Annotated in this window: 56 protein-coding genes (1 of these 56 only partly in view); 11 read left to right on the forward strand and 45 right to left on the reverse strand. The window is 73.2% G+C overall.

All coding sequences use genetic code 11. The features are described 5' to 3' along the window. Nucleotides 1-174: 174 nt before the first annotated feature. The 6 genes from ACZ58X_RS16235 to ACZ58X_RS16260 all read right to left on the reverse strand — a co-directional run bounded on the left by ACZ58X_RS16235 (nucleotide 175) and on the right by ACZ58X_RS16260 (nucleotide 5,857). Nucleotides 175-924: an SGNH/GDSL hydrolase family protein gene (locus ACZ58X_RS16235; protein ID WP_470334274.1), complete on the reverse strand. Its 750-nt coding sequence runs from the start codon at nucleotides 922-924 to the stop codon at nucleotides 175-177. A 27-nt stretch (nucleotides 925-951) separates the two neighbouring features. Continuing rightward, nucleotides 952-2,163, reverse strand: coding sequence for a beta-ketoacyl-[acyl-carrier-protein] synthase family protein (locus ACZ58X_RS16240; protein WP_470334275.1), 1,212 nt, complete (start codon nucleotides 2,161-2,163; stop codon nucleotides 952-954). A gap of 86 nt (nucleotides 2,164-2,249) precedes the next feature. Next, nucleotides 2,250-2,492: an acyl carrier protein gene (locus tag ACZ58X_RS16245; protein WP_470334276.1), complete on the reverse strand. Its 243-nt coding sequence runs from the start codon at nucleotides 2,490-2,492 to the stop codon at nucleotides 2,250-2,252. A gap of 13 nt (nucleotides 2,493-2,505) precedes the next feature. Continuing rightward, entirely contained in the window at nucleotides 2,506-3,933 is a 1,428-nt protein-coding gene (locus ACZ58X_RS16250) for an MFS transporter (RefSeq protein WP_470334277.1), read from the reverse strand. Next, nucleotides 3,933-4,838 (reverse strand): class I SAM-dependent methyltransferase, encoded by a 906-nt coding sequence (locus ACZ58X_RS16255; protein WP_470334278.1) that lies wholly within the window; start codon nucleotides 4,836-4,838, stop codon nucleotides 3,933-3,935. The genes ACZ58X_RS16250 and ACZ58X_RS16255 overlap by 1 nt, the downstream gene beginning before the upstream one ends. Nucleotides 4,839-4,891: 53 nt before the next feature. Beyond that, entirely contained in the window at nucleotides 4,892-5,857 is a 966-nt protein-coding gene (locus tag ACZ58X_RS16260; protein ID WP_470334279.1) for an acyl-ACP desaturase, read from the reverse strand. Between the two features lie 277 nt (nucleotides 5,858-6,134). Here ACZ58X_RS16260 and ACZ58X_RS16265 point away from each other — a divergent pair, with 277 nt between their 5' ends. From ACZ58X_RS16265 to ACZ58X_RS16275, 3 genes are all read left to right on the forward strand, one after another. Next, nucleotides 6,135-7,214, forward strand: a complete 1,080-nt coding sequence (locus tag ACZ58X_RS16265) for a cation diffusion facilitator family transporter (RefSeq protein ID WP_470334280.1) — start codon at nucleotides 6,135-6,137, stop codon at nucleotides 7,212-7,214. Nucleotides 7,215-7,271: 57 nt separating this feature from the next. Continuing rightward, on the forward strand, nucleotides 7,272-8,174 hold the full coding sequence (locus ACZ58X_RS16270) for a 5'-3' exonuclease (RefSeq protein ID WP_470334349.1): 903 nt from the start codon (nucleotides 7,272-7,274) through the stop codon (nucleotides 8,172-8,174). A gap of 106 nt (nucleotides 8,175-8,280) precedes the next feature. Further along, a complete protein-coding gene (locus ACZ58X_RS16275) occupies nucleotides 8,281-8,655 on the forward strand; it encodes a peptidoglycan-binding domain-containing protein (RefSeq protein WP_470334281.1) in 375 nt (124 codons plus the stop codon). 68 nt (nucleotides 8,656-8,723) lie between these two features. Here ACZ58X_RS16275 and ACZ58X_RS16280 read toward each other — a convergent pair whose 3' ends face one another. Further along, nucleotides 8,724-11,579: a DEAD/DEAH box helicase gene (locus ACZ58X_RS16280; RefSeq protein WP_470334350.1), complete on the reverse strand. Its 2,856-nt coding sequence runs from the start codon at nucleotides 11,577-11,579 to the stop codon at nucleotides 8,724-8,726. 256 nt (nucleotides 11,580-11,835) lie between these two features. Between ACZ58X_RS16280 and ACZ58X_RS16285 the strand changes: the two genes are divergently transcribed. Both ACZ58X_RS16285 and ACZ58X_RS16290 read left to right on the forward strand, forming a co-directional pair. Further along, complete coding sequence (locus ACZ58X_RS16285; RefSeq protein ID WP_470334282.1) at nucleotides 11,836-12,210, forward strand: hypothetical protein; 375 nt, start codon at nucleotides 11,836-11,838, stop codon at nucleotides 12,208-12,210. Nucleotides 12,211-12,239: 29 nt separating this feature from the next. Further along, on the forward strand, nucleotides 12,240-12,602 hold the full coding sequence (locus ACZ58X_RS16290; RefSeq protein ID WP_470334283.1) for an ArsR/SmtB family transcription factor: 363 nt from the start codon (nucleotides 12,240-12,242) through the stop codon (nucleotides 12,600-12,602). Here the strand turns inward: ACZ58X_RS16290 and ACZ58X_RS16295 are convergent. Continuing rightward, a complete protein-coding gene (locus ACZ58X_RS16295) occupies nucleotides 12,592-13,764 on the reverse strand; it encodes an aminotransferase class V-fold PLP-dependent enzyme (RefSeq protein ID WP_470334284.1) in 1,173 nt (390 codons plus the stop codon). The two genes, ACZ58X_RS16290 and ACZ58X_RS16295, sit on opposite strands and share 11 nt — an antisense overlap. A 186-nt stretch (nucleotides 13,765-13,950) precedes the next feature. Here ACZ58X_RS16295 and ACZ58X_RS16300 point away from each other — a divergent pair, with 186 nt between their 5' ends. Continuing rightward, nucleotides 13,951-14,328 carry a YrdB family protein gene (locus tag ACZ58X_RS16300; protein ID WP_470334285.1) on the forward strand — a complete coding sequence of 126 codons (378 nt, stop codon included), beginning with the start codon at nucleotides 13,951-13,953 and terminating at the stop codon, nucleotides 14,326-14,328. A 181-nt stretch (nucleotides 14,329-14,509) separates the two neighbouring features. Here ACZ58X_RS16300 and ACZ58X_RS16305 read toward each other — a convergent pair whose 3' ends face one another. From ACZ58X_RS16305 to ACZ58X_RS16325, 5 genes are read right to left on the reverse strand one after another with little or no spacing between them, the layout of a single operon-like run. Next, nucleotides 14,510-15,490, reverse strand: coding sequence for an ABC transporter ATP-binding protein (locus tag ACZ58X_RS16305; protein ID WP_470334286.1), 981 nt, complete (start codon nucleotides 15,488-15,490; stop codon nucleotides 14,510-14,512). After that, complete coding sequence (locus ACZ58X_RS16310; RefSeq protein WP_470334287.1) at nucleotides 15,490-16,497, reverse strand: ABC transporter ATP-binding protein; 1,008 nt, start codon at nucleotides 16,495-16,497, stop codon at nucleotides 15,490-15,492. Before ACZ58X_RS16310 ends, ACZ58X_RS16305 begins: the two co-directional genes overlap by 1 nt. Continuing rightward, the gene (locus ACZ58X_RS16315; protein WP_470334288.1) at nucleotides 16,497-17,483 is read right to left on the reverse strand and encodes an ABC transporter permease; all 987 of its coding nucleotides are present in this window, start codon (nucleotides 17,481-17,483) and stop codon (nucleotides 16,497-16,499) included. The genes ACZ58X_RS16310 and ACZ58X_RS16315 overlap by 1 nt, the downstream gene beginning before the upstream one ends. A 31-nt stretch (nucleotides 17,484-17,514) precedes the next feature. Continuing rightward, entirely contained in the window at nucleotides 17,515-18,480 is a 966-nt protein-coding gene (locus ACZ58X_RS16320; protein ID WP_470334289.1) for an ABC transporter permease, read from the reverse strand. An 8-nt stretch (nucleotides 18,481-18,488) separates the two neighbouring features. Next, nucleotides 18,489-20,237, reverse strand: coding sequence for an ABC transporter substrate-binding protein (locus ACZ58X_RS16325; protein ID WP_470334290.1), 1,749 nt, complete (start codon nucleotides 20,235-20,237; stop codon nucleotides 18,489-18,491). A gap of 174 nt (nucleotides 20,238-20,411) precedes the next feature. Between ACZ58X_RS16325 and ACZ58X_RS16330 the strand changes: the two genes are divergently transcribed. Further along, on the forward strand, nucleotides 20,412-21,860 hold the full coding sequence (locus tag ACZ58X_RS16330) for an aminopeptidase P family protein (RefSeq protein ID WP_470334291.1): 1,449 nt from the start codon (nucleotides 20,412-20,414) through the stop codon (nucleotides 21,858-21,860). On the opposite strand, the gene ACZ58X_RS16335 is transcribed toward ACZ58X_RS16330, so the two are convergent. Genes ACZ58X_RS16335 through ACZ58X_RS16350 form a run of 4 tightly spaced genes read right to left on the reverse strand, consistent with a single transcriptional unit; the run spans nucleotide 21,853 to nucleotide 24,964 of the window. Then, the gene (locus tag ACZ58X_RS16335; RefSeq protein WP_470334292.1) at nucleotides 21,853-21,990 is read right to left on the reverse strand and encodes a hypothetical protein; all 138 of its coding nucleotides are present in this window, start codon (nucleotides 21,988-21,990) and stop codon (nucleotides 21,853-21,855) included. The genes ACZ58X_RS16330 and ACZ58X_RS16335 overlap by 8 nt on opposite strands. A gap of 57 nt (nucleotides 21,991-22,047) precedes the next feature. After that, nucleotides 22,048-23,070 (reverse strand): nitronate monooxygenase, encoded by a 1,023-nt coding sequence (locus tag ACZ58X_RS16340; protein ID WP_470334293.1) that lies wholly within the window; start codon nucleotides 23,068-23,070, stop codon nucleotides 22,048-22,050. A gap of 59 nt (nucleotides 23,071-23,129) precedes the next feature. Then, nucleotides 23,130-23,756, reverse strand: a complete 627-nt coding sequence (locus ACZ58X_RS16345) for a response regulator transcription factor (RefSeq protein ID WP_375890835.1) — start codon at nucleotides 23,754-23,756, stop codon at nucleotides 23,130-23,132. Continuing rightward, nucleotides 23,753-24,964 carry a sensor histidine kinase gene (locus tag ACZ58X_RS16350; protein ID WP_470334294.1) on the reverse strand — a complete coding sequence of 404 codons (1,212 nt, stop codon included), beginning with the start codon at nucleotides 24,962-24,964 and terminating at the stop codon, nucleotides 23,753-23,755. Before ACZ58X_RS16350 ends, ACZ58X_RS16345 begins: the two co-directional genes overlap by 4 nt. Nucleotides 24,965-25,126: 162 nt before the next feature. Between ACZ58X_RS16350 and ACZ58X_RS16355 the strand changes: the two genes are divergently transcribed. Then, nucleotides 25,127-26,203: an ABC transporter permease gene (locus ACZ58X_RS16355; RefSeq protein ID WP_470334295.1), complete on the forward strand. Its 1,077-nt coding sequence runs from the start codon at nucleotides 25,127-25,129 to the stop codon at nucleotides 26,201-26,203. Further along, nucleotides 26,200-26,880 carry an ABC transporter ATP-binding protein gene (locus ACZ58X_RS16360; RefSeq protein WP_470334296.1) on the forward strand — a complete coding sequence of 227 codons (681 nt, stop codon included), beginning with the start codon at nucleotides 26,200-26,202 and terminating at the stop codon, nucleotides 26,878-26,880. Before ACZ58X_RS16355 ends, ACZ58X_RS16360 begins: the two co-directional genes overlap by 4 nt. 1 nt (nucleotide 26,881) lies before the next feature. On the opposite strand, the gene ACZ58X_RS16365 is transcribed toward ACZ58X_RS16360, so the two are convergent. The 19 genes from ACZ58X_RS16365 to ACZ58X_RS16455 all read right to left on the reverse strand — a co-directional run bounded on the left by ACZ58X_RS16365 (nucleotide 26,882) and on the right by ACZ58X_RS16455 (nucleotide 44,125). Beyond that, complete coding sequence (locus ACZ58X_RS16365) at nucleotides 26,882-27,478, reverse strand: Uma2 family endonuclease (protein WP_470334297.1); 597 nt, start codon at nucleotides 27,476-27,478, stop codon at nucleotides 26,882-26,884. Between the two features lie 100 nt (nucleotides 27,479-27,578). Next, nucleotides 27,579-28,289 carry a GntR family transcriptional regulator gene (locus ACZ58X_RS16370; protein WP_402485590.1) on the reverse strand — a complete coding sequence of 237 codons (711 nt, stop codon included), beginning with the start codon at nucleotides 28,287-28,289 and terminating at the stop codon, nucleotides 27,579-27,581. Between the two features lie 123 nt (nucleotides 28,290-28,412). Then, the gene (locus ACZ58X_RS16375) at nucleotides 28,413-29,369 is read right to left on the reverse strand and encodes an ornithine cyclodeaminase family protein (RefSeq protein ID WP_470334298.1); all 957 of its coding nucleotides are present in this window, start codon (nucleotides 29,367-29,369) and stop codon (nucleotides 28,413-28,415) included. Then, nucleotides 29,366-30,397 (reverse strand): proline racemase family protein, encoded by a 1,032-nt coding sequence (locus ACZ58X_RS16380; RefSeq protein WP_470334299.1) that lies wholly within the window; start codon nucleotides 30,395-30,397, stop codon nucleotides 29,366-29,368. Before ACZ58X_RS16380 ends, ACZ58X_RS16375 begins: the two co-directional genes overlap by 4 nt. A 65-nt stretch (nucleotides 30,398-30,462) precedes the next feature. Beyond that, nucleotides 30,463-31,824 carry an aldehyde dehydrogenase family protein gene (locus ACZ58X_RS16385; RefSeq protein ID WP_470334300.1) on the reverse strand — a complete coding sequence of 454 codons (1,362 nt, stop codon included), beginning with the start codon at nucleotides 31,822-31,824 and terminating at the stop codon, nucleotides 30,463-30,465. 37 nt (nucleotides 31,825-31,861) lie between these two features. Beyond that, nucleotides 31,862-32,866, reverse strand: a complete 1,005-nt coding sequence (locus ACZ58X_RS16390) for a proline racemase family protein (RefSeq protein WP_470334301.1) — start codon at nucleotides 32,864-32,866, stop codon at nucleotides 31,862-31,864. Nucleotides 32,867-32,945: 79 nt separating this feature from the next. Next, complete coding sequence (locus ACZ58X_RS16395) at nucleotides 32,946-33,809, reverse strand: dihydrodipicolinate synthase family protein (protein WP_470334351.1); 864 nt, start codon at nucleotides 33,807-33,809, stop codon at nucleotides 32,946-32,948. 169 nt (nucleotides 33,810-33,978) lie between these two features. Continuing rightward, nucleotides 33,979-35,391: an FAD-dependent oxidoreductase gene (locus ACZ58X_RS16400; RefSeq protein WP_470334302.1), complete on the reverse strand. Its 1,413-nt coding sequence runs from the start codon at nucleotides 35,389-35,391 to the stop codon at nucleotides 33,979-33,981. Beyond that, nucleotides 35,372-35,692, reverse strand: a complete 321-nt coding sequence (locus tag ACZ58X_RS16405) for a (2Fe-2S)-binding protein (RefSeq protein ID WP_470334303.1) — start codon at nucleotides 35,690-35,692, stop codon at nucleotides 35,372-35,374. Before ACZ58X_RS16405 ends, ACZ58X_RS16400 begins: the two co-directional genes overlap by 20 nt. Before the next feature lie 70 nt (nucleotides 35,693-35,762). Then, entirely contained in the window at nucleotides 35,763-36,923 is a 1,161-nt protein-coding gene (locus ACZ58X_RS16410) for an NAD(P)/FAD-dependent oxidoreductase (protein WP_470334304.1), read from the reverse strand. A gap of 135 nt (nucleotides 36,924-37,058) precedes the next feature. Further along, the gene (gene tatC / locus ACZ58X_RS16415; protein WP_470334305.1) at nucleotides 37,059-37,955 is read right to left on the reverse strand and encodes a twin-arginine translocase subunit TatC; all 897 of its coding nucleotides are present in this window, start codon (nucleotides 37,953-37,955) and stop codon (nucleotides 37,059-37,061) included. A 157-nt stretch (nucleotides 37,956-38,112) separates the two neighbouring features. Beyond that, nucleotides 38,113-38,445, reverse strand: coding sequence for a Sec-independent protein translocase subunit TatA (tatA, locus tag ACZ58X_RS16420; RefSeq protein WP_470334306.1), 333 nt, complete (start codon nucleotides 38,443-38,445; stop codon nucleotides 38,113-38,115). Between the two features lie 190 nt (nucleotides 38,446-38,635). After that, on the reverse strand, nucleotides 38,636-38,812 hold the full coding sequence (locus ACZ58X_RS16425) for a hypothetical protein (RefSeq protein ID WP_470334307.1): 177 nt from the start codon (nucleotides 38,810-38,812) through the stop codon (nucleotides 38,636-38,638). Between the two features lie 21 nt (nucleotides 38,813-38,833). Beyond that, nucleotides 38,834-39,064: a hypothetical protein gene (locus ACZ58X_RS16430; RefSeq protein WP_470334308.1), complete on the reverse strand. Its 231-nt coding sequence runs from the start codon at nucleotides 39,062-39,064 to the stop codon at nucleotides 38,834-38,836. A gap of 3 nt (nucleotides 39,065-39,067) precedes the next feature. Then, nucleotides 39,068-40,024: a helix-turn-helix transcriptional regulator gene (locus ACZ58X_RS16435; RefSeq protein ID WP_375890807.1), complete on the reverse strand. Its 957-nt coding sequence runs from the start codon at nucleotides 40,022-40,024 to the stop codon at nucleotides 39,068-39,070. Continuing rightward, complete coding sequence (locus ACZ58X_RS16440) at nucleotides 40,021-41,001, reverse strand: helix-turn-helix transcriptional regulator (RefSeq protein WP_470334309.1); 981 nt, start codon at nucleotides 40,999-41,001, stop codon at nucleotides 40,021-40,023. The genes ACZ58X_RS16435 and ACZ58X_RS16440 overlap by 4 nt, the downstream gene beginning before the upstream one ends. Before the next feature lie 199 nt (nucleotides 41,002-41,200). After that, nucleotides 41,201-41,584, reverse strand: a complete 384-nt coding sequence (locus ACZ58X_RS16445; RefSeq protein ID WP_470334310.1) for an FKBP-type peptidyl-prolyl cis-trans isomerase — start codon at nucleotides 41,582-41,584, stop codon at nucleotides 41,201-41,203. A 161-nt stretch (nucleotides 41,585-41,745) separates the two neighbouring features. Further along, nucleotides 41,746-43,065, reverse strand: coding sequence for an FKBP-type peptidyl-prolyl cis-trans isomerase (locus ACZ58X_RS16450; protein WP_470334311.1), 1,320 nt, complete (start codon nucleotides 43,063-43,065; stop codon nucleotides 41,746-41,748). A 217-nt stretch (nucleotides 43,066-43,282) separates the two neighbouring features. Next, entirely contained in the window at nucleotides 43,283-44,125 is an 843-nt protein-coding gene (locus ACZ58X_RS16455) for an FKBP-type peptidyl-prolyl cis-trans isomerase (protein WP_470334312.1), read from the reverse strand. Here ACZ58X_RS16455 and ACZ58X_RS16460 point away from each other — a divergent pair. Next, nucleotides 44,118-44,309: a hypothetical protein gene (locus ACZ58X_RS16460; protein WP_470334313.1), complete on the forward strand. Its 192-nt coding sequence runs from the start codon at nucleotides 44,118-44,120 to the stop codon at nucleotides 44,307-44,309. The genes ACZ58X_RS16455 and ACZ58X_RS16460 overlap by 8 nt on opposite strands. Before the next feature lie 112 nt (nucleotides 44,310-44,421). On the opposite strand, the gene pafA is transcribed toward ACZ58X_RS16460, so the two are convergent. The 6 genes from pafA to arc all read right to left on the reverse strand — a co-directional run bounded on the left by pafA (nucleotide 44,422) and on the right by arc (nucleotide 51,603). Continuing rightward, nucleotides 44,422-45,783: a Pup--protein ligase gene (gene pafA, locus ACZ58X_RS16465; protein ID WP_470334314.1), complete on the reverse strand. Its 1,362-nt coding sequence runs from the start codon at nucleotides 45,781-45,783 to the stop codon at nucleotides 44,422-44,424. Nucleotides 45,784-45,904: 121 nt separating this feature from the next. After that, nucleotides 45,905-46,660: a proteasome subunit alpha gene (gene prcA / locus ACZ58X_RS16470; protein WP_470334315.1), complete on the reverse strand. Its 756-nt coding sequence runs from the start codon at nucleotides 46,658-46,660 to the stop codon at nucleotides 45,905-45,907. 31 nt (nucleotides 46,661-46,691) lie between these two features. Continuing rightward, a complete protein-coding gene (prcB, locus tag ACZ58X_RS16475) occupies nucleotides 46,692-47,534 on the reverse strand; it encodes a proteasome subunit beta (RefSeq protein ID WP_470334316.1) in 843 nt (280 codons plus the stop codon). Between the two features lie 162 nt (nucleotides 47,535-47,696). Further along, the gene (locus ACZ58X_RS16480; RefSeq protein ID WP_380648148.1) at nucleotides 47,697-47,915 is read right to left on the reverse strand and encodes a ubiquitin-like protein Pup; all 219 of its coding nucleotides are present in this window, start codon (nucleotides 47,913-47,915) and stop codon (nucleotides 47,697-47,699) included. Nucleotides 47,916-48,098: 183 nt separating this feature from the next. Continuing rightward, a complete protein-coding gene (dop, locus tag ACZ58X_RS16485; protein ID WP_470334317.1) occupies nucleotides 48,099-49,610 on the reverse strand; it encodes a depupylase/deamidase Dop in 1,512 nt (503 codons plus the stop codon). Nucleotides 49,611-49,836: 226 nt separating this feature from the next. Then, nucleotides 49,837-51,603, reverse strand: coding sequence for a proteasome ATPase (gene arc / locus ACZ58X_RS16490; RefSeq protein ID WP_375890790.1), 1,767 nt, complete (start codon nucleotides 51,601-51,603; stop codon nucleotides 49,837-49,839). Between the two features lie 285 nt (nucleotides 51,604-51,888). On the opposite strand from arc, the gene ACZ58X_RS16495 reads away from it, so the two are divergent. Next, nucleotides 51,889-52,194, forward strand: a complete 306-nt coding sequence (locus ACZ58X_RS16495; protein ID WP_380404007.1) for a ferredoxin — start codon at nucleotides 51,889-51,891, stop codon at nucleotides 52,192-52,194. A gap of 22 nt (nucleotides 52,195-52,216) precedes the next feature. On the opposite strand, the gene ACZ58X_RS16500 is transcribed toward ACZ58X_RS16495, so the two are convergent. The 3 genes from ACZ58X_RS16500 to ACZ58X_RS16510 form a co-directional block, all read right to left on the reverse strand. Beyond that, nucleotides 52,217-52,873 carry a hypothetical protein gene (locus ACZ58X_RS16500; RefSeq protein WP_470334318.1) on the reverse strand — a complete coding sequence of 219 codons (657 nt, stop codon included), beginning with the start codon at nucleotides 52,871-52,873 and terminating at the stop codon, nucleotides 52,217-52,219. Between the two features lie 81 nt (nucleotides 52,874-52,954). Beyond that, the gene (locus tag ACZ58X_RS16505; RefSeq protein WP_470334319.1) at nucleotides 52,955-53,914 is read right to left on the reverse strand and encodes a tRNA (adenine-N1)-methyltransferase; all 960 of its coding nucleotides are present in this window, start codon (nucleotides 53,912-53,914) and stop codon (nucleotides 52,955-52,957) included. A 48-nt stretch (nucleotides 53,915-53,962) separates the two neighbouring features. Beyond that, nucleotides 53,963-55,130 carry the 3' portion of a site-2 protease family protein gene (locus tag ACZ58X_RS16510; protein ID WP_470334320.1) on the reverse strand. It continues 44 nt past the right edge of the window, so the window shows 1,168 of its 1,212 coding nt (coding positions 45-1,212); the start codon falls outside the window, past its right edge — the gene reads right to left on this strand; the stop codon is at nucleotides 53,963-53,965.

Genomic DNA, 55,130 nt, shown 5'->3' on the forward strand with positions numbered 1-55,130 from the left:
CCTTCTCTTTTGGTTGGGAGGGGGTGCGGTTGTGGCCCCTCGAGAAACAAGAGACGGGGGATTTGGGGGGTGGGGTTTGCGGGAAGCGGGCCCAGAGCCTGGCGGCCGACGGGAGAAGGGAGGGGGGTTGGGGTTTGGGGGTGGGGGTGGGGGTGGGGGTGGGGGGCGACGGGGTCAGCGGGTGGCTGGGGCCGGGGTGGGGAGGGGGAGGTGGGAGGCGGCGGTGAGGAGGGTGGGGAGCATGCGGGTGGCGTGGGTGGCGTAGCCGTGGGGGGAGGGGTGGATGCCGTCGGGGCCGAGGAGTTGGGCGGCCCGGTGGTGGAACTCGGGGCCGGAGGTGGGGGCGAGGTGGGCGTCGGTGCGGGTGGCGGTGCGGGTGTGGAGGCGGGCGAGGCGGGTGGAGCGGTGGTGGCCGATCCAGCGGACGGGGGTACGGAAGCCTGGAGCGTAGCCGGGGTCGGGGCAGGGGACGACGACGAGCTGCCAGCCGGCCTCGCGGAGGGTGCGGGCGAGGTGGGCGTGCCGGCGGGCGGCGCGGCCGAGCGGAGCGGGCAGCAGGACGTCGTTGCCGCCGACGATCAGTACGGCGATGCCGGGCCGCAGCCGGGCGGCGCGCAGGACTTGGCGGCCGACGTCGGCCGTGGTGGCGCCGGCCCGGGCGTGGACGCGGAGGAGGACGGGCCGGCCGGTGGCCTCGGTGAGGCCGGTGGCGAGCAGGGCGCCGAGGGTCTGCTCGGGACGGTGGGCCCCGAAGCTCTGGGCGAGCGAGTCGCCGAGCATCAGCAGGGTCAGCGGGTGGTCGTCGGCGTCCCGGTCGAAGGGGCCGTACCGGCCGTCGGCGACCGGGACGGACCAGTCGGTGGGCGGCCGGTGGGCGAGCAGGCGCAGGTACAGCCGGGCGAGCCGGTGGGCGAGGCGGCGCATGAGCGGATGGACTCCGGGGTCGGGCGGTCAGGCGGCGGTGAGGACGACGGCAGCGTTCTGCCCGCCGAAGCCGCAGGAGACGGACAGGGCGGAGGGCACGTCGACCGGCCGGGGGGCCTTGGTGACCACGTCGAGGCCGATGGCGTCGTCGAGCCGGTCGAGATTGGCGGTGGGCGGGACCAGCCGGTGCTGGAGCGCGAGCACCGTGAGGGCGGCCTCGATGGCGCCGGCCGCGCCCATGGTGTGGCCGATCACGCTCTTGTTGGCGGTGACCGGCGGCGGTCGGCGGAAGACCTGCTGCAAGGCCGCCGCCTCGGCGGGGTCGTTGAGCGCGGTGCCGGTGCCGTGCGCGTTGACGTGCCCGATCTCCTCGGGTGCCAGCCCCGCGTCGGCGAGCGCCGCCCGTACGGCCCGGGCCAGGCCGTCGCCGCCGGGGTGCGGGGCGGTGAAGTGGTGGGCGTCGCCGCCGGCGCCGTGCCCGGCGAGGTAGCCGCGGACCCGGGCGCCGCGGGCCCGGGCGTGGTCGGCGCGTTCGAGCAGCAGGACGCCCGCTCCTTCGCCGAGGACGAAGCCGTCCCGGTCGGCGTCGAAGGGCCGGGAGGCGCCGGCCGGGTCGTGGCGGCGGCGGGACAGCGCGCCGAGGCGGTCGAAGGCGACGCAGGTCATCGCGGAGCGGGCGCTGTCGGTGCCGCCGGCCAGCACGAGGTCGCAGCGGCCGGCCCGGATCAGGTCGCTGCCGAGCGCGAGCGCGCTGGTGCCGGAGGCGCAGGCGGTGCTGACGACCAGGCCGGGGCCGAGGGCGCCGAGGTCGAGGCTGACCTCGCCGGCGGCCATGTTGGGGATGGAGCGCGGGACCATCAGCGGGGAGACCCGGTCGGCCCGGCCCGCGGCGAGCCGGCCGTACTCGACCACGTGGGTCTGCGCGCTGGTGGCGCTGACGCCGAGGACGACGCCGACCCGGGTGCCGTCCCAGTGCGCCGGGTCGAGCCCGGCGTCGGCGACGGCCTGGCGGGCGGCAACCACGGCCAGCTGGCTGAACCGGTCGAGGCGGCGGGCGAGCCGCCCGCCGAGCAGGGCGGGCGGCTCGAAGTCGGCGACCCGGCAGGAGAAGTCGACGTTCAGGCCGAGGAGTTCGGGGTCGGGGCGGGCGGTGGGCGCGGCACCGAGGAAGTGCTCCCAGACGGCGTCGGCGCCGCTCCCGGCCGGGGTGACCAGGCCGAGTCCGGTGACGGCGACCACCGGACGGGACGGGACCAATGGCCGGAACGGCACCGACGGCCCGGGTGGCACCGACGGCCCGGGTGGCACCGACGGCCGGTGCGGGCTCAACTGACCGATTCCCGGGCCAGGGTGGCGTCCGCGTGGGCGGCGAGTTCGCCGAGGGTTCGGTCCGGGCCGATGTCGGCGACGGTGACACCGAGCTTCTCCTCGACCACCAGGGAGAGTTCGACCAGGGCGAGGCTGTCGAGGGCGAGCGAGGCGAGGGTGGCGTCGGGGGTGACCACGGCCGGAGAGACGTCGAACTCGTCGATCAGGCAGGAGCGGATCGTCTCGTAACTGCTGGGCACGGTGAAGTTCCTTTCAGCTGGGGGTGTTGAGGGCGTCGATGACGGCGGCGTCAGGCCGCCGTCCGGGCAGTCGGGTCCAGGCCAGCACGGCGCCGAGCAGGGCCACCGCGCCGCCGACAACGGCCGCTGCCGCCAGGCCGTCGGTGAAGGCGGCCGGGTCGCCGGGAGCGGCGCCGGTGAGCGAGGTGGCGAGGACGGAACCGAGCACCGCCACACCGAGGGTCGAACCGACCTGCCGGGTGGCGTCGTTGAGGGCCGAGCCGACCCCGGCCGCGGCGACCGGGACGGCGCTCATCACCACCTCGGTGGCGACCGGGGCGAGCAGCCCGGCGCCGAGCCCGGCGAGGGCCTCGAAGAGCAGCACCGGCCCGTCCCCCGAGTCGGCGGCCAGCCGCCCGAGTTGGACGAATCCGGCGGCGATCAGCAGCAGTCCGCCGGCCGAGGGCACCCGGGCTCCCAACGGCCGTGCCAGCAAGGGCCCGAGGAGCGCGCCGACGGCGAGCCCGAGGGACAGCGGGACCATCCGCAGCCCGGCCTGCCAGGCGCTCAGGCCCCGCACCTGCTGGAGGTGGAGGGTGAGCAGGAACATCGCGCCGAACATCGCGAAGGACATCAGGGCGAGCGTGGTGGTGGCCGGCCAGACCGGCCCGCCGCGCAGCAGCCGGACCGGCACCATCGGTGCGGCGCAGCTCAGTTGGCGCCGGACGAAGGCGGCCAGCAGCAGGGCGGCGAGGGCGAAGGCGGCGAGCACGGCGGGGCTGGTCCAGCCCCGCCCGGGGGCCTCGATCACACCCCAGACCAGGGCGAGCAGCCCGGCACAGGACAGCAGTGCCCCGGGCCGGTCCAGCGGTCGGGCCTCCGGCGCGCGGGACTCGGGGACGGCGACCAGGGCCGCCGCGCCGATCCCCGCGATGACCGGCACGTTGAGCCAGAACGCCGACTGCCAGCCGTACCGGTCGACCAGCAGGCCGCCCGCCACCGGGCCGAACACCGCGCCGACCCCGGCGACCGCCGCCCAGATCCCGATCGCCCGCTTCCGGGCGGCCGGTTCGCGCAGCACGTGCACCACGGTGGAGAGGGTGGCCGGCATGAACAGGGCCGCGCCGAGGCCCATCCCGCAGCGTGCGGCGACCAGTTGGGCGGAACCGGTGCCGAGCGCCCCGGCGGCCGAGGCAGCCCCGCACAGCGCCAGCCCGGCGAGGAAGGCGCGCCGCCGGCCGTACCGGTCCCCCAGTGCGCCGCCGGCCAGCACGCAGCCGCCCAGCGCCAGCGCGTAGCCGTCCACGATCCACTGGGTCTCGGCGAGGGTCGGGCCGAGGTCGGCGCGCAGGCCGGGGACGGCCACGTTGAGCACGGTGAAGTCGAGGCCGAGCAGGAACAGTGCGGCGCAGACCACCGCGACCGCCGCCCAGGCCCGCCGTTCGGTGGGCGTCGAGGCCATCAGGCGGACAGCCGCAGCGGCTCGTCGCGCCGCCGGAAGCCGATCCGGTACAGCGTGGCGGCGCCGCGCAGGAAGGTCACCTCGCTGGCCCGCAGGTAGCGCCGGTACCGCCGGTAGCCCTCGGGGCCGACCAGCCGCTCGGCCTGCTCCCGGGCCCGCAGCAGCCGGCCCGACCAGGAGGCGAGGGTGCGGGCGTAGTCCTCGGCGGAGGCGGTGAGGGCGACCACCGAGAAGTACGGGTCGCAGGCGGCGGCGATCTCGCTCAGCCGGGGCAGCCGGGCGGTCGGGAAGACGTCGCTGCCGACGAAGTCGCCGATCGGGCCGGAGCCGTCGGCGGCACCGTCGTAGGCGATGGTCTGGAGCGACATCCGGCCGCTGGGGCGCAGCCAGCCGTGGCAGGCCCGGAAGTAGCGGGCGTACACGTCGAGGCGCTCGGCCCGGCTCATCCCGGCGGTGGCGAAGTGCTCGAAGGAGCCCATGGCGACGACGGCGTCGTACGGCCGTTCGGGGGCGTGCGCCTCCCAGCTCTCCAGCCGGGGTTCGGTGCCGGGCAGGGCCCGGGCCGCGAGGAACTCGTACTGGGCGCGGGAGACGGTCAGCCCGACGGCTTCGCGGACCCGGTCGTCGCCGCTCGTGTGCGCCAGCAGGGCGCCCCAGCCGCAGCCGACGTCGAGCAGCCGCAGGCCGTCGCCGGGGCGGGCGCCGACCAGGTCGAGGTGGTGGTCGAGCTTGGCCCGCTGGGCGCGCGGCAGGGCGGTGGCGTCGGGCTCCCCGCGGGGGATGCCGTCCCATTTGGCGGCGGTGTAGGCGAGGGTCTCGTCCAGCCAGAGGGCGTAGAAGTCGTTGCCCAGGTCGTAGTGGAACTCGATGTCGGCGGCGGTGGTGCCGACCGTGGTGACGGTCATGCGGATCCTGTTCCGGGTGGTCTTGCGGTGGTCCGAGCGGTCGGTCGGCCCGGTCAGTCGGTCGGCTGCGCCCAGGCGCTGCCGCCCCGGCGGGCCCGGACGGCGAGGGCCTGGGCGCGGCGCTCGACGAAGCGGGCGGCCCGCGCGTCGGTCCGTGCGAGGTGGGCGGTGATCCGTTCGCGGGCCTGTTCGCCGGTGGGGCCGAGCCCGGTCAGCTCGGTCACCCGGAGGGCGCGCAGCAGCGGGACGAGCACCTCGTCGTGGTGCACCCGCAGGTCGTAGACGCCGGCCACCGCGATCTCGGCGGCCAGCCGGCCGAAGCCGGGCATGGCCTGGCCCGGCATGGCGAAGTCGCGGATCGTGGCGTCGAGCGTGACGAGCACCTGGTCGGCGTCCACCTCGACCGCCGCGCGCAGCAGTTCGCGGTAGTAGACCATGTGGAGGTTCTCGTCCTGGGCGATCCGGGCGAGCAGCCGCTCGCAGACCGGGTCGCCGCTGAGCCGCCCGGTGTTGCGGTGGCTGACCCGGGTGGCGAGTTCCTGGACGGCGGCGTAGGCGACCACGCCGAGCACTCCGTCGAGCTCAGGGACGGTGCCGGTGGCGAGGTGCGCCATCCGGGAGCGTTCCAGTGCGACGGGGTCGACGGCGCGGGCGGCGTGCAGGTAGCCCCGGATGGCGGCGGCATGGCGGTCCTCCTCGGCGGTCCACTGGTGCAGCCAGGCGCCCCAGGCGCCGTCCCGGGAGGTCCGGCTGCCGATGGTCCAGTGGTAGCCGGGCAGGTTGTCCTCGGTCAGCAGGTTGACGATCAGGGCGGAGCGCACGGCGGGCGCCAGGGCGGACTGCTCGGGGTGCCAGGGCTCGCCGCCCAGCGGGCCGTCGAAGTCCCGGCCGAGGCTCCAGGGGACGTACTGGTGCGGGAACCACTCGCGGGCAGCCGAGAGATGACGGTTCATCAATTCTTCGGCGGTTGCTTCGAGTTCGGTGAGCCAGCGGGCGGTCTCCGCGGTAGCGATCTTCACGGGCCATGATCGTCGCGGACCGGCGCGCGGCTGCGCAAGCTCGCCTCACCCGTTCAGGTGACCCGGGATCACGGCCCTGACCTGGGTCTATGCCACCGGCAATCCGGCCGCCGACTGACCCCCCGACCGGCCCCGACCGGCCCGACACGCGGCGGGTGAACGGCAACGACAACGGTCACCAGTACAGCCTTTGGATCTTTGTCGATTCTGCGGTTCACTTCGAGTGCGGGCGATCGCATCCCGTCACCACCCACCCGTGCGTCCAGAGAGGACTTCGATGGCCGGGCACGAGCATTCCCACGATGATCATGCGCATGACCACCAGAACCCGCAGGGCCACGGCCACGGAGGACACGGCGACCACGCGCACGGCCACGGGGGCCACGGCGGCCACTCCCACGGCGTCGCCGCCGACGCCGACCGCCGCTGGCTGGTCAGCGCCCTCACCCTGATCGTCGTCTTCATGGCCGGCGAGGTCGTGGTCGGCTTCGCCGCCCAGTCCCTGGCCCTGATCTCCGACGCGGCGCACATGCTCACCGACGCCGCCTCGATCGTGCTCGCCCTGGTCGCCATGCGGCTCTCCGCCCGCCCGGCACGCGGCGGCTACACCTACGGGCTCAAGCGCGCCGAGATCCTCTCCGCCCAGGCCAACGGCGTCACCTTGCTGATCCTCTCCGCCTGGCTCGGCTACGAGGCGATCACCCGGCTGATCAGCCCGCCCGAGGTCACCGGTTCGCTGGTGCTGGTCACCGCGCTGATCGGGATCGTGGTCAACCTGGCCGCCACCTGGTGCATGTCCAAGGCCAACCGCAGTTCGCTGAACGTCGAGGGCGCCTTCCAGCACGTGCTCACCGACCTGTACGCCTTCATCGCCACCGCCGTGGCCGGTGCGGTCATGCTGACCACCGGCTTCGCCCGGGCCGACGCGATCGCCTCGCTGATCGTGGTCGCGCTGATGCTCAAGGCCGGTATCGGGCTGGTCCGGGACTCCGGGCGGATCTTCCTGGAGGCCGCCCCGGCCGGGATCGACCCGGACGCGGTGGCCGACCGGCTGGTCACCGAGCCGCTGGTCGAGGAGATCCACGACCTGCACATCTGGGAGATCACCTCCAACCAGCCGGCCCTGTCGGCGCACATCCTGGTGACCCCCGGCGGAGACTGCCACGCCGTCCGGCGCGAACTGCAGCGCCGGCTGGCGAAGGAGTACGGCATCACCCACAGCACCCTCCAGGTCGACCACGTCGGCGAGGACGAGGCGGGCGCGCTGCTGCAGATCGCCGGCCCGGGCGAGTCGGCGGCCGAGCACTGCGCCGACGCCCACGGCCCGGTGCACCGCGCCGGCCCGCACGAGCACTGAGACCTCCGTCCGTCGTCGCGGTGCGGCATGATCTGACGCGTGACCGCACCGCGACTGATGCTGCTCGACTCCGCCAGCCTGTACTTCCGGGCCTACTACGGCGTACCGGACTCCCTGCGCTCGCCGCACGGGGAACCGGTCAACGCCGTCCGCGGCCTGCTGGACTTCATCGCCCGGCTGGTCCACGACCACCGGCCCGACGAACTCGTCGCCTGCATGGACGCCGACTGGCGCCCCCAGTGGCGGGTGGACCTCGTCCCCTCGTACAAGACCCACCGGGTCGCCGAGGCCGCCGTGGACGGCGAGGAGGAGGTCCCGGACACCCTCGCCCCGCAGGTGCCGGTGATCGAGCAGGTACTGGACGCCCTCGGCATCGCCCGGGTCGGCTCCCCCGGCTACGAGGCGGACGACGTGATCGGCACCCTCACCGCCCGCGCCGCGGGCCCGGTGCAGATCGTCACCGGCGACCGCGACCTGTTCCAACTGGTCGACGACGAGCGGCTGATCACCGTGCTGTACCCGGTCAAGGGGATGGGCAACCTCCAGATCACCACCGACGCGGTGCTGCTGGAGAAGTACGGCGTGCGCGGCGACCGGTACGCCGACATGGCCGCCCTGCGCGGCGACCCGTCCGACGGCCTGCCCGGCGTCAAGGGCATCGGCGAGAAGACCGCCGCCCAGCTGATCAACGAGTACGGCGACCTGGCCGCGATCCGCGCCGCCGCCCTGGACGTGGGCTCCCGCCTCACCCCGGCCCGCCGCCGCAACATCGTCGAGGGCGCCGCCTACCTGGACGTCGCCCCCACCGTCGTCCGGGTCGCCCAGGACGCCCCGCTCCCGGACTTCGACCCGGTCCTCCCCCGCGAGCCCGCCGACCCGATGACGCTGGAGCACCTCGCCGCCCGCTGGGGCCTCGGCACCTCCCTGGAGCGCGTCCTGGAGGCACTGGCCACCCGCTGAGCCCGCTCCCCGCCGGCCGGCCTCCGGGCCACCGACGGCCTGTCGGCGGGGAGCGGTAGGGTTCGGGGAACTGATGATCAGTTGTATTCCGAACTCGGGGGTCCCTTTGAACAGCAGCTCCATCAAGCGCCGCGGCACGTTCCTGCTCGCGGCCGCCGCCCTGGCCACCGTCGGCGTCGCCGGCACCGCCCAGGCCGTGCCCAACTCCGGCTCGCTGTGGGTCGGCTACGGCAAGAGCAACACCTACGCCAGCGTGAAGTGCGTGCAGGAGATCTCCAACAGCCTTCACTACCAGACCGGTTACCACACCGTCACGGTGGACGGCTCGTTCGGCCAGGACACCTACGGGGCGGTCGTCGCGCTCCAGAAGTGGGCGGGTCTGGACCAGGACGGCATCGTCGGCCCGCGGACCGGCGACGTCATGATCGAGGCCACCAAGGACTACTTCGGCTGCTACTCCGCCCTGCCCACCCTCAAGTAGGCGCCGGGCACGGAAGGGGCCCGCACGTTCGCCGTCGAACGTGCGGGCCCCTTCGCGTCGTCAGCGGCTCAGCCCACCGAGGAGTAGGCGATGATGCCGCGGCGCAGACCGTCGACGGCCTTGCGGGCGGTCCTGCGGAGTTCGACGTCCTCCCCGGCCGCGTCCTGGATCTGGCCGAGGACGTCGATCAGCTGCTTGGTCCAGCGGACGAAGTCGCCGGCCGGCATGTCGGCGTCGCGCAGGACCTGGTCCAGGCTGTGGCCGAGCGCCCAGCGGTAGGCGGCCCAGGCGAAGCCGAGATCGGGCTCGCGCTGGCCGACGCCTTCGGCGGTGTTGATCCGGTGCTGCTCCTCCAGGGCGTCCAGGTGGCCCCAGATCCGGACCATCTGGCCGAGCGCCTCCTTGGCCGCGCCCTCCGGCACCCGGGGGGCGCCGGCGTCGTCGGCCTGGCGCGACTCGAAGACCAGCGCCGAGGCGCAGGCGGCGAGTTCGGCGGCGGCGAGGCCGCTCCAGACGCCCTCGCGGATGCACTCGGAGGCGAGCAGGTCGAGCTCGCCGTAGAGCCGGCCGAGCCGCTTGCCGTCGTCGGTGACGGTGTCGCCGCTCAGGTAGCCGAGGTCGGTGAGCAGCCCGCAGACCCGGTCGAAGGTGCGGGCGATGGTGTGGGTGCGGGAGCGCATCCGGCGTTCCAGCAGTTCGGTGTCGCGGTGCAGCCGGTGGTAGCGCTCGGCCCAGCGGGCGTGGTCCTCGCGGTCGCTGCAGCCGTGGCAGGGGTGCTGGCGCAGTTCGGTGCGCAGCCGGGTGATCTCCGGGTCGTCGGCGGCGGCCGCGCGGCCGCGCCGGAACCGCTCGGGCTCCAGGTGGCCGGCCTTGGTGCGCAGCGCGGAGGCGAGGTCGCGCCGGGACTGCGGGCTGCGCGGGTTGAAGGACTTGGGGATGCGGACGCGTTCGACGGCGACCACCGGGTGCGGGAAGTCGATCATCGCGAGCCGCTTGACCTGCCGCTCGGCGGTGAGCACCACCGGGCGCGGGCCGTCCTGGAAGTCGGGGTGGCGCGGGCCGCCCCGGCCGGAGCGGCTGACCGGCGGCAGGCCCGGGTCGAGGACCAGGGCGAGGCCGGCGAACTTGCCGGCGGGGACGTGGATGACGTCGCCGGGCTTGAGCTGCTCGATGGACTCGGCGGCGGCGGCGCGGCGCTGGCTGCTGCCCTCGCGGGCCAGCTCGTTCTCGCGGTCCTTGAGCCGGCGGCGCAGCTCCATGTACTCGTCGAAGTCGCCGAGGTGGCAGGTCATCGACTCGCGGTAGCCGTCCAGCCCCTCCTCGTTGCGCTGCACCTGGCGGGCGATGCCGACGACCGAGCGGTCCGCCTGGAACTGGGCGAAGGAGGTCTCCAGCAGTTCGCGGGAGCGGTGCCGGCCGAACTGGGAGACCAGGTTGACGGCCATGTTGTAGGAGGGCCGGAACGAGGACTTGAGCGGGTAGGTGCGGGTGCCGGCCAGGCCGGCCAGCGCCTCCGGGTCGAGGCCGCGCTGCCAGAGCACCACGGCGTGGCCCTCGACGTCGATGCCGCGCCGCCCGGCCCGGCCGGTGAGCTGGGTGTACTCGCCGGGGGTGATGTCGGCGTGGGTCTCGCCGTTCCACTTGACCAGCTTCTCCATGACCACCGAGCGGGCGGGCATGTTGATGCCGAGCGCCAGGGTCTCGGTCGCGAAGACGGCCTTGACCAGGCCCTTCACGAAGAGCTCCTCGACCACTTCCTTGAACCGGGGCAGCATCCCGGCGTGGTGGGCGGCGATGCCGCGCTCCAGCCCGTCCAGCCACTCGAAGTAGCCGAGGACGTGCAGGTCCTCGTCGGGGATGTCGGCGCAGCGCTCCTCGACGATCGACCGGACCAGGGCGCGGTCGGAGTCCTTGTTGAGCCGCAGGCCGGAGCTGAGGCACTGCTGGACGGCGGCCTCGCAGCCGGCCCGGCTGAAGATGAAGGTGATCGCGGGCAGCAGGCCCTCGGCGTCGAGCCGGTCGATGACGTCGACCCGGCCCGGCGTCCAGACCTTGCCGGGACGCCCGTTGGGCATGGAGCGGCCCCGGCCGCGGCCGAACCGGTCGCGCGGGTTGCGGTCGAGCTCGGAGCGGGCGAGCCGGACCAGCTCGGGGTTGACGGCCTTGCCGGGGTTCTTGAGGCTGTGCTTGGGACGGCCGTCCCGGTCGGGGTCGGCGAACAGGTCGTACATCCGGTTGCCGGCCATCACGTGCTGCCACAGCGGGACGGGGCGGGTCTCGGAGACGATCACCTTGGTGCCGCCGCGGACGGTGTCCAGCCAGTCGCCGAACTCCTCGGCGTTGGAGACGGTCGCGGAGAGCGAGACGAGGGTGACCGACTCGGGGAGGTGGATGATGACCTCCTCCCAGACGGCGCCGCGGAAGCGGTCGGCGAGGTAGTGCACCTCGTCCATCACGACGTAGCCGAGGCCGTCGAGGGTGCTGGAGCCCGCGTAGAGCATGTTGCGGAGCACCTCGGTGGTCATCACCACCACGGGGGCGTCGCCGTTCACGGTGTTGTCACCGGTGAGCAGGCCGACCTTGGCGGCGCCGTAGCGCTTCACCAGGTCCCCGTACTTCTGGTTGGAGAGCGCCTTGATCGGCGTGGTGTAGAAGCACTTGCGGCCGGCCCGGAGGGCCAGGTGCACGGCGAACTCGCCGACGATGGTCTTCCCTGAGCCGGTGGGGGCGGCGACCAGGACGCCGGAACCGGCCTCCAGCGTCTCGCAGGCCTCCACCTGGAAGTCGTCCAGCGGGAAGTCGTACAGCTGCTGGAAGCCGTACAGGGCGGTGGCCTGCTCCTTGGCCCGGCGACGGCTGGCCGCGTACGCCTCGGCGGGGCTGAGCTCCTGGTCGTCCTGGGGCTCTGGATCGGGGGTGTTCATCGCCGTCCGGGTGTGGTTGGTGTGATCTCGCATCTCAGCGAGAGGTTACCCGGGAGGAGTGACATCGATAGCACCGTTTTCCGAGCCAGGAGATCACTCCTCTCTCAGATCCATAGTTGCAAATGTCTTCAAGTGATCAGGGTCGGGCCAGATCCGAGCGACTCCGGTCATTCCCGGTGGAGTCCGGGTTCTGCTCCCTACCTTCGTGAGCCAGGGCCGTGAGCCACGGCCACCGACTCACGGGAGGACCGCCACGATGGCGAACCTGGAGACGTCCCTCAAGGAAGCCATGTCGATCGACGGCGCGATCGGCGTCGCCCTGGTCGACTACGGCAGCGGCATGGCCCTCGGCACCCTCGGGGACGGCGGCGAGCTGGACCTCAACGTCGCCGCGGCCGGCAACACCGACGTGGTCCGCGCCAAGATGCGGGCGATGGAGGCGCTCAACCTGCTCGACAACGAGATCGAGGACATCCTGATCACGCTGACCCACCAGTACCACATGGTCCGGCCGATCACGACGCCCAGCGGGCGCGGGCTGTTCCTCTTCCTGGTGCTCCACCGCAACCGTTCCAACCTGGCGATGGCCCGCCACCGGCTCAAGCAGATCGAGCTCTCGCTGGAGATCTGAGCCCGCCGACACCAGGGAAGGGGGGCCTCGTGACGGTAGCTCTGTACCAGGCCAAGGCCGAGTTCTTCCGGATGCTCGGCCATCCCGTCCGGATCCGGGTGCTGGAGCTGCTGCAGGCCGGACCGACACCCGTCCGCAGCCTGCTCGCCGAGCTGGAGGTGGAGCCCTCCAGCCTGTCCCAGCAGCTCGCGGTGCTGCGCCGGTCCGGCATCGTCACCGCCACCCGGGACGGCAGCACCGTGGTCTACGCGCTGGCCGGCGGCGACGTCGCCGACCTGCTGCGAGCAGCCCGGCGGATCCTCACCGGGCTGCTCGCCGACCGCGACCTGCTGCTCGCGGAACTGCGGGCGGCCGCCGACCAGGGGCCGGTCGACCCCGCGCCTACTCCTTGAACAGTTCCACCAGCGCGTCCGCGAGCCGCGCGTAGTCCGCCGCCCGGTTGTACAGCTGGGCACTGACCCGCAGCACCGCCCCCTCGGGCCCGGGCCGGACGGCGACCCGGATCCGGTGCCGCCGCCACAGCTCGGCCAGCAGCGCCTGGTACTGCGGCTCGGTGTCGCCGTACCCCGCCGGCAGCCGTACGGTGCGCATCCACACCCCGGGCGTGGCGGGCAGCGCCCGCAGGCCCGCCCGCTCGACCAGCACCCGCTGGCCGTACGCGGCGAGCGCGGCGTTGTGCGCGGCGACCGCCTCGACGCCCAGCTCGCGCAGCAGCTCGAAGCCGGCCGGGGCGGCCAGCCACGGGGTGTAGTCGCAGGTGCCGCGCCACTCGACGTTGGCCGGGAAGCCCCGGTGGTGCTCCCAGGACAGCGCGAGCGGGCGCACCCGGGCGGTCCACTCGGGGCGGACGGACAGCACCCCGGTGGCGCGCGGGGCGAAGGCCCACTTGTGCAGGTTGCCGAACCAGAAGTCGGCGTTCGGGTCGACCGGCTCGGGCAGCATCCCGGGGGCGTGGGCGCCGTCCACCACGGTGGTCACCCCGCGGCCGCGCAGCTCGGCGACCAGGGCCGGGGAGGCCACCGTACGGGCGGTGAGCGAGGTGATCCGGTCCAGGACGGCCACGGTGGTGCGGTCGTCCACGGCGGCGAGCACTGCGGCCCGGACGGCGGCCTCGTCCGGGGCGTCCAGCGGCACCTCGGCCACCACCAGCTCGGCGCCGGTCTCGGCGGCCCTGCGGGCGACGGCCTGGGTGACGGCGCCGTAGCCGTGGTCGGTGACCAGGATCCGGTCGCCGGGGGCGAACGGGATGCTGTCGAGGGCGATCGCGGCCGCCTCGGTGACGTTGGCGACCAGGGCCAGCCGCTCCGGGTCGGTGGCCAGTTCGGCGGCGATCCGCACCCGGGCACCGGCGATCCGGGCCGGCAGGTCGGCGAAGAAGCCGTCCGGGTCCAGCTCGTGCTCGGCCCGCAGCTCCTGCTGCACCCGCTGCACCGGGACCGGCACGGCGCCGAAGGAGCCGTGGTTGAGGTGCGCGGCCTGCGGCGAGACGCTGAACAGGCCCTCGGCGGCGGGCAGCGGGGCCGGGGGCTCGGCGGTGCTCAGGTCGTCGACCACGACGTACTCCCTCTTGTGATGTGTGACATTGCATGCGTCAGGCTACGGCCCGGCCCCTGTTCCGTACACGTCTTCGGGGCGATCCATTGAGTTCCCGCCGGACGGACTGGGAAACTCCGCCTGACCGCCGCCCGGCCGGGCGGTCCGGCGAACGCGGAGAGCGCAGACGAACGGGGAGAGCACGGGATGAGGATCGAAAGACCGGGACCGGTCGGGCAGCGGCAGTGGACCCCGCTGACCATGACCAACGCGGGACTCGCCTTCGGGCTGGAGCTCGCCCTACTGGCCTCGCTCTGCTACTGGGGGTTCAGAACCGGCTCCGGCCTGGCCACCAGGCTGCTGCTGGGCCTCGGCGCACCGGCCCTGGCGGCCGCCTTCTGGGGGCTGTTCCTGGCCGCGGGCGGGCCGAGGTTCCGCCAGCCGCTCGGCGTGGAGATCGCGCTCAAGCTGCTGGCCCTGCTCACCGGGGCGCTCGCGCTGCACGCCAGTGGGCGGACCACCCTGGCGGTGGTCTACGCGGCACTGGTGGTCATCAGCGTGACCGTGGAGTACACCGTGCACTGACCCGGACGGATCGCGTACGGCGCGACCCCGCCGGCCGGGATCGCCGCCGCGGCCTAGGGGCCCGGACCCCGGCTGCCGCTGCCCTCCGAGGAGCGGTGGGAGGCGCAGCCGGGGGTTGGTGCCCGGTCGGACGCGGCCCTCGTGAGGTTCCCCGCCGCGCCCGACCGGGGGCTTCTTCTCGTTACGGCTGCTCGGGGAAGTGGCAGGCCGCCTGGCGCCCACCCGTCCCGACCACCTCCAGCAGCGGCCGTTCCGTCCGGCAGCGCGCCTGCGCCTTGGGGCAGCGCGGGTGGAAGCCGCACCCGGTGGGCGGGTCGGCCGGGCTCGGCGGGTCGCCGAGCAGCACGATCCGCTCCCGGGCCCGCTCCGCCACCGGATCCGGCAGCGGGACGGCGGACAGCAGCGCCCGGGTGTACGGGTGCGCCGGGCTGCCGTACACCTCGGCCTTGTCGCCGATCTCCACGATCCGGCCCAGGTACATCACCGCGACCCGGTCGCAGACCCGCTTGACCACCGAGAGGTCGTGCGCGATGAACACGTACGCCAGGCCCAGCTCCCGCTGCAACTGCTCCATCAGGTTGACCACTTGGGCCTGGACGGAGACGTCCAGCGCGGAGACCGGCTCGTCCGCGATCACCAGCTTCGGCGAGGTGGCCAGCGAGCGGGCGATGCCGATCCGCTGCGCCTGGCCGCCGGAGAACTCGTGCGGGTAGCGGTCGAGGTGCTCGGGGATCAGCCCGACCAGCTCCATCAGTTCGGCCGCCCGGCCGCGCGCCTCCGTGGCACTCGCGCCCTGGACCAGCAGCGGTTCGGAGATGATCCGGGCCACCGTCTGCCGGGGGTTGAGCGAGGAGTACGGGTCCTGGAAGACCATCTGCAGGTGCCGCCGGTGCGGCCGCAGGCGGGCCTGGGACAGTCCGCCGATCTCGGTGCCGTCGAAGGTGACGGTGCCCGAGGTGGGGTCGAGCAGCCGGACGATCATCCGGCCGGTGGTGGACTTGCCGCAGCCGGACTCGCCGACCAGGCCCAGGGTCTCCCCCGCGGCGAGGTCGAAGCTCACCCCGTCCACGGCCCGGACCGGCGCACCGGCCCGGCCGGTGCGGCTGCGCCGCCCGGCGAAGGTCTTCACCAAGTCCCGTACGGACAACAGGGGTTCGGTCATCAGAGGGCCCCTTCCGGCACCAGTGGCAGATGGCAGGCGGCCCGGTGGCCGGCCCCGGGCGGGCCGAACGGGTCGAGCGGCGGGCGCTCGGCCAGGCAGCGGGCGTGCTCCTCGGCGGTCGCCGCGGTGGTGCGGGCGCAGCGCGGGGCGAAGGAGCAGCCGGGGGCGGGGGTGAGCAGCGAGGGCGGGCTGCCGGGAATGGCCCGCAGCGGGGCGTCGTCGGAGTCGTCCAGGCGGGGCAGCGAGTCCAGCAGGCCGCGGGTGTACGGGTGCGCGGGTGCGGCGAACAGCCGTTCCGCCGGGGCCTGTTCGGCCGCCCGTCCGCCGTACATGACCAGCACTTCGTGGGCGACCCGGGCGACCACGCCCAGGTCGTGGGTGATCATCACGACGCCGAGCCCGCGGTCCTGCTGGATCCGGGCGATCAGGTCGAGGATCTGCGCCTGGACGGTGACGTCCAGCGCGGTGGTGGGCTCGTCGGCGATCAGCAGGTCCGGTTCGCAGGCCAGCGCCATGGCGATCATGACGCGCTGGCGCATGCCGCCGGAGAACTGGTGCGGGTACTCGTCGACCCGGCGGGCCGGCTCCGGGATGCCGACCTCGGCGAGCATCTCGACGGCCCGGGCCCGGCCGGCCCGGCGGCCCGCCCGGAAGTGCACCCGGTAGTGCTCGGCGATCTGTTCGCCGACCGTGTAGAAGGGGTGCAGGCTGGACAGCGGGTCCTGGAAGACCATGGCGATCCGCCGGCCACGGACCGCGCCCAGCTCCCGCTCGCCCAGGCCGGTCAGCTCCCGTCCGTCGAGCCGGATCGAGCCGCTGACGGCGGCGCCGCGGTGCAGGCCCATCAGGGCCAGCGAGGTCACGGACTTGCCGCTGCCGGACTCGCCGACCAGGCCGAGGGTGCGCCCGGCCTCGACGGCGAAGGAGATGCCGTCCACGGCCCGGACGGTGCCGCGCGGGGTGTCGAAGGCGACCTTGAGGTCCTCGACCTCCAACAGGCTGGCCATCAGTACCTCACTCTCGGGTCGACGTACGCGTAGAGCAGGTCGACCAGCAGGTTCGCCACGACGATGAAGAAGGCCGCGAGCAGGGTGACGCCGAGGATCACGGGCTGGTCGGAGCGGGCCAGGCCGTCGTAGAACAGCCGGCCGACGCCGGGCAGGCCGAAGATCGACTCGGTGATGACGGCCCCGGCCAGCAGCCCGCCGAGGTCCATCCCGAAGATGGTCAGGATCGGTGTCGTCGCGGAGCGCAGCCCGTGCTTGACGATCACCGTGCGCGGCGGCAGCCCCTTCGCCCGGGCGGTGCGGATGTACGGCTCGGCCATCGCCTCGATCATCGAGGTGCGGCTCTGCCGGGCGTACATGGCCGCGTACAGCAGGGCGAGGGCGGTCCAGGGCAGCAGCAGGTTGGTGGCCCAGTCGAGCGGGCCGTCGGTGAACGCGTGGTACGAGGGGTAGGGCAGCAGCCCGGCCGTGCGGACCACGCCCCAGATCAGCATGATCGAGGTGAAGTAGACCGGCAGCGAGGCCGCCCCGACCGAGAGCACCATCAGGGCCCGGTCGGTGAGGCCGCCCTTGCGCAGCGCCGAGGTGACGCCCGCGCCGAGGCCGAGGAGCAGCCAGAGCACGGCGGCACCGAGGGCCAGCGAGACCGAGACCGGCAGGCGGTCGGCGAGCAGGTCCCGGACCGGCAGCCCGTACTCGTAGGAGTAGCCGAGGCAGGGGAAGCCGCAGTGCACCGCGCTCGGGCCGGTGCCGTAGTCGCGGCCCGCGAAGATGCCGGTCAGGTAGGTGGTGAACTGCTCCCAGACCGGCTTGTCCAGGCCCATCGCGGCCTTGACGTCGGCGAGCCGCTCGGGGCTGCAGGTCTTGCCGCAGGCGGCCGCGGCCGGGTCGTTGGGCAGCAGGTAGAAGATGGTGAAGGTGATGGCGCAGATGGCGAGCAGGATGCCGGCCACGCCGAGCAGGCGGCGGCCGAGGTAGAGGATCACGACCGGCCTCCGCGGGGGTCGGGGTAGTGGATCACGAGCGGGCTCCCCGGGGGTCGAGGATGTCGCGCAGCGCGTCCCCGAGCAGGGTGAAGGCGAGCACGGCGAGGAACAGGAAGGCGGTCGGGATGAGGAAGTAGGTGGGGTCGGTCTCGTACTGGGAGATGCTCTCGGCGATCATCTGCCCCCAGGAGGGGGTGGGCGGGCGGACGCCCACGCCGAGGTAGCTGAGCGCGGCCTCGGTGGCGATCATGCCGGGGATCAGCAGCGTGGTGTACGCGATGACCGGGCCGGAGACGTTCGGCAGGATCTCCCGGGTGAGGATCCGCCAGGAGCGGGCGCCGCCGACCCGGGCGGCCTCGACGTACTCGCGGTGCTTGAGCGAGAGGGTCTGGCCGCGCACCACCCGGGCGATGCCGGGCCAGGTGAACAGGCCGATCACCAGGGTGATCAGCAGGATCCGGTTGACGTCCTTGGCCACCGACATCATCGCGATCATGAAGATCAGCGAGGGGAAGGACATCGTGAGGTCCATCAGCCGGGACAGCACGGCGTCCGTCCGGCCGCCGAAGTAGCCCGCCGTGACACCGGCCAGGGTGCCGGCGACCACGACCACCGCGGTCGCGGTGAACGCGATCAGCAGCGACACCTGGCCGCCGTGCAGCACCCGGGCGAACAGGTCGCGCCCGGTGATCGGCTCCACGCCCAGCCAGTGCCGGGTGCTGATGCCGCCGAAGTCGCCCCTGGGCATGCCGCCCAGGTAGGCGTCCACGGCGCGCTTGTCGAACTCCTCGGGGGACCAGCCGCCGAGCGCGCTCAGCGGGCCGGCCAGGGCGGCCGCCAGGACCAGCACGCCGACCGCGATCAGCCCGAACCGGGCCGTTCCACGGGCCCACAGCTGGTCCAGGACCAGCCGCCACGGCCCGCGCCCGGCCGCCTTCGCGGGGCCCGCCGCCGCCGTGCCCTCCGTCGTCGAGGGGGGTTCAGTGGTGCTGCTCATCGGGCCGCTCACTTGCCCTTGGCCGGGTCCTTGAGGCCCACCACGGCCAGGTCGATCATCCCGGCGTAGCCCGAACTGCCGAACGCCCCGGCCACGTTGGTGCCGACCATGAGCGGACGGCGCTGCCACATCAGCGGGACGGCCGGGGCCTTGCGCATCAGGTCCTCGTCCAGCTGCTGCCAGGCCTTGTTGGCCTCGTTGACGTCCGGCATGGCCGCGATCGCGTCCATCCGGTCCATCGTGGCCTGGTCCCGGAACTGGCTGAGGTTGCCCTGGTTGCCCTTCTCCTTGATGGTGCGTCCGTCGAACTGGAACGGGAGGAAGGTCGCGGCGGAGGGGTAGTCCGGGCACCAGCCGTTGATGGCCAGCTCGGGGGCGTTCTTGGTGTCGCCGAGGGTGTCGGTGAAGGCGGAGGGGTCCACGGTGTTGACGGTCACCTGCACGCCGGCCTTGGCCAGCGACTGCTGAATGGCCTCGGCGCGGGTCTTGTCGCCGAGCGAGACGGTGAGCCCGACCTTGAGGTCGGTCCTGCCCGCGTCCTTGAGCAGGGCCTTGGCCTTCTCCGGGTCGCCGGCGGCCGGGATCTTCAACGGGTCGGCCTTGACCCCGCCGGTCAGCGAGGGCGGGAGGAAGGAGGTCGCCACGTCGGCCATCGCCGGGCCGCCGAACGCGGTCACCTGGGCCTCGCGGTCGACGGCCCACATCATCGCCTCGCGCACCTTCGGGTCGTCGAAGGGCGCCTTGGCGGTGTTCAGGTACAGCATGTCCGTACAGCCGGTCCGCTCGGCCGCCATCCGGGACTTGACGTCCGCCTTGGGCAGCACCTTGGCGACCGACTCGTGCTGCATCCAGGGCATGTTGATGGCATTGCCGTCGGCGCCCTCGCTGGCGATGATCCGGTCGTCCGCCTGGCCGCCCTTGATGCCCTCGGTGACCACGATCCGGTCCGGGTAGGCCTTGCGGACGGTGTCGGTGGCCTGGTCCCAGTCGGTGTTGCGGACCAGCACCAGCTGCTTGCCCCGGTCGTAGCTCTCGATCTTGTACGGGCCGGAGGAGAACGGCCGGGAGTCGTACTGGGTGCCCTTCTCCTGGGACTGCGGCACCGGGGCGAAGGTCGGCAGGGTGACGGTGTCCGAGAACTCGGCGACCGGGCGCTTGAGGTGGAAGACGATGGTCTTCTCGTCGGGGGTCTCGATGCTCGCCAGGTGCTCGCCGGTGAGCGGGCCCTTGTAGTTCTCTCCGCCGGCCAGGTACTGGATCGCGTAGTCCGGCCCGCCGGTGAGGTCAGGGGAGAAGGAGCGCTCGACGTTGTACTTGATGTCGGCGGACCTGATCGGGCTGCCGTCCTCGTACTTGAGGCCGTCCTTGAGGGTGAAGGTCCAGGTCTTGCCGCCGTCCGAGGACTTGCCCAGGTCGGTGGCGAGGTCCGGGACGATCTCGCTGCCGGCGGCCCCCGGCTCGGCCTTGAAGGTGGTCAGGGTGCGGTAGAGCAGCCGGGTGCCGAAGTCCATGTGCGGGACGGTCCAGTTGCGGGCCGGGTCGAGGTGGGCGAAGTCCTGGTTGGTCAGGACGGTGAGGGTGCCGCCCTTGGCCGGGGTGCCGCCGATGACCGAACCGCTCTCCGCGCCCGGGCCCTTGGTGCTGCTGGGGGCCGCGTCGCCGCCGCTGTCGCTCTTGTCGTTCTTGCAGGCCCCGAGGCCGAGGGTGAGGGTCGCCGCGAGGGCGGCGGCGAGGAGGGCATGGCTGCGCCTGGTCATGTGGCAACTCCGCTGTGGGGGGCCTGCATCGGTCAGCGGGGCCGGCTCTGGCCGCGCCGCTGTGTGACCCGTAACATAGTAATGTGAAATTGCACTGCACAAGAGGTGGCGCCCGCCGTTACCCAGCTGTGTCCCACCAGTCCCAGCTCCCCACCCCCGCCTAGGAGTTCACCGGTGACCCAACCCCAGCCCCGGCTCGCCACCGGCAGCCACGACCTCCCGGTCTCCCCCGCCCTCGACGCCTTCATGGGCACCGCCTGGGCCGCCACCCCGCTCCCCGCCGACCAACGCGTCCCCGGCTACCCCGAGTTCGCCCGCCGCCGCGCCCGGCTCTCCGCCGCCTTCCCCGGCGAACGGCTGATCGTCCCCGCCGGACGCCTCAAGGTCCGCTGCAACGACCTCGACCACCGCTTCCGCCCGCACAGCGCCTACGCCTGGCTCACCGGCCTCACCGGCGAGGACCAGGCCGACCACGTCCTCGTCCTCGAACCGGCCGGCCCCGAGGGCCACGAGCCCGTCCTCCACGTACGGCCCCGATCCCCGCGCAGCGGCGGCGAGTTCTACCGCGACCGGCGCTACGGCGAGTTCTGGGTCGGCCGCCGCCCCGACCTCGACGAGACCACCCGGCTCACCGGACTGCGCACCGAACACCTCGACGACCTCGGCAAGCTGCTCGGCGGACCGCAGCCCCCCACCCGGGTGCTGGCCGGCACCGACGCCCTCGTCGACCAGGCCACCGGCCGCGGCTCCGTCGCCCAGGACGACGAACTCGCCGCCGTGCTCTCCGAGTTGCGCCTGGTCAAGGACACCTGGGAGGTCCAGCAGCTGCAACTCGCCGTCGACCACACCGTCAGCGGCTTCGAGGACGTCGTCCGCGCCCTCCCCGCCGCCCTGCGCCACCACCGCGGCGAACGCTGGATCGAGGGCGTCTTCGACCTGCGCGCCCGCGCCGAGGGCAACGGCCCCAGCTACACCACCATCGCCGCCTCCGGCGCCCACGCCTGCGTCCTGCACTGGATCCGCAACGACGGCGCCCTCGACCCGGACGCCCTGCTGCTGCTCGACGCCGGCGTCGAGACCGACACCCTCTACGCCGCCGACATCACCCGCACCCTCCCGCTCAGCGGCACCTTCACCCCGGTCCAGCGCCAGGCCTACGAACTCGTCCTCGCCGCCCAGAGCGCCGGCATCGCCGCCCTGCGCCCCGGCGCCCGCTTCCGCGACTTCCACCGCGCCGCCATGCGGGTCATCGCCGAAGGCCTCGCCGACTGGGGCGTCCTGCGCGTCCCCGCCGACCAGGCGCTCGCCGACGACAACGGCCTGTACCGCCGCTACACCCTCTGCGGCAGCGGCCACATGCTCGGCCTCGACTACCACGACTGCGCCAAGGCCCGCGCCGACCGCTACGTCGACGGCACCCTGGAAGCGGGCATGGTCCTCACCGTCGAACCCGGCCTCTACCTCCAGCCCGACGACGAGACCCTCCCCCTCGAACTCCGCGGCCTCGGCATCCGCATCGAGGACGACCTCGTCATCACCGAGGACGGCGCCCACCTGATGTCCAGCGGCCTCCCCCGCACCGTCCCGGCCATCGAATCCTGGATGGCCACCCTGCTCAGCTGAGGGCCCGGTCGAGCCGGACGATCAGGCCACCTCGACCGTCCGCTCCCCCCTGTCGGACGGTGACCTCGACCTCGCCCCCGACAGCTGCGGCGCATGCCCGCAGGTTGTCCAGGTTGTCCAGGTTGTCCACCTGCCCGTGCCACCCCTGCGGGCGACAACACGCCATGCCCGGCACGCGCCCGGCGCGCTACCCCCGCGCGCTCCGCCACAACCGCGCCACGAGCTGCTCCGCCGGGCCCGTGGCAGCCAGCCGGTGGGCCGTGCCGGCCCAGAGGTGCATGGCGTCGGTGTCGGCGCGGCGGGTGGCGGCGGCGCGCAGCGGGGCGGTGAGGTGGTGCACCTCGGGGTAGGCGGGCGGGGCGTACGGGCCGTGGCGGTCGATGAAGGCGTTGCGCAGGCCGCGGGCGGGGCGCCCGGTGAAGGCCCGGGTGACCACGGTCTCCGGGAGTTCGGTGAGCGCGGCCCGGTGGGCCGCCGAGGCGCCGGACTCGTCGGAGCGCAGCAGCGCCGTCCCCAGCTGCACCGCCGCCGCCCCGGCCCGCAGCGCCGCCGCGACCGCCGGGCCGTCGCCCAGTCCGCCGGCGGCGATCAGCGGCAGCGGCGTCACCGCCCGTACGGCGGGCAGCAGTTCCAGCAGCGGCCGCTCACCGGGCCGGTCCGTCACCCGGTGGGTGGCGCGGTGTCCGCCGGCCTCCGGGCCCTGCACGCACAGGGCGTCCATGCCGACCTGCTGCGCCGCCCGCGCCTCCGCCGGGGTGGTGACGGTGCCGATCTGCAGCGTCCCGGCCGCGCGCAGCGCCGCCGCCTCCTCGGCCGTGGGCAGTCCGAAGGTGTACGAGACGACCGGCACCGGGTCGGCCACCAGCACGGCCAGTTTGGCCTCCCAGTCGTCCCGGTCCGGCCCGATCTCCTCCGGCAGCGCGACCCCCCAGCGCCCGGCCTCGGGCCGCAGCCGCTCCCGGTAGGCGGCGACGGCCGCCTGGTCCCCGGGCGGGGCCGGCACGAACAGGTTCACCCCGTACGGCCGGTCGCTCGCCTTCCGCACCTCGGCGACCTGCTCGGCCATCGCGGCGGCCGACTTGTAGCCCGCGGCGAGGAACCCCAGCCCGCCGGCCCGGTTCACCGCGGCCACCAGTTCGGGGGTGGAGGCCCCGCCCGCCATCGGGGCGCCGATCACCGGCACGGCGAGGTCATCGAGACGGACGGTCATCGGGGCGGCTCCTCACGCGGCTGCGGGCACGGATCGCCCCCACCCTACGCCCGGCCGGCTCAGCGGATCAGCCCGCGCCCGCGCGCCTCCCGCACCGCCGCGGTGCGCGAGTCCACGCCCAACTTCGTGTAGATGTGCACCAGATGGGACTTCACGGTGGCCTGGCTGAGGTGCAGCCGCTGGCTGACCTGCTGGTTGGTCAGTCCGTCCGCGACCAGCCCGAGCACCTCGGTCTCCCGTGCGCTGAGCGCCGCCGCGGGCGTGCGCATCCGTTCCAGCAGCCGGTCCGCCACGCTGGGCGCCAGGGCGCTGCGGCCCGCCGCCGCGGCCCTAACGGCCTGGGCGAGTTCCTCCGGCGGCGCGTCCTTCAACAGGTAGCCGGTGGCGCCGGCCTCCAGGGCCGGCAGGGTGTCGGCGTCGCTGTCGTAGGTGGTGACCACCAGGACCTTGGGGGCGCCCGCCCGGGCGGTGATCGCGGCGGTGGCCTGGGCCCCGTTCATCGCCGAGCCGGGCCCGAACTGGAGGTCCATCAGCACCACGTCCACGCCCGGGCCGGCCGCCAGCTCGACGGCCCGCTCGGCGGTGGCGGCCTCGGCGACGATGGCGAAGTCCGGTTCGCTCTCCAGCACCGCCCGCAGCCCGGCCCGCACCACCGGGTGGTCGTCGGCGATCAGCAGCCGGATCACGGGCCGGCCTCCGGCGCCGGGGCGACGGGCAGTTGCACGGCCAGTGCCGTGCCCTCCCCGGGCGCCGATTCCACGGTGAAGCTGCCGCCGAGCGCCCGGGCCCGGGCCCGCATGGAGGGCAGGCCGAAGCCGCCGTCCCCGCCGGTGCGGCCGGCCACCGCCGCCGGGTCGAACCCGGCCCCGTCGTCGAACACGTCCAACGCCACCTCGCCCTCCATGTAGCTGAGTGTCACCTCGGCCCGCGAGGCCTTCGCGTGCCGCACGGTGTTGCCGAGCGCCGACTGCGCGATCCGCAGCAGCGCCACCTCCTGCGCGGCGGGCAGCCGCACCTGCTCCCCGGACACGTGCAGGTGGACGGGCAGACCGCTGTGCGCCGTGGTGGTCGCGCACAACCGCTCCAGCGCGACGGACAGCGGGTCGCCGTCCAGCGCGGGCGGGGTGAGCGCGCGGACGAAGCGCCGGGCCTCGTCCAGGTTGTCCTGGGCGGCCTGCCGCGCCTGCTCGACGTACCCGGCGGCGGCCTCGGTGCGCTCGGGCAGCGCCCGCTGGGCCGCGCGCAGCAGCAGTTGGATGGAGCTGAGGCTCTGCGCGAGGGTGTCGTGGATCTCCCGGGCCAGCCGCTCGCGCTCGGCGAGCACGCCGGCCGCGTGGTGGGCGGCGGCGAGGTCGGCGCGGGCGGCGGTCAGCTCGTCGATCAGCCGGCGCCGTTCCTCGCTCTCCCGGTACAGCGCCTGGTAGCCGAGCACGGTGGCGGTGGCGACGGCCGCGCCGAGCAGCGGACCGATGGCGGCGGCCAGGTTGAAGCCGTGCTGGTGGAAGGACCATCCGGCGATCGCCGCCGCGGCCGTCAGGGCGACCGCGACCGGCCCGCTGCGGCGGCCGAGCAGGTGCAGTTCCAGGAAGTACAGCGGGAACGCCAGCCACACCCCGTCCTGGGTGGCGACCAGCACGCCCGCCCAGGTGACGCCGAGCAGGGCCAGCCAGAGCGCCGCGCCCCGGCGGGAGCGGTGCACGGCGGCCAGCCTCGGCCCGACGGCGTACACGGCGGCCATCGCGGAGGCCGCGGCGGCGACGGCGGCCGGGTCCCCGCCCCGGTCGGCGAAGGCGGCCCGGGCGACGGCGAGCGCCAGCAGGCCCGCCACGAGCAGGTGCAGGCAGAGCCGGAGGACGAGGGCGACGGGAGTGGTTCTGGATCGTTCGGTCGCCATCCCTCCAGCCTAGGTTCCGGCCCGGCGCCCGGCATCAATCAAAAGGTTGAACTCCGCTTCTGCCCTTTGATGCCCAGGATGCAATCCCCGGCGCGATGCCCGCGGGCCCCCTGCTCGGCGACCGTGGTGGCATCGCTCGTTCCGTCCGCAGAAAGGCCCACCGTGTTCGTCGCCTGGAGGGATCTGGGGTTCGCCAAGGGGCGGTTCGCCCTGATGGGAACCGTCATCGTGCTGATCACCGTACTGGTCGGCATGCTGTCCGGGCTGACCGCCGGACTCGGCCGGCAGAACATCTCCGCGATCAGCGGCCTGCCCGCCGACCACCTGGTCTTCGGCAAGCCCGCCGACGGGCAGGAGCTCAACTTCACCGACTCCCAGGTCACCCCCGACCAGTGGCGGGCCTGGGCGCGCGAGCCCGGCGTCACCTCCGCCCAGCCGCTCGGCATCACCACCACCAAGGCCGCCGCCGGACAGCGCACCGCCGCGCTCTCCGCCTTCGGCGTCCCGGACGGCTCCGACCTGGCCCCGCAGGGCGGCCTGATCGCCCCGGGCACGGCGGTGCTCTCCCGGACCGCCGCCGAGAAGCTCGGCGACCTCACCCCCGGCGCCGCCTTCACCCTCGCCGGGCACCCCTTGCGGGTGGCCGCCGTCGACGGCGACGCCGCCTACAGCCACACCCCGGTGATCTGGACCAGCCTCACCGACTGGCAGCAGTTCGCCCCCGGTGGCGCCGGCCACGCCACCGTCATCGCCCTCCACACCGCCGCGGGAGCGGACCTGGCCGCCGCCGACACCCACCACGGCACCGTGACCCGCACCCGGGACGACGCCCTCGCCGCGATCGGCTCGTACACCTCCGAGAACGGCTCCCTCCAGCTGATGCGCGGCTTCCTGTTCGCCATCTCCGCCCTGGTCATCGGCGCCTTCTTCACCGTCTGGACGATCCAGCGCAGCGGCGACGTCGCCGTGCTCAAGGCCCTCGGCGCCTCCACCCGCTACCTGCTGCGCGACGCCCTCGGCCAGGCGGTGCTGCTGCTGGTGCTCGGTACGGCCGTCGGCACCGCGATCGCCCTCGGCGCCGGCGCGCTGATCGGCTCCGCCGTGCCGTTCGTCCTGGACGCCCCGACCCTGCTGCTGCCCGCCGTCGTGATGATCGCCCTCGGCGCGGTCGGCGCGGCCCTGTCCATCCGGCGGATCACCTCCGTCGACCCGCTGACCGCCCTGGGGAGTGCCCGATGAGTCTGGACCTCGACCACATCACCTTGACCTACCCGGACGGCGACGGCCGGCTCACCGCCCTGGACGACGTCTCGCTGACCGTCCCCAAGGGCACCCTCACGGCCGTCGTCGGCCCCTCCGGCTCCGGCAAGTCCAGCCTGCTGGCGGTGGCCGCCACCCTGATCGCCCCGGACTCCGGCCGGGTCGTCGTCGACGGCACGGACACGGCGGGCCTCGGCCGCGCCGAACTCACCGCCCTGCGCCGCACCCGGATCGGCATCGTCTTCCAACAGGCCAACCTGCTGCCCTCGTTGACGGCCGCCGAACAGCTCCAGGTGATGGCCCACCTCGACGGCCGCTCCCCCCGCAGCGCGCTCCCCCGCGCGCTGGAACTCCTGGACGCCGTCGGCCTGCGCGACCAGGCCGCCCGCCGCCCGCACCAGCTCTCCGGCGGACAGCGCCAGCGGGTGAACATCGCCCGCGCCCTGATGAACGACCCCACGGTGCTGCTGGTCGACGAACCCACCAGCGCCCTCGACCACGAACGCGGCGCCGCCGTCCTGGAGTTGATCACCGAGCTCACCCACCGCCGGGCGACCGCCACCGTCCTGGTCACCCACGACCGCACCCACCTGACCGCCGTCGACCAGGTCGCCGAGGTCCACGACGGCCGCCTGACGGTCCCGGTCGTCGCCTGAGCTACTTCTTGGCGCCGAGCACGTCGTCCACCGAGAGCGTCACCGACGCCCCGATCGACTCCGGCAGGGTGAACGACTGCCCGGAGTGGTGGACGGCGTGCACCCGGTACTCGCCGTCCTTGGGGTCGGTCAACACCATCACCCGCTGGTTCGTCCGGTCCACGATGACGTAGACCGGCACCCCGGCCGAGGCGTAAGCGGCCGGCTTCTTCTTCAAGTCATTGCCGAGGTTCGAGGACGTCACCTCCAGCACGAGCCGAAAGATCGCAGGATCGTAGGCGCCGTAGTCCAGGATCCGGTCATCGCAATCCGCGTCGGTGATCGCCAGATCCGGCTGCGCGTAGTCGAACGGTCCGTCAGGCAGCCAAATGCCGATGCCCTGCCACACCTCGGTCTCGCCGCCGTCGAGCCCTGCTCGGTTGAACGCGCGATCGAAGCGCCTCACCGATCGATCATGCGACATGTTCGGGGTAGGCGTCACGGTGATTTCGCTCTCGATGATCTCGACCCGGTAGCCGGGGAGCTGCTCGGAGATCAGCTCGGCGGCTTCGAGCAGCGTCATCTGCTCGAAGGGCTCCTCCACTGCTGCGGCGGACATGGAGTTCCTCCTGACTGCCGATGTCGAGAGCATCATCGTAGGACGCGAGCGCCTCCCGGCACCCGCTTCCCATCTTTCACCCGAACAGGTGGTTTGGCCCCTACCGAGCCCGGAGCCGCAGGCCCGGGCGCTCCGTCTCGGCCTCCTCGCCCTGGCCCGCCCAGAGCGAGCGGACGTGGCTGAGGTGGCGCGTCATGCAGGCCTCGGCCGCCTCGGCGTCGCCGCTCAGCATCAGGTCCAGCAGCTCGACGTGCTCCTCCGCCGAGGAGACCAGCTGCCCCTGCTCGTCCAGCCGCGTCAGCCCGTACAGCCGGGAGCGCTTGCGCAGGTCGCCGACCACCTCGACCAGCCGGGCATTGCCGGCCAGTCCGAGCAGGTCGAGGTGGAACTGCCGGTCCGCCTCCAGGTAGCCGATCAGGTCGTGCTTGCGCGCCGCCGCGACGATCGCCTCGGCCTCGGGGCGCAGCCGCTCCAGCTGCTCCTTGGTGGCGGTGCGGGTGACCAGGCCGACGGTGGGGACCTCGATCAGGGCGCGGATGCCGGTGTAGTCGTCGAGGTCGCGCTCGGTGAGTTCGGTGACCCGGAAGCCCTTGTTGCGGACGGCCTCGACGAGGCCCTCCCGGGCGAGGTCGAGCATGGCCTCGCGGACGGGGGTCGCGGAGACGCCGAAGTCGGCGGCGAGGGCGGGGGCGGAGTAGACGACGCCGGGGCGCAGTTCGCCGGAGATCAGGGCCGCCCGGAGCGCGTGGGCGACCTGGTCGCGGAGCCGCTCCTGCACGGAGATCAGGGTGCGGGACTTGAGCTCGGCCATGGTGTTCCTCCGGTGGGTGCAGAACACCAGCGTACAATGTCACGTTACGTACAGCGTGCAACAAGCCGGGAATCCGAACAGCCTGTCACGGTCGACGACACACCGGCAAGGAGGCCGCAGCCTCTACGGGGACTGAGGCGACGACGCCCCGGCTCGGTACACCTCCGCCGCCACCGCCAGGTCCTCCCAGGCCATCCCGACGCTCTTGAAGAACCGCGGCCGCCCCTCCGGCAGCAGTGCGTCGCCGCGCACCAGCTCGGCCAGGTTCCACACCTGCCGCCGACCGAGCGCGCCCGCCAGCAGCAGGTCCCCGGCCTCCCGGGCCGCGACGGCCCGCGCCTCCACGTACAGTTCGGCCCGCCCGACCAGGACCTCGTCCACCTCCCGGGCGTCCGGTTCGTGCGAGCCGACCGCCGCGACGGCCGCGTGGGCGGGCACCAGCGCACCGTCGAACAACGGTGTCCGCGCGGTCGTGCAGCAGACCACCACGTCCGCCCGACCGACCGCCTCCGGCCCGCCCACCGCGGCGGTCAGGCCGAGCGCCCGCCCGTACTCGGCCAGCGCGGCCGCCCGTCCGGCGTGCCGCGCCACCACGGTGAGCCGCCGCAGCGGTCGCACGGTGAGCAGCGCGTCCAGGTGCCCGTAGGCCTGCGGCCCGGAGCCGAACACCACCACGTGTTCGGCCTCCGGGACCGCGAGCCGCGCCAGCGCCGCCGCCGTCACGGCGGGCGTGCGCAGGGCGGTGAGGGCCGCGCCGTCCAGCAGCGCCAGCGTCTGGAGCGTCGGCCCGTCCAGCAGCAGGTAGCTGCCGGTGATCCGGGGCAGCCCGCGCGCGGGGTTGGCCGGCGCCACCCCGGCGATCTTCACCCCGGCGTACGGCCCGGCGGCCGCGGGCATCAGCAGCAGCTCACCGGCGGGCACCGGTACGGCCGACCGGGCGGGCGCCGCCTCCGGGTCGAGCCCGTCCAGCAGCGCCCGCTCGATCGCCCGCACCGCCCCGGCGGGCCCGATCCCGCCGGTGCCCGGCACGGCGTACTGGAGCGGCTCAGCCCCCGCGCCGGGCAGTACATCGGGGGTCACAGCGCGAACCCCGTTCCGAGCGTGTCCGCCGGCTCGAGCACGAACAGGTGCTCCCCGGTCCGGACCGCCGTCCCGCCGACCTCGGTGACCACGCCCGCCCCCAGCGGGTCCCCGCCGTCCAGCACCCGCCCGGTGAACACCGTGCCGATGACGGACTCGTGCCGCAGCTCCTCGCCCGGTGCGATCCGCCCTTCGGCGGCGAGCACCGCGAGGCGCGCGGAGGTGCCGGAGCCGCAGGGCGAGCGGTCGATCTGCCCGTCCGCGAACACCACGACGTTCCGCTGGTTCAACACCCCGTCGTCCGAGGGAAGTTCGTCGTACAGCACGACCCCGTACACCCCGGACAGCCGCGGGTCGGTCGGGTGCTCGACCGCGTCCGAGCCGGCCAGCAGTGCCCTGATCTCCCGCCCCACGGCGACGAGTTCGGGCAGCAGCCCGGGCTCGACGGCGAGCCCGAGGGCGGCCGCCGGTACCGAGGCGTAGCACGCCCCGGAGTGCGCCACGGCGACCTCGACCGTCCCCCGCGAGGTCTCGACCGGCAGCTGCAAGGCGCTGACCCGGCTCGGCACGTTGCGGAAGGCGACCCCGGTGGTGCGCCCGCCGCTGCGCCGCACCAGGGCGGTGACCCGCCCGGAGGGGACGTCGATCCGCACCCGGGCCACGCCGTCCGCGGGGGCCGGGACCAGCCCGGAGTCCACGGCCCAGGCGCCGAGCGCGATGGTGCCGTGTCCGCAGGCGGTCGAGTAGCCGTCCTTGTGCCAGAACAGCACGCCCAGGTGGGCCTCGTCGTCGTCCGGCGGCACCAGGAACCCGCCGTACATCCCGGCGTGCCCGCGCGGCTCGCGGACCAGCAGCTGCCGGACCTCCTCCAGTGCGCTCGGCCGGGGCGCGGTCGCGCTGCCGCCCGCGCCGATCGCGATGGCCCGCCGCTCGGCGACGCTGTCGCCGGGGATCGGGGGCACACCGTCCAGCACGATCCGGAACGGCTCGCCGGCCGTGTGGTAGTCGACCGTACTGACACACAGCACCGGCCCCGGCCCCGCACCGGACCCCGCGCCCGCAGCAGCCCCCGCGCCCCGCGCCACCCCCGGCATCACAGCCCCCCGCCCGGCAGCACGCTGATCGTCCGGCCGACCGTGTAGAACTCCAGCGCCGCCCGCCCCTGTTCGCGCTCCCCGTGGGCCGCGCCCTTGGTCCCCCCGAACGGCAGGTGGAAGTCGACGCCGCTGGACGGGGCGTTGACCCGGATCATGCCCGCGTCCAGCCGGTCGGCGACGGCCAGCGCCGCGTCCAGGCCTCGGGTGTGCACCGAGGTGGCCAGGCTGTGCGGGGTGTCGTTGGCGAGCGCGACGGCCGCGTCCAGGTCGGCCGCCGCGTGCAGCACCGCGACCGGTCCGAAGAACTCCTCGCGCGCCAGCGGGTGTTGCGGGGGGACGTCGGCGAGCAGGGTCGGCTCGACGTACCAGCCGGCCCGGTCGGGCGCCCGCCCGCCGACCAGCACGCTCGCCCCGTCGGCGACGGCCGACTCGACCGCCGTCACCAGCCGCTCCCGCGCGTCGGCGCCGATCACCGGCCCGCAGACCGTGTCGTCCACCGCCGCCAGCGCCTTGACCAGGGCCTCGCGCAGCGGCTCGTACGCCGCGCCGACCGCGATCACCCGGCTGGTGGCCGTGCACTTCTGCCCGGCGTACCCGGCGATCGCGGCCGCGATGTGCCCGGCGGCCAGCTCCACGTCCGCGTCCGGCAGCACCAACGCCGCGTTCAGGCCGCCGAGTTCGGCCTGTACCGGCACCCCGCGCCCGGTGGCGGCCTGGACCACGGCCCGGCCGACCCCGGTGGAGCCGGTGAACGAGACCACGTCCGCCGCCCCGACCAGCGCCGCACCCTCCTCCGCCCCGCCGGGCAGCACCGCGAGCACGTCCGGGGGCAGCACGGCCGCGGCCAGCTCGGCCAGCCGCAGCGCGCACGCCGTCGCCTCCGGCGCGGGCTTGAGCACCGCGGTGTTGCCGACCGCCAGCGCCGGTGCGGCCTTCCAACTCGGGATCGCCAGCGGGAAGTTCCACGGCGCGATCAGCCCGGCCACCCCGTGCGGCCGGCGCCGGGTGAGCAGCAGCCCCGGCCCGGCGGCGGTCTCGTGCACCGCGCCGGACGGCTCGTACGGCGCCTGGGCGTAGTAGCGCCAGATCGCCGCCGTCCGGGCGACCTCCCCCCGTGCCTCGGCGAGCGGCTTGCCGACCTCGCGCACGATCAGCGCGGCGAGTTCCTCGGCGTGCGCCTCGACCGCCTCGGCGATCCGGCCCAGCGCGGCCGAGCGGGCGCCGGCGCCGGCCGCCAGCCAGCCGGCCTGTGCGGTCCGGGCCCGCCCGACGGCGGCCCGCACGGCCTCGGCGCCGGGTGCCTCGACGGCGACCACCAGGTCGGTCGGGTCGGCGGGGTTGTACGAGGTGATGGTCACAACTAGCAGCCCTTCGGAGCGCGTTCGGGAGAGAGCGTCAGAGCAGGAAGCCCGCCGGGAACGGGTCGTCCGGGTCGAGGAAGTACTGGGCGGTGCCGGTGATCCAGGCCCGCCCGGTCACGGTGGGCACCACGGCCGGCCGCCCGGCCACCTCGGTCTCCTCGACCAGCCGTCCGGTGAAGGTGGTCCCGATGAAGGAGTCGTTGCGGAAGTCCCGCCCCAGCGGGAGTTCGCCGCGCGCGTGGAGCTGCGCCATCCGGGCCGAGGTGCCGGTGCCGCAGGGCGAACGGTCGAACCAGCCGGGGTGGATGGCCATCGCGTGCCGGGAGTGCTCGGCGGTGGAGCCGGGGGCGAGCAGCTGGACGTGGTGGCAGCTGTGGATGGTGGGGTCCTCCGGGTGCACCGGCCGGTCGGGGCTCGCGTTGATCGCGTCCATCAGGGCCAGGCCGGCGTCCAGGATGTCCTGCTTGCGCTCGCGCTCGAACGGCAGCCCGAACTCGGCGAGCGGCAGGATGGCGTAGAAGTTGCCCCCGTAGGCGAGGTCGTAGCCGATGGTGCCGTGGCCGGGCACCTCGATCTTGCGGTCCAGCGCGACGGAGTAGGAGGCGACGTTGCGGATGGTGACGGCCTTGGCGGCGCCGCCCTCGACCCGCACCTCGGCGACCACCAGCCCGGCGGGGGTGTCCAGCCGGACCGTGGTGACCGGCTCGACCACCGGCACCATCCCGGTCTCGACCAGCACGGTGGCGACGCCGATGGTGCCGTGCCCGCACATCGGCAGCAGCCCGGAGACCTCGATGTAGAGCACCCCGAAGTCGGCGTCCGGCCGGGTCGGCGGCTGGAGGATCGCGCCGCTCATCGCGGCGTGCCCGCGCGGCTCGTACATCAGCAGGGTGCGGAAGTGGTCCAGGTGCTGCTGGAAGTGCACCCGGCGTTCGGCCATGGTGGCGCCGGGGATGACGCCGAAGCCCCCGGTGATCACCCGGGTCGGCATGCCCTCGGTGTGCGAGTCGACGGCGTGGAACACGTGACGGCTGCGCATTCCGCACAACTCCTCTGACGAAGTGGTTGGTTGAGGCCGGCTGCCCGCACAGCCGGCCGAACGACGTGTGCTGCCGGTACTACGCGAGACCCTCCGCGAGGGCCTTCTCGGTGGCCGCGCGCACGGCCGCCTCGATCTCCGGCTCCAGTGGCAGCCGCGGTGCCCGGACCGGCCCGCCGGGGCGTCCGGCGATGTCCATGGACAGCTTGATGGCCTGGACGAACTCGGTCTTGGAGTCCCAACGCAGCAGCGAGTGCAGCGACTTGTAGAGCGGCAGCGCGGTCTCCAGGTCGTGCCCGACGGCCGCGCGGTACAGCGCCACGGACGCCTCGGGCAGCGCGTTCGGGTACCCGGCGATCCAGCCGACGGCCCCGGCCAGCGCCAGCTCCAGCAGCACGTCGTCGGCACCGATCAGCAGGTCCAGCCCGGGCGCCAGCTCGGCGATCTCGTAGGCCCGGCGGACGTCCCCGCTGAACTCCTTGACCGCCACGATCGAGCCCTCGCCGTGCAGTTGGGCGAGCAGCGCGGGCACCAGGTCGACCTTGGTGTCGATCGGGTTGTTGTACGCGACGACGGGCAGCCCGGCCCGGGCGACCTCCGCGTAGTGCGCCCGCACCGAGGCGTGGTCGGCCCGGTAGGCGTTGGGCGGCAGCAGCAGCACGGAGCCGGCGCCGGCCTCGGCGGCCTGCTCGGCCCAGCGGCGGGACTCGGCACTGCCGTAGGCGGCGACCCCGGGCATGACGCGGGCGCCGTCGCCGGCCGCCTCGACCGCGACCTCGACGATCCGGGTGCGCTCCTCGGCGGTGAGCGTCTGGTACTCGCCCAGCGAGCCGTTGGGGACGACGCCGTCGCAGCCGGACTCGATCAGCCAGCGGACGTGCTCGGCGTAGGCGTCGTAGTCGACGGAGAGGTCCGGGCGCAGCGGGATCGTGGTGGCGACCATGATGCCGCGCCAGGGGCGGGTGGTGTCGTGTGGGGTGATGGACACGTTGGGCTCCTTGGTGAGGTGTGACATTTTATAAACAGTGACAGGCCGGAGACAAGGGTCCCCGCCCGAGACGTTCCGACGGATCGGGCCCGGCCTGATCCACAGGACCCGGCCGAGACCCGCCCTACTCCCCCGGTCCGGCCGCCAGCTGCGAGAGCGGCACCGGGCAGGCCATCGGCCGCCGGTCCGCCCCCGGCTCCGCCGCGCCGGACAGACAGGCCACGGCCGGACCGCACATCCGCCCCTGACACCAGCCCATCCCCGCCCGGGTGAGCAGCTTGACGGTCCGGGGATCGCCCGCGCCCAGCTCCTCCACCGCTTCCTCGATCCGCGCGACCGGGACCTCCTCGCACCGGCACACGTCGGTGTCCGGCCGCAGCCACCCGGTCCAGCCGGGCCCGGGCCGGTGGGCCGCCGCCATCAGCCCGGCGAACTCGCGCAGCCGGGCCCGGCGGCCCAGCAGCGCCCGCCCGGGCAGCACCCCGGCGACCGCGTGCGCGGCCAGCTCCCCCTCGGCGAGCGCGAGGTCCGCGCCGCCGACGCCGTTGGTCTCCCCCGCGGACCAAAGGCCCGGGACGGAGGTGCGCAGCCGGGCGTCGACCCGCAGCGCGACCGCGCCGTCCGGCCCGGTGCGGGTGTCCGCGCCGAGTTCGGTGGCCAGGTCGATCTGCGGCAGCAGCCCGTGGCCGACGGCGAGCGCGTCGCAGGCGATCCGCCGCTCGGTGCCGGGCAGCGGCCGCCAGTCGGCGTCCAGCCGGGCCACGGTGACGGCGGTGACCCGGTCCGTCCCGTGCGCCTCCACCACCGCGCTGCGCGGCCGCAGCCGTACCCGGTGCCGCAGCAGCGCGCCGCCGTGCCCGGCGCCCTCGACGAGCTTGGCGGGGACGGCCGCCAGCACGCCGGGGCGCCGGGCGTACCCGAGGTAGCCGCTCGCCTCGACCACCGCCGGGACCTCCGCCCCGGCGGCGACCAGCGAGGAGGCCGCAGCGAGCAGCAGCGGTCCGCTGCCGGCCACCACGATCCGCCGGCCGGGCAGCACCAGCCCGGCCTTGAGCATGGCCTGGGCGCCGCCGGCGGTGACCACCCCGGGCAGCGTCCAGCCGGGGAAGGGCAGTTGGCGCTCGTACGCGCCGGTGGCGAGCAGCACCGCCCCGGCCCGGAGGGTGGCCCGGTCGGCGGCCTGCGGGCCACGGGTGACGTGCAGGGCGAAGCCGTCGGCGGTCCGCTCCAGCGCCCACACCTGGTGCCCGCCGCGGAAGTCGGCCCGCGGGTGGGCTTCGAGCCGTGCGGCCAGCCCGGCGTACACCGGCCAGCGGTGGTGCAGGCGGTCCGGGCGGCGCGCGCCCAGCCCGGGCGCCGGGTGCCGGTAGTACTGCCCGCCGGGCCGGTCCGCGCCGTCCAGCAGGACGCAGCGCAGCCCGAGGTCGGCGGCGGTGACGGCGGCGGCCAGCCCGGCGGGCCCGGCCCCCACCACGGCGAGGTCGAAGGATCCGACGGCCTCCGGGGGCCGGGTCGGCTCAGACGGCGAGATCGGCACGGCCGTGGCCCTCCTGGCTGGTGACGACGGTGCCGGGCTCGGCGGGCAGCAGGCACAGCCGCTGGTTGGCGCGGCCGTCCACGGTGGCCAGGCAGTCGAAGCAGGCGCCGATCCCGCAGAACGCCCCGCGCGGACGGCCGCCGGTCCGGGTGGTGCGCCAGGCGAGCACTCCGTCGGCCCAGAGCGCGGCGGCGATCGACTGCCCGGGCAGGGCGCGGACGGATCGCCCGTCGAACTCGATCCGGTGCCCGGGCCCGGGGTCGGCCCCGACCAGCCCGGCAGGGGTTCGGCGACGCGTCACCGGCTTCTCCATTCCGTCGTCCAGCTCATCCGATCCGATCCCTCCACCGCACCGCCCGCGCCCACGCCCGTCACCCCGCCGGGAACCGGTCGGCCCGGAACGGCCCGAGGTCCAGTTCCGGGCGCTTGCCGGTCAGCTGCTCGGCGATCAGCAGCCCGGTGGCGGGGGCCAGCCCGATCCCGGCCCCCTCGTGCCCGCAGGCGTGGTAGAGCCCCGGCACCCGGGGGTCCGCACCGATCGCGGGCAGGTGGTCCGGCAGGTACGGGCGGAAGCCCCGGTAGGTGCGCATCACGCTGACGTCCGCGAGCACCGGGAACAGCCGCGCCGCCTCGGCGGCCAGCCGACCGATCGCCTCCTGGGAGAGGGTCCGGTCGAAGCCGACCCGCTCCCGGCTGGCGCCGATCAGCACCGGCCCGCCCGGGGTGCCCTCGATCACCGAGGAGGTCTGCAGCCCGGCCGAGCCGCTGGCCACGTCGGCGACGTAGTCGGCGGAGTAGACCTTGTGCCGGACGACCCTCGGCAGCGGCTCGGTGACCAGCACGAAGCCGCGCCGGGGCAGCACCGGCAGGTGCACCCCGGCCAGCGCGGCCAGTTCGGCGCCCCAGGCGCCGGCGGCGTTCACCACGGCGGGGGCGGCCAGCCGGCGCCGGGCGGTCCGTACGCCGCGCACCGCGCCGTCCGGGCCGCGCTCCACGGCCGTCACGTCCTCCCCGGTGATCAGTTCGGCGCCCGCCCGGCGGGCCTCGCGCAGCAGATGGGCGGCGGCGAGCGCGGGCTGCACCTGGGCGTCCTGCGGGTAGTGGTAGCCGCCCGCGAGCCCGGGGGCGAGGTGCGGCTCCAGCTCGCGCAGCCGCTCGGCCGGGACCTCCTCGGCGGTGACCCCGGCCGCGGCCTGCCCGGCGGCGAAGGTCCGCAGCGCCTGCTGCCCGGCCTCGGTCGAGGCGACCACGACGCCGCCCTTGGGCTCGTACTCCACGGCCGGGCCGAGCTGTTCGGCGAGTTCGCACCAGAGCCGGGTGCTGAGCAGGGCGAGGTCGAGTTCCGGCCCGGGTTCCTTGTCGGAGACCAGCAGGTTGCCCTCGCCCGCCCCGGTGGTGCCGCCGGCGACCGGCCCGCGGTCGACGACGGCGACGGCGAGTCCGGCCCGGGCGGCGTAGTAGGCACAGGCGGCGCCGACGACTCCGGCGCCGACCACGACGACGTCCAGTGGAGGTGTCCAGGTCTTCAGCACGCCAGTAATATGTCACATGCCATCTGCCCTGCCAAGAGTCCCTTGACCTTCCCGAGGGAGTCCCCCGGAACAGCAGGCGGCCCCGGCCCCCGCACGAAGCGGGAACCGGGGCCACCGGCCCGATCACTCACCGGCTCAGGTGATGTCGTCCATCTGCTCCCGCCGCGCGCCCGGCACCGGAGCGGCACCCGCCGCCGGCGTCGCCGAGGCCTCGACCGTCTCCGCGCCCGCCACCGGCTGCACCGAGAGGTCCACCTGCGAGGCCTCCTCGTCGTCCAGCCCGGCGTCCGGGTTGTTCCGACGCCTGCGCCGGTCGTTCAGGAGCGCGATGCCCACCGCGAGGAAGTACAGCGCCCAGATCGGCGCGGCCAGCGCCAGCATGCTCAGCGGGTCGGCACTCGGCGTCGCGAAGGCCGCGAACACGGTGATCGCCATGATCATCCCGCGCCACCAGCCCAGCAACCGCTTGCCGGTGACCATGCCGATCATGTTCAGCATCACGAGCAGCAGCGGGAACTCGAAGGCCAGGCCGAAGACCAGCACCATCCGCGTCGCGATGTCGAAGTAGTCGTTCGGCGGCAGGATCGGTGTGGTCTTGTCCGGGGTGAAGCTGACCAGGACCTCGATGGTCGTCGGCAGCACCAGGAAGGCCACGGCCACGCCCGCCAGGAACAGCGGCGCCCCGAAGGCCATGAAGATGACGGTGTACTTCTTCTCGTGCTTGTGCAGACCGGGCGCCACGAACGCCCACACCTGCCACAGCCACACCGGCACCGCACCCACCACACCGGCCGTCAGCGCCACCTGGAGCATCCAGGTGAAGCCGGAGGTCAGACCGATGTTCGAGACCTGCGCGCACTTGCCGTGGTAGTGCAGTTGCTCCTCGGGCGTGTTGCACTGCGGCAGCGGCTTGAGGAGGAACGTCTCGATCTGCTTGTGGTAGATCAGGGCGACGATCGTGATCAGCACGATCGCCAGGACCGACTTCACCACGCGGTTGCGCAGTTCCCGCAGGTGATCGGCGAGGGCCATCCGCCCCTCAGGATCCTTGGGCCCCTTCTGCGGTGTCTTGGAGAGCTTGCTCAACCCCGGTCCTCAACTCGTGCGTCGAGGCCCGCCGGTCGACGGGCCTCCGTGGTCGCTCGCGGCACCCGTGCCGCGTCCCTCGCGTACGTCACGCGTGCCGCGCTCAGTGCGGGCGCTCGCCGCCGGGCGCACCCGGCCCGTCACCGGACGCCGCCGACCCGTCGCCGGGCCCGGCCGACGGACGGGCCGCCCCCGGGGCACCGGGCGCCGACTCGACGGTCCGGGCCTCCGGCTGCGCCGAGACCTGCGGCGGCGACGGCCGGACGGCCGGCGTGCTCCCCTGCGGCTCGTCCTCCGAGCGCATCGCCTTGGCCTCGCTCTTGAGGATCCGCAGCGACTGCCCCAGCGAGCGCGCCAGGTCGGGCAGCCGCTTGGCCCCGAACAGCACGATGGCAACCACCACGACCAGCACGATCGCGGTCATCGAGAAGCGCATGCGCCGACCACCTTCAGCATCCGCGGCCCGACAGGCCGCCCGCCGCGGATGGTAACCGCTGCGGATGACGCCCCGACGACGGCCGCCCGAACAGGACAGCGGCCCCGACCGGCAGGACTGGAGCCACTGGAGAGCGTAACCCGCCCTCACCTCCGGACAGCAGCCCCGTACCACCGGCGACCCGGCCGCCCTAGCGGGCCGGAACGGCCTCGGCCAGCTCGCCCGCCGCCTCGGCCAGCGCCCGGGCCGCCGCGTCCACGCCCGTGGCCAGCGCCCGCACGTCCAGCCAGAGCCGGATCGCGAGGACCCCGAGGACCAGCAGGCCCGCGGTGGCGAGCAGGACGGCGGCGACGAGCATCCAGGACATGCGCCCCACCCTATACGGGGGTCACCCCTCCGCCGGGACGAGCCGCATGGTGCACACCCCGGCCGCGGTGAGCGCCTCGACGATCTTCTCCCCGGCCGGCTTGCGGACCGCCGCCCCGCAGAGCGGGCAGCCGAAGCTGTAGTGCGCCTGCGCGGGAGTCCGGCCGAGGGTCAGCCGGAACTCCTCGGCCGGGAGTTCGACCTTCTCCCGGCACTGCGAGCAGTACACCTTGAATCTCGTCCCGGGCTCCACCGCTCAGTCCCGCCCCTCCCCGTAGGCGGCCAGCGCCTCCCGCGCGGCCGAGCGCGCCTGCTCGGCCGGCTCGGGCGGCGAGACGATCCGGCCGTCCCGGCCCAGCCGCAGCGCCAGCGGGCGCAGCTGGGAGGGGTCGGCGCTGCGCAGGGTGATCCGCAGCCCGCCGTCGGGCAGTTCCTCGGCCCGGTCGTGGGTGTAGTACTCGGCGACCCAGCGGCCGCCGGAGGAGACCTCGACCACCACCTCCGGGTCGTCGGCGGCCGGGTTGACCAGCCCGCCGCTGAGGTCGCGCGGCTCGCGCCGGGGCGGGTCGGCCGGGACGTCCAGGACGCGGATCTCGGCGACCCGGTCCAGCCGGAACATCCGGTGGTCCTCCGAGGTGCGGCACCAGGCTTCCAGGTAGGTGTGGCCCTCGGTGAGCAGCCGGATCGGGTCGACCTCGCGCTCGGTCATCCCGCCGCGCCCGTGCGAGTAGTAGCGCAGCCAGAGCCGGCGGCCCTCGCTGAGCGCGCGGTCGATGTCGGCGAAGACGTGGCTCTCGGCCTCGAAGGTCACGCCGACCCGGGCACTGCCCTCGGCGCTCTCCCCGGCCGCGTTCTCGATCTTGGCGACGGCCCGGGTGAGGGCCTCCCGGTCCCCGGCCCGCAGACCGGGCAGCCCGGCCACCGCCCGGGCGGCCACCAGCAGCGCGGTGGCCTCGTCGGCGGCCAGCCGCAGCGGCTGGGCCACGTCGTCGACGTTGTGCCACCAGATCCGCTCGCCGTCGGTGTCGATGTCGAGCAGGTCACCGCCGCGGAAGCTGGTGCCGCACATCGGCAGCACGTTGAGGTCCGCGATCAGCTCGCGCTCGCTGATCCCGAACGCGCGCGCCACCTCGGCGACCTCGGCCCCGGGCCGCTCGCGCAGGTAGGTGACCAGCGACAGCATCCGTCGCGTCTGGTCGATCGCATTGCTCATGCCCGAACGTCCTCCGTGTCCAGCCCCGCGACCGCCCGCAGCCGGTCGATGACATCCGCCCGCAGCTCCTCCGGGCCGAGCACCAGCACGTCGGGCCCGAACTCCGCGAGGTCGGCGCCCAGCCCGTTGCCGTACGGGATCTCCAGCTCGTCCCAGGCCTCGTCGACCCGGGTGCTGCCGAGCGCCTTGGTGCGCAGCGGGAAGCCCGCGCCCCGGCGGACCCGGACGGTCGCGGTGGCGGTGGCCCCCTCACCGGCGAACTTGGCCACGGTGGCCCGGACGTCCACGTGCTCGGGCACGGTGCCCAGGAACGCCCCGCCCTTGGCCTTCACCTTGCCGGTGATCCGGCTGAGCCGGAACACCCGGGCGTCGCCGCGGTCCCGGTCGTACCCGGCCAGGTACCAGTGCCCGCGCCAGCACTCCAGCGCCCACGGCTCGACGCTGCGCTGCTCGACGGCGGCGGCACCGGCCTTGCGGTACTCGAAGGTGACCGGACGGCGGTCCCGGGCGGCGGTGAGCAGCGGCTCGAACGCGGCCTCCCGGGCGGGGATGCGCGGCTCCAGGGCGGTCCGGCCCTCGGCCTCGGTGAACGGCACCCCGGCCGCGCGCAGCTTCTGCAGCGCGCCGCTGGCCGCGCCGGACATCTTGGCCTGCTGCCAGACCCGGGCGGCCAGGGTCAGCGCGGCCGCCTCCTCGGCGTCCAGCGCGATCTCCGGCAGCCGGTTGCGGTCGGCGCGGGCGAGGTAGCCCAGCTCGCCGTCCAGCGTGCTCTCGTCGACGTCGATCACCAGGCCGAGCTCGCGCAGGTCGTCCTTGTCCCGCTCGAACATCCGGTTGAAGGCGTCCTCGCTGCTGTTCTGCCAGGCTTCGCGGTAGGCCTCGATGGATTCCCGCAGCTCCTTCTTGGAGAGCGGACGTCTGGTGTTCATCAGGCACAGGGCGAGATTCATCAGCCGCTCTGCCTTGGCGATCGCCATCGCTGACCCTTCCGGTGTGCCGCGCCGCGCGCGGGGTGCGCCAACCGGGCGATCCCCACCCGGCGGGACCGACCGTACCGGTAGCGGTACGCACTGCAAAAGCCGCGTCCCTCGGCCGGTCCCCGGGAGCCGCGGTCCGGGCCCGGGAACGGCCTCGGGCCGGGCCCCCGAAGGGGTCCGGCCCGAGGTCACAGCAGGCTCAGACGGCCAGCAGGTCGACCACGAAGATCAGGGTCGAACCCGCCGGGATGAGCGGCGACGGCGACTGGTTGCCGTACGCCAGGTGCGACGGGATGGTCAGCTCGCGACGACCGCCGACCTTCATGCCCGCGACGCCCTGGTCCCAGCCCTTGATGACCCGGCCACCGCCCAGCGGGAAGCGGAACTCGTTGGGGCTCCGGTTCCAGCTCGCGTCGAACTCCTCGCCGGTCTCGAAGGTCACGCCGACGTAGCGGACGCTGACGTTCTGACCCGGCTTGGCCTCCGCGCCGTCACCGACGACGATGTCGCGGATCTGCAGCTCGGTCGGAGCGTCGCCGATCGGGAAGTCGATCTCGGGCTTCTCGTTCAGGTTCACAGCCATGGTCCCTCTTCTCACGTTCCCAAATTCCCTACACGACCAAGCGGCGGACACCCGTACCGCGGTCCGTCCGGACCACCGTACGGGCGCCCGCCGCCCGCCGGGACGCGGCCACGCGGCCGGACCCGAAGGTCACACGCGGACCATTGTCCCCGAAAAGTCGATCAGCCCTGACCGGCGTCCAGGATGTCCACCACGAAGACCAGGGTCGCGCCGGGCGGGATGTCGCCCTGCCCCTTGTCGCCGTAGCCCAGCGAGGCCGGGATCACCAGCTCGACCCGGCTGCCGACGGTCTGGCCCGTCAGCCCCTGGTCCCAGCCCTGGATGACCTGGCCGCCGCCGACCGCGAAGGAGAACGCCTGGCCCTTGCTGAGCGAGGAGTCGAAGACCTTGCCGTCCTTGGCCAGCGCGCCGGTGTACTGGACGACGACCTTCTCGCCCTTCTCCACCGCCGGCCCGGTGCCCTTGATCAGGACGTGGGTCTTCAACTCGGTCGGGTCCTTGGCCCCGGCCACCGGGGTGATGTCGGCCGGCTTCTTGCCGTTGTCCTTGACCTGCGGGAAGTCCGCGGGCGGCGGGGTGACGGTGCCGCTGACCACCGCGTCGGGCGCGTTGGCGTTGCGGATGTCGATCACGAAGATCAGGTTGTCTTTCGGACCGATCGACATGTCCGGCTTGCCCTGCGAACCGAAACCGGCCGCCGGCGGGGCCACCACCAGCAGTCGGCTGCCGGCCTTCTTCCCCATCACGGCCTGGTCCAGCGCGGGGATCAGCGCGTCGGTGCCGGCCTGGAAGATCTGCGGCTTGCCCTTGTCGTCGTACGAGCTCGGGATGTCCTTGCCGGTGTTCCAGTCCTTGGCGGTGTAGTCCACCGAGGTCCAGGAGTTCTTGTCCACCTTGGGGCCGTTGCCCTCGGACAGCACCTTCACCACGAAGGAGCCGTCGGAGGCCTCGCCCGGCACCTGGATCTCGGCCTTCTTGCCGAAGTCACCGGTGACGGTCGGCAGCACCTTGGCGCTGTCCTTGATCGGCGGCACCGGCTCGGCGGTCGGGGTGGGCGGCGCGGACTTCGTCGCGTCCGGCTGGGCCACCGAGGCGGTGTCCTTCGACGAGTCCTTGTTCACCATGTACAGCGTGATGCCGCTGCCGACCAGCAGCACGGCGAGCACGGTGCCGAGGATCACGCCCAGCTTGCCGACGCCGGGCGGGTTCTCGTCGTACCCCGCCTCCGAGCTGTCGGCCTTGCGCACGTTGCTGGCGAAGATCTGCGGGGCGTCGTCGTCGTCCGACTTGGGCCCGGTCGCGCGCGGCTTGTCGCCGGGCTGCGCCCAGCCCGCCTGCTGCGCGAGGATCGCCGGGGGCACGACGATCGACTCGCGGTCCGCCGCGACCTGCCCTCCCGGGCGGGAGGCGGCCGGGTCACCCGCGGAGCCGTCGTTCGCCGCGGTGCCGGCCCCGCCCGGGCTCGGCGTCTTCTCAGTCATGACTCCCCATCCATCTCGCCACGAGGTCTTCCAGGTCTGCGCCCGGCGTGGTGAGCGCCGGCCTGCCGCCGTACCCGTCCGCCCCGGACCCCGGCGCCGGGCGGCGCCTGCCACAGTGCGAGGGCAGTATGACAGCTCAGGATGAGGACGGACGCTTCGTTGTACGAGCGTCCGCCCAAGCGTACGGAATCCTCCCGGCGACTTCCTAGAGCGCCCGCTAGACCGCTTCGAGAATGTCGATCACGAAGACCAGCGTGGAGTTCGGCGGCACCGACCCCTGGGCCTGGTCCTTGTACCCCAGCGCCGGCGGCACCACCAGCAGGACCCGGCTGCCCACGTTCTGCCCCACCAGCCCCTTGTCCCAGCCCTCGATCACGCTGCCGGTGCCGATCTGCACGGCCTGGGCCCCGCCGTGGGTCCAGGAGGCGTCGAACTGCTGCCCGTTGCTCCACAGCACCCCGGTGTACTGCACGATCAGGGTCTGCCCGGTCTTGACCTGCTTGCCCTCGCCCTTGATCAGCACGGCCTGCTGGAGGTCGGTGGGGGCGGCCTGCCCGGCCGGGACGGTGATCCCCACCGGTGCCTTCCCGTTGTCCTTGACCTGCGGCAGCGTGGCGGCGGGCTGGGTCATGTTCCCGGTCAGCGTGGAGTCCTGCGGCAGGGCCTCCACGATGTCCAGCACGAAGACCACGGTGTCGCCCTTGTTGACGCCCAGCTGGGTGGAGCCCTGCTCGCCGAAGGCGGCCGCCGGCGGGGCCACCACCAGGAGCCGGGTGCCCACCTTCTTGTCGATCACGGTCTGGTCCAGCGCCGGCACCAGCTGCCCGCTGCCGGCCTGGTAGAGCTGGGGCTTGCCGTTGTCGTCGTACGAGCTGGGCAGGTCCTTGCCGGTGGTCCAGTCCTTCGCCGTGTAGTTGACCGTCACCCAGTCGCCCTTGGCGACCGTCGACCGCTCACCGTCCGTCACCGTGCTCACCACGAACTGGCCGCTGGGCGGCTGCCCCTCGGGGATGGTGATGGTGGCCTTGCTGCCGAAACCACCACCCGAAAGAGTGGGCATCGGAGAGGCCTCGCTCACCGGCGCCGGCACCGTCGGGGCCGCGCTCGCGGTGGACGGCGTCGCCGGTCCGGCCGCCTTCGGCGAGCTGCTGCAGGCGACCGCGAGCAGCAGCGGCAGGGTGACAAGCAAACCGGCGGTGCGGCGCACGGTGGTCCTAACTGTCGGTCGAAGTCGGCTCTCCTGACTCGACGGACAGCGTATGCCCGGCATGCGTCCGGCCCCGGTAGACACCACCGGGGCCGGTCAACGCCGAGGGCACAGCAGTCGATCACGTGCCGGCGATCACACGCCGGCGATCACATGCCGGCGATCAGCTTCTCCACCCGCTCGTCCACCGAACGGAACGGGTCCTTGCACAGCACGGTGCGCTGCGCCTGGTCGTTCAGCTTGAGGTGCACCCAGTCCACCGTGAAGTCCCGGCGCTGCTCCTGCGCCCGGCGGATGAAGTCCCCGCGCAGCCGGGCCCGGGTGGTCTGCGGCGGGACGGACTTGGCCTCGAAGGTCTTGAGGTCGGTGGTCACCCGCTTCGCCTGGCCCTTGCCCTGGAGCAGGTAGAACAGGCCGCGCCGGCGGTGGATGTCGTGGTACGCGAGGTCGATCTGGGCCACCCGCGGGTTGGACATGCTCATCTCGTGCTTCTCGCGGTAGCGCTCGATGAGCTTGTACTTCATGATCCAGTCGATCTCGGTGGCCACCGTGTCGAGCCGCTCGGTGCGCACGGCCTCCAGGGTGCGGCCCCACAGGTCGAGCACCTGGGCGATGGTGCCGATGTTGATGCCCTTGCGGTCGGCGAACTCCAGGGCCTTGGTGTAGTACTCCTCCTGGATGTCCAGCGCGCTGGCCTCCCGGCCGTTGGCGAGGCGCACCTGGTGGGTGCCGGTGAGGTCGTGGCTGACCTCGCGGATCGCCCGGATCGGGTTCTCCAGGGTGAGGTCGCGCATCACCACGCCGGCCTCGATCAGCCGCAGCACCAGGTCGGTGGAGCCCACCTTGAGCAGGGTGGTGGTCTCCGACATGTTGGAGTCGCCGACGATCACGTGCAGCCGGCGGTAGCGCTCGGCGTCCGCGTGCGGTTCGTCCCTGGTGTTGATGATCGGGCGGGAGCGGGTGGTGGCGGAGCTGACGCCCTCCCAGATGTGCTCGGCCCGCTGGCTGACGCAGTAGACCGCGCCGCGCGGGGTCTGCAGCACCTTGCCCGCGCCGCAGATCAGCTGGCGGGTGACCAGGAAGGGGATGAGCACGTCGGCCAGCCGGGAGAACTCGCCGTGCCGGGCCACCAGGTAGTTCTCGTGGCAGCCGTAGGAGTTGCCGGCCGAGTCGGTGTTGTTCTTGAAGAGGTAGACGTCCCCCGCGATGCCCTCCTCGTGCAGCCGCCGTTCGGCGTCCACCAGGAGTCCTTCGAGGATCCGCTCGCCCGCCTTGTCGTGCGTCACCAGCTCGGTCACGTCGTCGCACTCGGGGGTGGCGTACTCGGGGTGGGAGCCGACGTCGAGGTAGAGCCGGGCGCCGTTGCGCAGGAACACGTTGCTGCTGCGGCCCCAGGAGACGACCCGGCGGAACAGGTACCGCGCGACCTCGTCCGGCGACAGCCGACGCTGCCCGCGGAACGTACAGGTCACGCCGTACTCGTTCTCCAGCCCGAAAATCCGGCGGTCCATGAGCACTCCATTCTCTGTCGGAGCTGTCCGAAACCGCCTCCACGACGACTGGGCCGCCGCAGGGGCACCGGAGTCCCGTACGTCGGCGGTCCGGCCGCCGTAGGGGACTCCGCAGGAACTGCTACTCCGGCGCGCTCGCCGCCGGGTTCTCGTCGTCGTCCGACTCGGCGGACTGGTCCCCGTCGAGCAGCCGGCCGAGCTGGTTGCCCAGGATCCGCTTGAACTTGCGCTGCTGGAACCGCTGGCGGTCGAGGACCGCGACCTCCAGTTGTTCCGGGGTGAGGGCGCGCGGGCTGCCCCCGTTGGGGTCGCGGGCGAGCGAGTCGACCGCGACCTTCACCGCCTCGGTGAGGCTCAGGCCGACGCGGTGGCGCTGGCCCAGGTAGTTGCCGATCGAGTCGGCGTTGCCGCCGACCACGACGTAGTTCTTCTCGTCGACGACCGAGCCGTCCGGCGTGAGCCGGTAGATCTGGTCGTTGTCGGCGGTGCGGCCGACCTCGGCGACGATCAGCTCGACCTCGTACGGCTTCTCGCCGACCGAGGAGAAGATGGTGCCCAGGGTCTGGGCGTACACGTTGGCCAGGCCGCGGGCGGTGACGTCGGCCCGGTCGTAGGAGTAGCCGCGCAGGTCGGCGTAGCGGACGCCGCCGATGCGCAGGTTCTCGAACTCGTTGTAGCGGCCGACCGCCGCGAAGGCGATCTTGTCGTAGATCTCGGAGACCTTGTGGAGCGCCCGGGAGGTGTTCTCGGCGACGAAGACGATGCCGTCGGCGTAGGTGAGCACGACCACGCTGCGGCCGCGAGCGATGCCCTTGCGGGCGTACTCCGCGCGGTCCGCCATGGCCTGCTGGGGCGAGACGTAGAACGGTGTCGACACCGGCGGTCGTCCCTTTCCTGTGAGGTGATGGCTAGATCAGCGGGGCCTGCGGGCCGTTGGGCCGGTTCAGGCGCTCGTCGGTGATGGCGACCGCGATCGCCGCGACCTCCGCGTTGTCGAGCCGGCGGAAGCCGTCCGCGGTGATCAGCGAGACGATCGGGAAGATCTTGCGGGCGAGGTCCGGGCCGCCGGTGGCGGAGTCGTCGTCGGCCGCGTCGTAGAGCGCCTGGACGACCAGGGTGGCGGCCTGTTCGGCCGTCAGGTCGTCGCGGTAGAGCTTCTTGAGCGAGCCGCGGGCGAAGACCGAGCCCGAGCCGGTGGCGGTGAAGCCGTGCTCCTCGGAGCGCCCGCCGGTGACGTCGTAGTTGAAGATCCGGCCGCGGCCGAGGTCGAGGTCGTAGCCCGCGAAGATCGGCACCACCGCGAGGCCCTGCATCGCCATGCCGAGGTTGCCCCGGATCATGGTGGTGAGCCGGTTGGCCTTGCCCTCCAGGGAGAGCACCGCGCCCTCGATCTTCTCGTAGTGCTCCAGTTCCAGCTGGAACAGCCGGACCATCTCGACCGCGAGGCCGGCGGTGCCGGCGATGCCGACGGCGCTGTACTCGTCCGCCGGGAAGACCTTCTCGATGTCACGCTGGGCGATGACGTTGCCCATGGTCGCGCGGCGGTCACCGGCGATCACCACGCCGCCGTCGAAGACCGCGGCCACGATCGTGGTCCCGTGCGGGGCCTCGACCACCGAGCCCTCGGGGAGCCCGCGGTGGCCGGGCAGCAGTTCCGGCTTGTGCTCGGCGAGGAAGTCCAGGAACGAGGAGGACCCCGGGGTCAGGAAGGCAGCCGGTAGACGCCCGGTGCCACGAGTGTTGGCTTCCACACGATTCCTTCCAGGTAGCTTGAAGCGCGCATTGCCCGCACCCTACCCGCCGACGATCACCGTCCAACGCGTGGAGGGGCCGGTGCCGGGACGGCCGGGCGGACGGCGCCGCCCGACCGTCCCGACGGTCGCGACCGTGAATTCCCGATGACCGGGTACGGGCTATTGCCCGCCCTTCTGCACGAATCCCCGGACGAAATCCTCGGCGTTCGACTCGAGCACTTCGTCGATTTCGTCGAGCACCGCGTCGACGTCGTCGCCCAACTTTTCCTGGCGCTCCTTGAGATCGTCGGAATTCTGGGTTTCCGCGACCTGCTCCTCGACCTCCTCGGAGGAGCGGTTTGCCCGCTGCTGGCCGCCGCCGGTGTCCTTGCTCGCCATTTCCCTCACCCCGCTCGAATCGTATGGCACGGTTTGGTCGGTCGGTCGTTGCCGGTTGGCACCGACCCTATACACAAGGTGCGACTGCCGCTCCCGGTTTGCCGGTGGTGCTCCCTGTCCAACACCCGCTGCCACCCCGGATGATTCCCATTCGGCGGACGTTCACCCGTGGTGATCGAAAAGTTACCCGCCGGAGAGGACGCGCAGCAGGTCCTCCGCCGTGCGGCAGCGGTCCAGCAGCTCCTTGACGTGGTTGCGGGTGCCGCGCAGCGGCTCCAGGGTGGGCACCCGCTGGAGCGAGTCCCGGCCCGGCAGGTCGAAGATGACCGAGTCCCAGGAGGCCGCCGCGACGTGCTCCGCGTACTGCTCCAGGCAGCGGCCGCGGAAGTACGCCCGGGTGTCCTCCGGGGGCTTGGAGACGGCCCGCTCCACTTCCTCCTCGGTCAGCAGCCGCTCGAACCTGCCGCGGGCCACCAGGCGGTTGTAGAGGCCCTTCTCGGGCCGCACATCGCTGTACTGGAGGTCCACCAGGTGCAGCCGCGGGCTGTCCCAGTCCAGGGCGTCCCGGCTGCGGTAGCCCTCCAGGATCTCCCGCTTGGCGATCCAGTCCAGTTGCCTGGAGAGCGACATCGGGTCGCGCTCCAGCCGCCCGAGGACGTCCTCCCAGCGGGCCAGCACGTCCAGGGTCTGCTCGTCGGCGTCGGTGCCGAAGCGGTCCTCGACGTACTTGCGGGCCAGTTCGAAGTACTCCAGCTGGAGTTGGACGGCGGTGAGCTTGCGCCCGTTGCGCAGGGTGATCAGGTGCTTGAGCGTCGGGTCGTGGGAGACCCGGTGCAGGGTGCGCACGGGCTGGTCGACCGCGAGGTCGGAGGCGATGAAGGAGTCCTCGATCATCGACAGGACCAGCGAGGTGGTGCCCAGCTTGAGGTAGGTGGAGATCTCGGAGAGGTTGGCGTCCCCGATGATCACGTGCAGCCGGCGGTACTTCTCCGCGTCGGCGTGCGGTTCGTCCCGGGTGTTGATGATCGGGCGCTTGAGGGTGGTCTCCAGGCCGACCTCGACCTCGAAGTAGTCCGCCCGCTGGCTGATCTGGAAGCCGTTCGCCGAGCCGTCCTGGCCGATGCCGACCCGGCCGGCGCCGGTGACCACCTGGCGGGAGACGAAGAACGGGGTGAGGTGGCGGACGATGTCGGCGAACGGCGTCGCCCGCTTCATCAGGTAGTTCTCGTGGGTGCCGTAGGAGGCGCCCTTGTTGTCGGTGTTGTTCTTGTACAGGTGGATGTTCTGCCCGTTGGGCAGTTCCAGCGCGCGCTGCGCGGCGGCCGCCATGATCCGCTCGCCGGCCTTGTCCCAGAGCACGGCGTCGCGCGGGTTGGTCACCTCGGGCGAGCTGTACTCGGGGTGCGCGTGGTCCACGTAGAACCGGGCCCCGTTGGTCAGGATGACGTTGGCGAGGCCGATGTCCTCGTCGGTCAGCTGGCTGGCGTCCGCCACCTCGCGCGCGAGGTCGAAGCCCCGCGCGTCGCGCAGCGGGTTCTCCTCCTCGAAGTCCCAGCGGGCCCGCCGTGCCCGGTGCATCGCCGCCGCGTACGCGTTGACGATCTGGGACGAGGTGAGCATGGCGTTGGCGTTGGGGTGGCCGGGCACGGAGATCCCGTACTCGGTCTCGATGCCCATCACGCGCCGTACGGTCATGCGGCCCTCCTTGCCCGGTGCCCCGCCCCCGACGGGCGGAACACGCTGACGTACCGCTGAACAACACCGGCGCCGGACATCTGCCCGCGGACGGTGGGTCGAGCCTATTTCCGTGCCGTGCACCGGGCCCCGAGACGCGCCGTCCGGCTGCGGGGCCGCGAGGCGCCACAGCCGGACGGGGTGCGTACAGCTCCGGGGACCGTCGCCGGCCCGGACAACCGCGTGCTTACAGGTACTGCCCCGTGTTGGCGACAGTGTCGATGGAGCGGCCGGACTCGGCGCCCTGCTTGCCGGTGACCAGCGTGCGGATGAAGACGATCCGCTCGCCCTTCTTGCCGGAGATGCGGGCCCAGTCGTCCGGGTTGGTGGTGTTCGGCAGGTCCTCGTTCTCCTTGAACTCGTCCACGCAGGCGGCGAGCAGGTGGGAGACGCGCAGACCGCGCTGACCGTGGTCGAGGAAGTCCTTGATGGCCATCTTCTTCGCCCGGTCGACGATGTTCTGGATCATGGCGCCGGAGTTGAAGTCCTTGAAGTACAGGACCTCCTTGTCACCGTTGGCGTAGGTGACCTCCAGGAAGCGGTTCTCCTCGGTCTCCGAGTACATCCGCTCCACGACCGACTGGATCATCGCCGCCACCGTGGCCCCGACGGAGCTGTCGTGCTCCTTGAGGTCGTCCGGGTGGAACGGCAGCGAGTCCTTGAGGTACTTGGAGAAGATGTCCTTCGCGGCCTCGGCGTCCGGGCGCTCGATCTTGATCTTGACGTCCAGGCGGCCGGGCCGCAGGATCGCCGGGTCGATCATGTCCTCGCGGTTCGAGGCGCCGATGACGATGACGTTCTCCAGGCCCTCCACGCCGTCGATCTCGGCGAGCAGCTGCGGGACGATGGTGTTCTCCACGTCCGAGCTGACACCGGAACCGCGGGTGCGGAACAGGGACTCCATCTCGTCGAAGAAGACGATGACGGGCGTGCCCTCGCTCGCCTTCTCCCGGGCGCGCTGGAAGACCAGCCGGATCTGCCGCTCGGTCTCGCCCACGTACTTGTTGAGCAGCTCCGGGCCCTTGATGTTGAGGAAGTAGCTCTTCCCCTGGGGGCGGCCGGTGACCTCGGCGACCTTCTTGGCCAGCGAGTTGGCCACCGCCTTGGCGATCAGCGTCTTGCCGCAGCCGGGCGGGCCGTAGAGCAGCACGCCCTTGGGCGGGCGCAGCTCGTACTCCTTGAAGAGGTCGGCGTGCAGGTACGGCAGCTCGACCGCGTCGCGGATCAGCTCGATCTGGTTGCTCAGGCCGCCGATCTGGCGGTAGTCGATGTCCGGGACCTCTTCGAGGACCAGCTCCTCGACCTCGGACTTCGGCACCACCTCGTACACGTAGCCGGAGCGGGGCTCCAGCAGCAGTGCGTCGCCCGCCCGGACGGTGATGTCCCGCAGCGGTTCGGCGAGGCGCACCACCCGCTCCTCGTCGGTGTGGCCGATGACCAGGGCGCGCTCGCCGTCCTCGAGGATCTCCTTGAGGGTGACGATCTCGCCGATGCGCTCGAAGGCCATCGCGTCCACGATGTTGAGGGCCTCGTTGAGCATCACTTCCTGGCCGCGCCGCAGTTCGTCGAGGGCGACGTTCGGGCTGACGTTGACGCGGAGCTTGCGACCGCCGGTGAAGATGTCGGCGGTACCGTCCTCGTTCGCCTCGAGGAAGGTGCCGAACCCGGCCGGGGGCTGTGCCAGCCGGTCCACTTCCTCCTTGAGGGCCACGATCTGGTCGCGGGCCTCGCGCAGGGTGGAGGCGAGTCGTTCGTTCTGGGCGGTCACGCCGGCCAGGTTGGTCTGGAGCTCGACGATCCGCTCTTCGAGGATTCTCGAATTGCGCGGCGAGTCGGCGAGCTTGCGGCGCAGTACGGCGATTTCCTGCTCAAGGTACGAGACCTGAGCGGCCTCGTCGGAACCACGAGCGGGCCTGCCGGTGCTGCGGTTGTAGTCGTCATCGTGGGCTGCCACGGTCCTCACCTCCTCCGGGGAGCTGGACGCTTCCAGACCCTACCTGGGACCAGGGGTCCGTAAACCCCTAGATCAAGAAAGATGGAACGGGCGTGTCCGATCTTCGCCCCAGCGTGCTTCCCCTCTGCTAAGGGGATACCCACCGCGCACCACCCAAAGCGGGCCAGATGTATCGTCGGGCGAAGTGATATCCGATCGCGACCGCGGTAGTGGGTCCGATCGTTGTACGAATGGCGGGATTGCTCCAGGAATAGGGGCGACCCGGGACAGAAACGGCAGGGGACCATGTCGGTGACCGAGCAGACCGCGGCAGCGGCCGACGAGCTGGAGGTGTGGATCGACCAGGATCTGTGCACCGGCGACGGCATCTGCGTCCAGTACGCACCGGAGGTCTTCGAGCTGGACATCGACGGACTCGCGTACGTGAAGGGCGAGGACGACGAACTGCGCCAGCAGCCCGGGGAGACCGCCCCGGTGCCGCTGACGCTCCTTCAGGACGTGGTGGACTCGGCGAAGGAGTGCCCCGGCGACTGCATCCACGTGCGCCGGGTCGCCGACCGGGTCGAGGTCTACGGGCCCGACGCCGACTAGCGGTTCGGGCCGCGCGGAGGGTTCAGGTCGCGCTGACCGGGGCGGCGGTCTGGGAGCGTTCCCAGCCGCCGCCCCGGTGCGTCCAGGTGAGGTCGAGTGAGAGGTCGGGGCGGAAGCGCGGCACCTCGTCGCTCGAATACCCCTGCGCGCGGCCGGTGATGGCGCCGTCGGAGCGCACCGTGAGCCGGCTCAGGGTGAGGTTCTCCCGCTCGGTCAGCAGGGTGGCGACCACCACCGGGCGCTGGTCCGGGCCGAAGCCGAGCAGGTAGACGGAGTCCGGCGGGGTGCCGGTGTCGGTGCCGCACTGCGCGGCGACGACCGTACCGGGGCGGCCCTCGCCCAGTTCGGCGGGCACGCTGAGCACCGTCCTGACCGGGAACGGGCCGCAGTCCATGGGCAGTTGGGCCTTGGCCGGATCGGGGGCCGCGCTCGCCGCGAGCGCCTTGGGGGTGCCGCCGCGGGCCGGCAGCGGGGTGCCGGTCGCCGGGGAGGCGGCGAGTGCGGCGGCCACCACCGCGCCGCAGCCGGCCAGGGCGAGGGCCCAGTGCCAGGGTGCGGTCCGTGCGTGACCGGGCCGGGTGCGGCCCTGCGGTGTCTGCTGTCCGGCCGTCGCCGTCGTCCCGACCGCGGTCTCCACCAGGCGTCCCCTCCAGAGCTCCAGGAGCGTGTGAGCGAGCATCGTCCCACACCGGGGTGAGCGGCAGACGAAAGGGGTGGCGCGAGCGCGATGCTCGCACCACCCCTGGTGTTCGGGCCGGGCTCAGCCCAGGTCGGGCTGCTCGGAGTCGGTGTCGCGGGCCGCCTTGCGGGCCGCGGCGCGCTCCTGGAGGGACGGCTCGGGCGCCCCGTTGTCGTAGTCCTCGCCGTAGGCGCCCTTGGCCGGGCGGCGGCGGCGCAGCGGCGGCTCGACGCCGTCCGCCAGGCGGCGGGCGGTGAGCAGGAAGCCGGTGTGGCCGATCATCCGGTGGTCCGGGCGGACGGCCAGGCCCTCCAGGTGCCAGGTGCGGACCATGGTCTCCCAGGCCTGCGGCTCGGTGAAGGTGCCGTGGTCGCGCAGCGCCTCGACGGTCTTGGACATCTGCGTCGTGGTGGCCACGTAGCAGCAGATGAGGCCGCCGGGGACGAGCGCCTTGGAGGCGACGTCCAGGCACTCCCAGGGGGCCAACATGTCGAGGATGACGCGGTCGACGTCGGTCTCGACCAGGTTGTCCTGGAGGTCGCCGACGGTCAGCTTCCACGCCGGGTGCGGGCCGCCGAAGTAGCGCTCCACGTTGCCCTGGGCGATGTCCGCGAAGTCCTGTCGGCGCTCGTAGGAGGCCAGCATGCCCTGCTCGCCGACGGCGCGCAGCAGGTACGTGCTGAGCGCGCCCGAGCCGACACCCGCCTCGATCACCCGGGCACCGGCGAAGATGTCGGCCATCGCCAGGATCTGCCCCGCGTCCTTGGGGTAGATCACGGCGGCGCCGCGGGGCATGGACAGGACGTAGTCGGGGAGCAGGGGGCGCAGCGCGAGGTACGGGACGTTCCCCGTGGTGCGCACGACCGTGCCTTCAGGAGCGCCGATCAGCTCGTCGTGCGGGAACGCACCCTTGTGGGTGTGGAACTGGTTCCCGGCCTGGAGCGTGAACGTGTAGTGGCGACCCTTGGGGTCGGTCAGCTGGACCTGGTCCCCGACCTGGAAGGGCCCGCGTCGGCGGGCGGCACCGGTCGGTTCGGACATGCGGCCAATCCTAAGGGAAGCGGGGCGTCCCGCCTCACCAGGTCCTGCTCAGCGGCCGGAGACGGCCGCCGTGAGGCGCTGTTCGATGTCGCTGAGCGCGGCCACGCCGTAGATCCGGCCGTCCGCCTCGACCACCAGGTACTCCCCCGCCGGGGTGGTCTGGACGGCCCGCAGCAGGTCCTCGCCGCCGAGGTCGGCGTCCAGCCGCAGTCCGGGTTCGAGGTCGCGGGCGAGCGGGCCGACGGCCACCCAGGGGCGGCGGTGCTCCGGTACGGCCCGTACCGCGGACTCCCGGACGATGGCGATCGGCTCGCCCCGGCCGTCCACCACCACGACCGCGCCGGCCTCGGCCTCGCGGGCCCGGCGCATCGCCTCGCCGAGCGGGGTGTCGGCGGTGACCTCCACGGTGCGGCGGGCCAGGTCGCGCAGCCGCAGGGCGGGCAGCGCCTCCTTGAGCCGGGCGTTGCGCAGGCTCCCGGTGGCGCCGTTCCAGATGATCGCGGCCAGTACGGCGGCCAGCACCGCGTCCACCAGGGTGTCGGTGGTGGTGCGCTCGGCGCCGCGCGAGGCGCTGACCAGCGGCAGGCCGAACAGCACCGCGACGGCCAGCCCCCGGCCGATCCAGGCGGCCGCCACGGTGCCGGTCATCGCCCTGCCGGTGATCGCCCAGACCACCGCGCGCAGCATCCGGCCGCCGTCCAGCGGCAGGCCGGGCAGCAGGTTGAAGGCGGCGACCACCAAGTTGGAGACCATCAGGCCGGTCAGCAGCACCCCGGGCACGCTGGACAGTTCGACGGCGCGCAGCGCGAGGTAGAAGACCCCGCCGAGCACCAGCGACAGCAGCGGGCCGACGAAGGCCAGCCAGAACTCGCGCCAGGGGCTCTCGGCCTCGTTCTCGATCTCGGAGACGCCGCCGAAGAACTGCAGCTGGATCCGCCGCACCCCGAGCCGGTAGCGCAGCGCGACCAGGGTGTGGGCGAGCTCGTGCACCAGGACGGAGGCGTAGAAGGCGACCGCGAAGAAGAACGCGAGCAGGTAGCGCTCACCGCTGCCGAGTTCGGGCAGCACGTCGGCGAGCTGCCCCCCGAACACCCAGGTGATCAGCGCGGCGATGACGAACCAGGACGGGGTGACGTAGATGGGCACGCCGAAGGGGCGCCCCATCAGGAGGCCGCCGCCGCGCTCCGGCGGGCGCCCCTCGGGGCGTCGGCCGTCC

The sequence above is a fragment of the Kitasatospora sp. NPDC040550 genome (assembly GCF_055594965.1).

Bases quoted from the DNA above. Each gene is read 5' to 3' on its own strand.
- ACZ58X_RS16235 (WP_470334274.1), bottom strand. From the start codon at position 924: ATGCGCCGCCTCGCCCACCGGCTCGCCCGGCTGTACCTGCGCCTGCTC.
- ACZ58X_RS16300 (WP_470334285.1), top strand. From the start codon at position 13,951: ATGAGGATCGAAAGACCGGGACCGGTCGGGCAGCGGCAGTGGACCCCG.
- ACZ58X_RS16265 (WP_470334280.1), top strand. From the start codon at position 6,135: ATGGCCGGGCACGAGCATTCCCACGATGATCATGCGCATGACCACCAG.
- ACZ58X_RS16370 (WP_402485590.1), bottom strand. From the start codon at position 28,289: ATGGCCGAGCTCAAGTCCCGCACCCTGATCTCCGTGCAGGAGCGGCTC.
- pafA (WP_470334314.1), bottom strand. From the start codon at position 45,783: ATGGACCGCCGGATTTTCGGGCTGGAGAACGAGTACGGCGTGACCTGT.
- ACZ58X_RS16505 (WP_470334319.1), bottom strand. From the start codon at position 53,914: ATGTCCGAACCGACCGGTGCCGCCCGCCGACGCGGGCCCTTCCAGGTC.
- tatC (WP_470334305.1), bottom strand. From the start codon at position 37,955: ATGGCCCTCGCCGATCACCTGCGGGAACTGCGCAACCGCGTGGTGAAG.
- ACZ58X_RS16285 (WP_470334282.1), top strand. From the start codon at position 11,836: ATGGCGAACCTGGAGACGTCCCTCAAGGAAGCCATGTCGATCGACGGC.
- ACZ58X_RS16500 (WP_470334318.1), bottom strand. From the start codon at position 52,873: ATGCTCGCTCACACGCTCCTGGAGCTCTGGAGGGGACGCCTGGTGGAG.
- ACZ58X_RS16480 (WP_380648148.1), bottom strand. From the start codon at position 47,915: ATGGCGAGCAAGGACACCGGCGGCGGCCAGCAGCGGGCAAACCGCTCC.
- ACZ58X_RS16450 (WP_470334311.1), bottom strand. From the start codon at position 43,065: ATGACTGAGAAGACGCCGAGCCCGGGCGGGGCCGGCACCGCGGCGAAC.
- ACZ58X_RS16340 (WP_470334293.1), bottom strand. From the start codon at position 23,070: ATGACCGTCCGTCTCGATGACCTCGCCGTGCCGGTGATCGGCGCCCCG.
- ACZ58X_RS16440 (WP_470334309.1), bottom strand. From the start codon at position 41,001: ATGGCGATCGCCAAGGCAGAGCGGCTGATGAATCTCGCCCTGTGCCTG.
- ACZ58X_RS16445 (WP_470334310.1), bottom strand. From the start codon at position 41,584: ATGGCTGTGAACCTGAACGAGAAGCCCGAGATCGACTTCCCGATCGGC.
- ACZ58X_RS16365 (WP_470334297.1), bottom strand. From the start codon at position 27,478: ATGTCCGCCGCAGCAGTGGAGGAGCCCTTCGAGCAGATGACGCTGCTC.
- ACZ58X_RS16310 (WP_470334287.1), bottom strand. From the start codon at position 16,497: ATGGCCAGCCTGTTGGAGGTCGAGGACCTCAAGGTCGCCTTCGACACC.
- ACZ58X_RS16255 (WP_470334278.1), bottom strand. From the start codon at position 4,838: ATGACCGTCACCACGGTCGGCACCACCGCCGCCGACATCGAGTTCCAC.
- ACZ58X_RS16325 (WP_470334290.1), bottom strand. From the start codon at position 20,237: ATGACCAGGCGCAGCCATGCCCTCCTCGCCGCCGCCCTCGCGGCGACC.
- ACZ58X_RS16305 (WP_470334286.1), bottom strand. From the start codon at position 15,490: ATGACCGAACCCCTGTTGTCCGTACGGGACTTGGTGAAGACCTTCGCC.
- ACZ58X_RS16435 (WP_375890807.1), bottom strand. From the start codon at position 40,024: ATGAGCAATGCGATCGACCAGACGCGACGGATGCTGTCGCTGGTCACC.
- ACZ58X_RS16250 (WP_470334277.1), bottom strand. From the start codon at position 3,933: ATGGCCTCGACGCCCACCGAACGGCGGGCCTGGGCGGCGGTCGCGGTG.
- ACZ58X_RS16280 (WP_470334350.1), bottom strand. From the start codon at position 11,579: ATGAACACCCCCGATCCAGAGCCCCAGGACGACCAGGAGCTCAGCCCC.
- ACZ58X_RS16425 (WP_470334307.1), bottom strand. From the start codon at position 38,812: ATGTCCTGGATGCTCGTCGCCGCCGTCCTGCTCGCCACCGCGGGCCTG.
- ACZ58X_RS16350 (WP_470334294.1), bottom strand. From the start codon at position 24,964: ATGGCGACCGAACGATCCAGAACCACTCCCGTCGCCCTCGTCCTCCGG.
- ACZ58X_RS16270 (WP_470334349.1), top strand. From the start codon at position 7,272: ATGCTGCTCGACTCCGCCAGCCTGTACTTCCGGGCCTACTACGGCGTA.
- dop (WP_470334317.1), bottom strand. From the start codon at position 49,610: ATGACCGTACGGCGCGTGATGGGCATCGAGACCGAGTACGGGATCTCC.
- ACZ58X_RS16495 (WP_380404007.1), top strand. From the start codon at position 51,889: ATGTCGGTGACCGAGCAGACCGCGGCAGCGGCCGACGAGCTGGAGGTG.
- ACZ58X_RS16320 (WP_470334289.1), bottom strand. From the start codon at position 18,480: ATGAGCAGCACCACTGAACCCCCCTCGACGACGGAGGGCACGGCGGCG.
- tatA (WP_470334306.1), bottom strand. From the start codon at position 38,445: ATGCGCTTCTCGATGACCGCGATCGTGCTGGTCGTGGTGGTTGCCATC.
- ACZ58X_RS16390 (WP_470334301.1), bottom strand. From the start codon at position 32,866: ATGCGCAGCCGTCACGTGTTCCACGCCGTCGACTCGCACACCGAGGGC.
- ACZ58X_RS16395 (WP_470334351.1), bottom strand. From the start codon at position 33,809: ATGGTCGCCACCACGATCCCGCTGCGCCCGGACCTCTCCGTCGACTAC.
- ACZ58X_RS16360 (WP_470334296.1), top strand. From the start codon at position 26,200: ATGAGTCTGGACCTCGACCACATCACCTTGACCTACCCGGACGGCGAC.
- ACZ58X_RS16455 (WP_470334312.1), bottom strand. From the start codon at position 44,125: ATGCCCACTCTTTCGGGTGGTGGTTTCGGCAGCAAGGCCACCATCACC.